The 57,671-nt window shown below is 66.7% G+C and carries 46 protein-coding genes (2 of these 46 running past the window's edge); 20 read left to right on the forward strand and 26 right to left on the reverse strand.

The window, feature by feature from the left end; genetic code table 11:
- Window positions 1-3,049, forward strand: the 3' portion of a protein-coding gene (locus J2W22_RS08215; protein ID WP_307117733.1) for an error-prone DNA polymerase. Its footprint begins 263 nt before the window's first position; 3,049 of the gene's 3,312 nt are visible here — the last part of the coding sequence; its start codon lies off the left edge, out of view; its stop codon occupies window positions 3,047-3,049.
- An 8-nt stretch (window positions 3,050-3,057) separates the two neighbouring features.
- Here J2W22_RS08215 and J2W22_RS08220 read toward each other — a convergent pair whose 3' ends face one another.
- Window positions 3,058-3,417, reverse strand: a complete 360-nt coding sequence (locus J2W22_RS08220; RefSeq protein WP_307117734.1) for a hypothetical protein — start codon at window positions 3,415-3,417, stop codon at window positions 3,058-3,060.
- Window positions 3,418-3,470: 53 nt separating this feature from the next.
- The gene (locus tag J2W22_RS08225; protein ID WP_307117735.1) at window positions 3,471-3,683 is read right to left on the reverse strand and encodes a hypothetical protein; all 213 of its coding nucleotides are present in this window, start codon (window positions 3,681-3,683) and stop codon (window positions 3,471-3,473) included.
- Between the two features lie 397 nt (window positions 3,684-4,080).
- Between J2W22_RS08225 and J2W22_RS08230 the strand changes: the two genes are divergently transcribed.
- Window positions 4,081-4,344 (forward strand): DksA/TraR family C4-type zinc finger protein, encoded by a 264-nt coding sequence (locus J2W22_RS08230; protein ID WP_307117736.1) that lies wholly within the window; start codon window positions 4,081-4,083, stop codon window positions 4,342-4,344.
- Entirely contained in the window at window positions 4,344-4,730 is a 387-nt protein-coding gene (locus J2W22_RS08235; protein ID WP_307117737.1) for a hypothetical protein, read from the forward strand. Before J2W22_RS08230 ends, J2W22_RS08235 begins: the two co-directional genes overlap by 1 nt.
- On the opposite strand, the gene xth is transcribed toward J2W22_RS08235, so the two are convergent.
- Together xth and ligD are read right to left on the reverse strand one after the other, a co-directional pair.
- Window positions 4,697-5,470, reverse strand: coding sequence for an exodeoxyribonuclease III (gene xth / locus J2W22_RS08240; RefSeq protein WP_307117738.1), 774 nt, complete (start codon window positions 5,468-5,470; stop codon window positions 4,697-4,699). The genes J2W22_RS08235 and xth overlap by 34 nt on opposite strands.
- A complete protein-coding gene (gene ligD / locus J2W22_RS08245; RefSeq protein WP_307117739.1) occupies window positions 5,467-7,341 on the reverse strand; it encodes a DNA ligase D in 1,875 nt (624 codons plus the stop codon). The genes xth and ligD overlap by 4 nt, the downstream gene beginning before the upstream one ends.
- Window positions 7,342-7,455: 114 nt before the next feature.
- Here ligD and J2W22_RS08250 point away from each other — a divergent pair, with 114 nt between their 5' ends.
- On the forward strand, window positions 7,456-7,632 hold the full coding sequence (locus J2W22_RS08250) for a DUF3606 domain-containing protein (RefSeq protein WP_307117740.1): 177 nt from the start codon (window positions 7,456-7,458) through the stop codon (window positions 7,630-7,632).
- Between the two features lie 27 nt (window positions 7,633-7,659).
- Here the strand turns inward: J2W22_RS08250 and J2W22_RS08255 are convergent, their stop codons facing one another.
- Window positions 7,660-8,070 (reverse strand): hypothetical protein, encoded by a 411-nt coding sequence (locus tag J2W22_RS08255; RefSeq protein WP_307117741.1) that lies wholly within the window; start codon window positions 8,068-8,070, stop codon window positions 7,660-7,662.
- 12 nt (window positions 8,071-8,082) lie between these two features.
- Window positions 8,083-8,415 carry an SOS response-associated peptidase family protein gene (locus J2W22_RS08260; RefSeq protein WP_307117742.1) on the reverse strand — a complete coding sequence of 111 codons (333 nt, stop codon included), beginning with the start codon at window positions 8,413-8,415 and terminating at the stop codon, window positions 8,083-8,085.
- 258 nt (window positions 8,416-8,673) lie between these two features.
- Here J2W22_RS08260 and J2W22_RS08265 point away from each other — a divergent pair, with 258 nt between their 5' ends.
- Complete coding sequence (locus J2W22_RS08265; RefSeq protein WP_307117743.1) at window positions 8,674-9,300, forward strand: SOS response-associated peptidase; 627 nt, start codon at window positions 8,674-8,676, stop codon at window positions 9,298-9,300.
- A 370-nt stretch (window positions 9,301-9,670) separates the two neighbouring features.
- Here J2W22_RS08265 and J2W22_RS08270 read toward each other — a convergent pair whose 3' ends face one another.
- Entirely contained in the window at window positions 9,671-10,147 is a 477-nt protein-coding gene (locus J2W22_RS08270; protein ID WP_307117744.1) for a tyrosine-type recombinase/integrase, read from the reverse strand.
- 450 nt (window positions 10,148-10,597) lie between these two features.
- Here J2W22_RS08270 and J2W22_RS08275 point away from each other — a divergent pair, with 450 nt between their 5' ends.
- The 3 genes from J2W22_RS08275 (at window position 10,598) to J2W22_RS08285 (ending at window position 18,094) form a co-directional block, all read left to right on the forward strand.
- Window positions 10,598-12,934 carry a transketolase gene (locus tag J2W22_RS08275; protein ID WP_307117745.1) on the forward strand — a complete coding sequence of 779 codons (2,337 nt, stop codon included), beginning with the start codon at window positions 10,598-10,600 and terminating at the stop codon, window positions 12,932-12,934.
- Window positions 12,935-13,199: 265 nt separating this feature from the next.
- Complete coding sequence (locus J2W22_RS08280) at window positions 13,200-16,385, forward strand: TonB-dependent receptor (protein ID WP_307117746.1); 3,186 nt, start codon at window positions 13,200-13,202, stop codon at window positions 16,383-16,385.
- A gap of 116 nt (window positions 16,386-16,501) precedes the next feature.
- Entirely contained in the window at window positions 16,502-18,094 is a 1,593-nt protein-coding gene (locus J2W22_RS08285) for an alkaline phosphatase D family protein (RefSeq protein WP_307117747.1), read from the forward strand.
- Window positions 18,095-18,162: 68 nt separating this feature from the next.
- Here the strand turns inward: J2W22_RS08285 and J2W22_RS08290 are convergent, their stop codons facing one another.
- On the reverse strand, window positions 18,163-18,558 hold the full coding sequence (locus tag J2W22_RS08290) for a winged helix-turn-helix transcriptional regulator (RefSeq protein ID WP_307117748.1): 396 nt from the start codon (window positions 18,556-18,558) through the stop codon (window positions 18,163-18,165).
- A gap of 87 nt (window positions 18,559-18,645) precedes the next feature.
- On the opposite strand from J2W22_RS08290, the gene J2W22_RS08295 reads away from it, so the two are divergent.
- Entirely contained in the window at window positions 18,646-19,647 is a 1,002-nt protein-coding gene (locus J2W22_RS08295; RefSeq protein WP_307117749.1) for a zinc-dependent alcohol dehydrogenase family protein, read from the forward strand.
- Between the two features lie 84 nt (window positions 19,648-19,731).
- On the opposite strand, the gene J2W22_RS08300 is transcribed toward J2W22_RS08295, so the two are convergent.
- Complete coding sequence (locus J2W22_RS08300; RefSeq protein ID WP_307117750.1) at window positions 19,732-20,328, reverse strand: TetR/AcrR family transcriptional regulator; 597 nt, start codon at window positions 20,326-20,328, stop codon at window positions 19,732-19,734.
- Between the two features lie 137 nt (window positions 20,329-20,465).
- Between J2W22_RS08300 and J2W22_RS08305 the strand changes: the two genes are divergently transcribed.
- Together J2W22_RS08305 and J2W22_RS08310 are read left to right on the forward strand one after the other, a co-directional pair.
- Window positions 20,466-20,858, forward strand: a complete 393-nt coding sequence (locus tag J2W22_RS08305; protein ID WP_307117751.1) for a RidA family protein — start codon at window positions 20,466-20,468, stop codon at window positions 20,856-20,858.
- Between the two features lie 272 nt (window positions 20,859-21,130).
- Window positions 21,131-21,490 (forward strand): AraC family ligand binding domain-containing protein, encoded by a 360-nt coding sequence (locus J2W22_RS08310; RefSeq protein WP_307117752.1) that lies wholly within the window; start codon window positions 21,131-21,133, stop codon window positions 21,488-21,490.
- Window positions 21,491-21,598: 108 nt separating this feature from the next.
- On the opposite strand, the gene J2W22_RS08315 is transcribed toward J2W22_RS08310, so the two are convergent.
- The 14 genes from J2W22_RS08315 to J2W22_RS08380 all read right to left on the reverse strand — a co-directional run bounded on the left by J2W22_RS08315 (window position 21,599) and on the right by J2W22_RS08380 (window position 42,051).
- Window positions 21,599-23,452: a methyl-accepting chemotaxis protein gene (locus tag J2W22_RS08315; RefSeq protein ID WP_307117753.1), complete on the reverse strand. Its 1,854-nt coding sequence runs from the start codon at window positions 23,450-23,452 to the stop codon at window positions 21,599-21,601.
- Window positions 23,453-23,838: 386 nt separating this feature from the next.
- Window positions 23,839-25,515, reverse strand: a complete 1,677-nt coding sequence (locus tag J2W22_RS08320) for a tannase/feruloyl esterase family alpha/beta hydrolase (protein ID WP_307117754.1) — start codon at window positions 25,513-25,515, stop codon at window positions 23,839-23,841.
- Window positions 25,516-25,517: 2 nt separating this feature from the next.
- Window positions 25,518-27,203: a carboxylesterase/lipase family protein gene (locus tag J2W22_RS08325; protein ID WP_307117755.1), complete on the reverse strand. Its 1,686-nt coding sequence runs from the start codon at window positions 27,201-27,203 to the stop codon at window positions 25,518-25,520.
- A complete protein-coding gene (locus tag J2W22_RS08330; RefSeq protein ID WP_307117756.1) occupies window positions 27,203-28,519 on the reverse strand; it encodes a spinster family MFS transporter in 1,317 nt (438 codons plus the stop codon). The genes J2W22_RS08325 and J2W22_RS08330 overlap by 1 nt, the downstream gene beginning before the upstream one ends.
- A gap of 2 nt (window positions 28,520-28,521) precedes the next feature.
- Window positions 28,522-29,406, reverse strand: a complete 885-nt coding sequence (locus tag J2W22_RS08335) for a 3-hydroxyacyl-CoA dehydrogenase family protein (RefSeq protein WP_307117757.1) — start codon at window positions 29,404-29,406, stop codon at window positions 28,522-28,524.
- Entirely contained in the window at window positions 29,387-30,994 is a 1,608-nt protein-coding gene (locus tag J2W22_RS08340; RefSeq protein ID WP_307117758.1) for an AMP-binding protein, read from the reverse strand. Before J2W22_RS08340 ends, J2W22_RS08335 begins: the two co-directional genes overlap by 20 nt.
- 68 nt (window positions 30,995-31,062) lie before the next feature.
- The gene (locus tag J2W22_RS08345; RefSeq protein WP_307117759.1) at window positions 31,063-33,741 is read right to left on the reverse strand and encodes a TonB-dependent receptor plug domain-containing protein; all 2,679 of its coding nucleotides are present in this window, start codon (window positions 33,739-33,741) and stop codon (window positions 31,063-31,065) included.
- A gap of 109 nt (window positions 33,742-33,850) precedes the next feature.
- On the reverse strand, window positions 33,851-34,978 hold the full coding sequence (locus tag J2W22_RS08350) for an AraC family transcriptional regulator (RefSeq protein ID WP_307117760.1): 1,128 nt from the start codon (window positions 34,976-34,978) through the stop codon (window positions 33,851-33,853).
- A gap of 62 nt (window positions 34,979-35,040) precedes the next feature.
- Window positions 35,041-36,021 (reverse strand): dicarboxylate transporter/tellurite-resistance protein TehA, encoded by a 981-nt coding sequence (tehA, locus tag J2W22_RS08355; protein ID WP_307117761.1) that lies wholly within the window; start codon window positions 36,019-36,021, stop codon window positions 35,041-35,043.
- Complete coding sequence (locus tag J2W22_RS08360; protein ID WP_307117762.1) at window positions 36,018-37,544, reverse strand: GMC family oxidoreductase; 1,527 nt, start codon at window positions 37,542-37,544, stop codon at window positions 36,018-36,020. The genes tehA and J2W22_RS08360 overlap by 4 nt, the downstream gene beginning before the upstream one ends.
- Window positions 37,545-37,568: 24 nt before the next feature.
- Window positions 37,569-38,510: an alpha/beta hydrolase gene (locus J2W22_RS08365; RefSeq protein WP_307117763.1), complete on the reverse strand. Its 942-nt coding sequence runs from the start codon at window positions 38,508-38,510 to the stop codon at window positions 37,569-37,571.
- 82 nt (window positions 38,511-38,592) lie between these two features.
- Window positions 38,593-39,471, reverse strand: a complete 879-nt coding sequence (locus J2W22_RS08370; RefSeq protein WP_307117764.1) for a pirin family protein — start codon at window positions 39,469-39,471, stop codon at window positions 38,593-38,595.
- 160 nt (window positions 39,472-39,631) lie between these two features.
- Window positions 39,632-41,053: a mechanosensitive ion channel family protein gene (locus J2W22_RS08375; protein WP_307117765.1), complete on the reverse strand. Its 1,422-nt coding sequence runs from the start codon at window positions 41,051-41,053 to the stop codon at window positions 39,632-39,634.
- Between the two features lie 86 nt (window positions 41,054-41,139).
- Window positions 41,140-42,051 (reverse strand): LysR substrate-binding domain-containing protein, encoded by a 912-nt coding sequence (locus J2W22_RS08380; protein ID WP_307117766.1) that lies wholly within the window; start codon window positions 42,049-42,051, stop codon window positions 41,140-41,142.
- A 141-nt stretch (window positions 42,052-42,192) separates the two neighbouring features.
- Between J2W22_RS08380 and J2W22_RS08385 the strand changes: the two genes are divergently transcribed.
- The 8 genes from J2W22_RS08385 (at window position 42,193) to J2W22_RS08420 (ending at window position 50,984) form a co-directional block, all read left to right on the forward strand.
- Window positions 42,193-42,810 (forward strand): isochorismatase family protein, encoded by a 618-nt coding sequence (locus J2W22_RS08385; protein WP_307117767.1) that lies wholly within the window; start codon window positions 42,193-42,195, stop codon window positions 42,808-42,810.
- Between the two features lie 98 nt (window positions 42,811-42,908).
- Window positions 42,909-43,736, forward strand: coding sequence for a TIGR02587 family membrane protein (locus J2W22_RS08390; RefSeq protein WP_307117768.1), 828 nt, complete (start codon window positions 42,909-42,911; stop codon window positions 43,734-43,736).
- 9 nt (window positions 43,737-43,745) lie between these two features.
- Window positions 43,746-44,141, forward strand: a complete 396-nt coding sequence (locus tag J2W22_RS08395) for a TIGR02588 family protein (protein WP_307117769.1) — start codon at window positions 43,746-43,748, stop codon at window positions 44,139-44,141.
- 241 nt (window positions 44,142-44,382) lie between these two features.
- Window positions 44,383-47,772: a response regulator gene (locus J2W22_RS08400; protein ID WP_307117770.1), complete on the forward strand. Its 3,390-nt coding sequence runs from the start codon at window positions 44,383-44,385 to the stop codon at window positions 47,770-47,772.
- Window positions 47,757-48,608: a CheR family methyltransferase gene (locus J2W22_RS08405; RefSeq protein ID WP_307117771.1), complete on the forward strand. Its 852-nt coding sequence runs from the start codon at window positions 47,757-47,759 to the stop codon at window positions 48,606-48,608. The genes J2W22_RS08400 and J2W22_RS08405 overlap by 16 nt, the downstream gene beginning before the upstream one ends.
- Window positions 48,605-49,180 carry a chemotaxis protein CheB gene (locus J2W22_RS08410; protein WP_307117772.1) on the forward strand — a complete coding sequence of 192 codons (576 nt, stop codon included), beginning with the start codon at window positions 48,605-48,607 and terminating at the stop codon, window positions 49,178-49,180. The genes J2W22_RS08405 and J2W22_RS08410 overlap by 4 nt, the downstream gene beginning before the upstream one ends.
- Window positions 49,177-50,361, forward strand: coding sequence for a hybrid sensor histidine kinase/response regulator (locus J2W22_RS08415; protein ID WP_307117773.1), 1,185 nt, complete (start codon window positions 49,177-49,179; stop codon window positions 50,359-50,361). The genes J2W22_RS08410 and J2W22_RS08415 overlap by 4 nt, the downstream gene beginning before the upstream one ends.
- A gap of 62 nt (window positions 50,362-50,423) precedes the next feature.
- The gene (locus J2W22_RS08420; protein ID WP_307117774.1) at window positions 50,424-50,984 is read left to right on the forward strand and encodes a 3'-5' exonuclease; all 561 of its coding nucleotides are present in this window, start codon (window positions 50,424-50,426) and stop codon (window positions 50,982-50,984) included.
- Window positions 50,985-51,014: 30 nt separating this feature from the next.
- Here J2W22_RS08420 and J2W22_RS08425 read toward each other — a convergent pair whose 3' ends face one another.
- Both J2W22_RS08425 and J2W22_RS08430 read right to left on the reverse strand, forming a co-directional pair.
- Window positions 51,015-53,450: a TonB-dependent receptor gene (locus tag J2W22_RS08425; protein WP_307117775.1), complete on the reverse strand. Its 2,436-nt coding sequence runs from the start codon at window positions 53,448-53,450 to the stop codon at window positions 51,015-51,017.
- Between the two features lie 185 nt (window positions 53,451-53,635).
- Window positions 53,636-55,216, reverse strand: coding sequence for a tetratricopeptide repeat-containing sulfotransferase family protein (locus tag J2W22_RS08430; protein WP_307117776.1), 1,581 nt, complete (start codon window positions 55,214-55,216; stop codon window positions 53,636-53,638).
- A gap of 306 nt (window positions 55,217-55,522) precedes the next feature.
- Here J2W22_RS08430 and J2W22_RS08435 point away from each other — a divergent pair, with 306 nt between their 5' ends.
- On the forward strand, window positions 55,523-56,824 hold the full coding sequence (locus J2W22_RS08435; RefSeq protein WP_307117777.1) for an amino acid permease: 1,302 nt from the start codon (window positions 55,523-55,525) through the stop codon (window positions 56,822-56,824).
- Here J2W22_RS08435 and J2W22_RS08440 read toward each other — a convergent pair.
- Window positions 56,810-57,671, reverse strand: the 3' portion of a protein-coding gene (locus J2W22_RS08440) for a phytoene desaturase family protein (protein ID WP_307117778.1). The gene runs 746 nt beyond the window's last position; only the last 862 of its 1,608 coding nucleotides appear in the window; its start codon lies off the right edge, out of view; it ends in the stop codon at window positions 56,810-56,812. The genes J2W22_RS08435 and J2W22_RS08440 overlap by 15 nt on opposite strands.

Below are 57,671 nucleotides of genomic sequence, written 5' to 3' on the forward strand. Positions count from 1 at the left end.
GAGCCGGCTCACGCGTCTGCTTTCGATCGGCAAGAGCCGCGCCGGCAAGGGCGCCTGTCATCTCGACTGGGGCGATATCGAGACCTGGAACCAGGGACTTATCGGCGTGTTGGTTCCGGACCGGGCCAATGCCGATACTCAGGCGGCATTGGACCGGACCAGCCGTATCTTCGCCGACCGATCCTATCTGGCGCTTGTGCTGCGCCGCGGCCCGCGCGACGCGGTGCGGCTGCGCGACCTGTCCGAAATGGCGGCGAAGGCGCGGGTCGCCACCGTGGCGACCGGTGACGTGCTCTATCACGCGGCGGAGCGGCGTTTGCTGCAGGACGTGGTCACCTGCATCCGGGAGAAATGTACGGTCGACGCGCTGGGCGACCGCCGCGAAAGGATCGCCGACCGGCACCTGAAGACCGGCGCGGAGATGGAGCGGCTGTACCGCCGCTATCTGGGCGACACGCGTCCGGTCGCACGAAGCCTTGAGATTGCGGAGCGCTGCAGCTTCGACCTCGAGCACCTCCGCTATCAATATCCCGACGAGATCAAGGGGGCGGGGCGCACTCCCCAGGAGGAGCTTGAGCGGCTGACCTGGGAGAAGGCCCCCGGGCGCTATCCGGACGGCGTGACGCCGAAGATCCGCGCGCAGCTCGAGCATGAGCTCCGCCTCATAGGCCAGCTCGAATACGCGCCCTATTTCCTGACCGTCCATTCGATCGTCGCCTTCGCGCGCTCGCGGGACATCCTCTGCCAGGGCCGGGGTTCGGCCGCCAACTCGGCAGTGTGCTATTGCCTCGGCATCACGTCGATCGATCCGGTCCGCTCCGAGCTTCTCTTCGAGCGCTTCGTCAGCGCCGAGCGCAGGGAGCCGCCGGATATCGACGTCGACTTCGAACATGAGCGGCGCGAGGAAGTGATCCAGTGGATCTACGAGACCTATGGCCGTGACCACAGCGCGCTCACCGCCGTCGTCAGCCGCTACCGCGCGCGCGGGGCGGTACGCGAGGTCGGCAAGGCGCTGGGGCTCAGCGAGGACATGACTGCCGGGCTGGCAAGCCAGGTCTGGGGCTGGAGCCGCGAGGGCGTCACTTCCGCCCAGGCCGAGGAACTCAACCTCGACATGGCCGATCCCCGGCTCGCGCTCACGCTCGAGCTGGCGCGGCAGCTGATCAACACGCCGCGCCATCTCTCCCAGCACCCCGGCGGCTTCGTGCTGACGCGGGACCGGCTAGACGACCTGGTGCCGATCGAGCCCGCCGCGATGGAGGACCGCCAGGTCATCGAATGGGACAAGGACGACATCGACGCCTTGGGCTTCATGAAGGTCGACGTGCTGGCGCTCGGTATGCTGAGCTGCATGCGGCGCGCCTTCGAATTCCTCGAGGCCGACAAGGGCGTCGCGCTCGACCTCGCGACCATCCCGGCGGAGGATCCGGCCACCTATGCGATGATCCGGAAGGCCGACACGCTCGGCGTCTTCCAGATCGAGAGCCGCGCGCAAATGGCGATGCTGCCGCGCATCAAGCCGCGCACCTTCTACGACCTGGTGATCGAGGTCGCGATCGTGCGCCCGGGCCCGATCCAGGGCGACATGGTCCATCCCTATCTCCGGCGTCGCGAAGGCAAGGAGGCGGTCACCTATCCGAAAGAGGAGCTGCGCCGCGTGCTCGAGAAGACGCTCGGCGTACCGCTCTTCCAGGAGCAGGCGATGCGCGTTGCGATCGAATGCGCTGGCTTTTCGGCGAGCGAGGCGGATCTGCTCCGCCGCGCCATGGCGACGTTCAAGCTGACCGGCGGCGTCAGCCATTTTCGCGACAAGCTGATCGACGGCATGGTCGCGCGCGGATACGCCCATGGCTTCGCCGAGAAGACCTTCAAGCAGATCGAGGGATTCGGCAGCTATGGCTTCCCCGAGAGCCATGCGGCGAGCTTCGCGCTCATCGCCTATGCCTCGAGCTGGATGAAATGCCATCATCCCGACGCCTTCTGCGCAGCGTTGCTCAATGCCCAGCCGATGGGCTTCTACGCGCCCGCACAGATCGTCCGGGACGCCCGCGAACACGGCGTCGAGGTGCGCCCGATAGACGTCAACGCCAGCCGCTGGGACTGTACGCTGGAGCCGACCGACGGGCGCTACATGGCGGTGCGCCTGGGCCTGCGCATGGTTCGCGACCTCGCCAATGCCGATGCGGCTGCGATCGTCGCCGCGCGGGGCGAAGGGCGATATGCCAGCGTAGAGGAAATCCAGCGGCGCGCCGGAATCGGCGCCGGCGCGCTCAACCGTATCGGCGAGGCCGATGGGTTCGGCTCGCTGGACCAGACGCGACGGAGCGGTCTTTGGCAGGTCAGGGGCCTGGGCGACGCGCCGCTGCCGTTGTTCGCGGCCGCCGACCGGCGCGACCAGGCCTGGCGCGACGAGGCCGTCGAGCCCGAGGTGATACTGGCGCCGATGGGCGAGGGCCAGGAAGTAGTCGAGGATTATCGCAGCACGAGCCTGTCGCTGCGCGCGCATCCGCTCGCCTTCCTCCGCAAGGAACTCGCCGACAGGCATATCCTGCCCTGCTCGGCGACCCGGACGACGAGGGACGGCCGCTGGATCAATCTCGCGGGACTGGTCCTGGTCCGGCAGAAGCCGGGCTCGGCCAGGGGCGTGATGTTCATCACGATCGAGGACGAAACCGATATCGCCAACCTCGTCGTCTGGACCAGCGTCTTCGAGAAATATCGCAGCGTCGTGCTCGGCGCGTCCATGATCGGTCTTCGCGGAAAGGTGCAGCGCGAAGGCGACGTCATCCACGTCATCGCCGAGCGGCTCGACGACCTGTCCTCCCTGCTGGCGAGCGTCGGGAGCCGCCGCGAGGTCGCCGACATCTACCGCGTCGCGAGGGCCGATGTGGTCAGGCACGGCCAGGGCACCGATCCGCGCGATCCGGCGGAGCGGCCGCTCGGCCGTAACCCTCGCGATATCTATATCCCGGACCTCCGCCTGGGATCCGGCATCATTCCCGGACAGCCGACCGAGGGCATCAAGATCAAGCCACGCGACTTCCGCTAGATCGGCGGTCAGCCACTCGGGCCGGGCCCGGTCACGCCAGCTACCTCAATGTCTTCCGCCGAGCCCGGGATACGACCGGGCTCGACGCTGTCGCTACCGTCCACCGACTCCTGCGGCGCCTCGGCGCGCTCCGTGCGCACGAACTCGGCGGCACCCGCGCTCGAATCGCCGTCGCTCACCTGCGCGAGCGGATCCTCCTCGCCGGTCTGGGGGATGCCATCGGCATCCTGCCGTCCCGGATCGTCGCCGGCCGGTACAGCCGCAGCCGCGTAGCTGGCGCTCTCATCGGCGATACCGGCATCGAGGCTGCGTTCGGCAGTCTCGCGGAAATCCTGGGGACTGGCCCCTTGGCGAACATGATCGGTCATAGTGTCTTTCCTAGTCCTTTCCCAACCGTCCCGCCGGGTGCCTGTTCCGGGCCTCAGGCGGCCGCGCGCATCCCGTCTGTACGCACGCACCACAGGCCGCTCTCGAGCGGCGGCAAATCCGCGTCGGCCTCGTTCAGCCGCCAGGCTTCGTCGAGCAGGCGTTCCGAGCACATCACATGACGGTCGCGCTCATCGACGGACTGCGCGCTCCTAGCCCGGCGAAGCTCCGTTTCGGATTGGGCGATGAGGCGGTCTATCTCGGTCATGGCACGCTCCAATGCCCCCATCGACAGAACGAGGAGCCATCGGCGCGGGTTCCTGGGAAGGCGTCAGCTCCGGAGTGGCAGGGCCCGGCCGGGCTTCGAGAGGCGTCGTCGCCCGAAAAAATGCGTGCGATGTCAGCTCCTTGCGATTGAAACAGAGGCACCGGCATCCCACATCCAGGCCATCGTCAACAACGGAAAGGAGGTGGTCGGATGTCTCATTGTCACATGCCGCTCGCGGCAAATTCTCTGAGCATGGCCTCCACCGCGGGGGTCCGGCTCGGCTGAGCTGTCCGCGTTCGGATGACAATGGAAGGGCCGTCCGAAAGGGCGGCCCTTCGCGTTTCACCCGCCGGCACCCAGGAGCGCGCCGCGCGTTCCCGCGCAGAGAGGATCGGAAATGGCCAATGGCTGGGCGCAGGATGGCGCCGTCCAGGAGCAGATCGAGGATACCGTCACCGACGCAGTGAGCCTTGCGCGGGCGAGACTCGCGACCGGCGAAGGCACGCGGTATTGCGAGGATTGCGGAGAAGAGATTCCCGAGGCCCGGCGCAAGGCGCAGCCGGCAAGCCGCACCTGCATTCCTTGCCAGTCCGATCGCGATGCGGCGGTCCGCTCCACCGGAATCAACCGGCGCGGGAGCAAGGACAGCCAGTTACGCTGATGGTAGAAAAGGTAGGTCCCGCCGGCAAATATCCGGTGACGCCGGACCGTCGGTACTTCGTCGTGCGCGGCCGGCTCTGGCGGATGGCCAACCCCGCTTTGCCTGACGGCGAGCGAGAGACGCTCGTGCATACCCTGATGGCTGCCAGGCGGGCGGTCGGCGTTGCGAAGCGGCGGGACGACCCATCCGGAGAGGCCGAGGCGCGCGCCGCGGTCGATCGCGCGAAGCATGCCTTGGGCGAGCGCGGGCCGGTCTGGTGGGACGACGGCGCACCGGACCTGAACAGGCGCATGGCGAGGACCACCGACTACGCCGAATGGTTCGCCGGTCTTGAGGACGCGGTCCGTCCTGGTCAATCCGATAGTTCGACCCACACGGGGGCGTGATCGCTCGTTTTCTCCCAGCCACGCGGGCGCCTGTCGACTTCCGCGGCGACCAGTCTTCGGGCAGCGACCGGGTTGAGCAGAAGGTGATCGATCCGCAGTCCCGCGTTCCTCTCGAACGCAAAGCGCAGATACTTCCAGAAGGTGTAGATCGTCTCATCCGGATGCATGTGGCGCAGCGCGTCCGTCCATCCCTGGTCGAGGACCCTGAAATAGGCTTGCTTCACCTCCGGGGCGAAAAGCGCGTCGTCGCGCCAGCGGTCGGGCACATAGACGTCCAGATCGGTCGGCATGACGTTATAGTCGCCCGCGACGATCACCGGTGCGTCCAGCGCGACCAGCCCGGCCATGTGCTGGTGCAGGCGCTCGAACCAGCGCAGCTTGAAGTCGAATTTCGGTCCCGGCCGCGGATTGCCGTTGGGAAGGTAGAGACCAGCGATGAGCACTCCGCCGATCGCGGCCTCGAGATAGCGGCTTTGGGCGTCCTCGGGGTCGCCGGGCAGCCCTCGCCGCGTCTCGTGGATTTCGCCGATCCTGCTGAGGAGCGCGACGCCGTTCCAGCGGCTCTGCCCGTGCCAGACCACATCATAGCCGAGATCCCGGATGGGCTTTTCCGGAAACCTGTCCTGCGGGGCCTTCAACTCCTGAAGGCATACGATGTCGGGTTCGGCCAGCTTCAGCCAGCGCAGCAGCACCGGTAGCCGGCCGTTCACGCCGTTCACATTATAGGTGGCGATCCTCACAGGTCCGGGAGTTCCTGATCGGCGCGACCCCAGTTGGACAGCGCCTTGGACTCGGCGCGCCGTATCAGCTCGCCCGCGTTTCGGATGCAGAAGTGTGAAGGCTTGTCGATCGTCTCCATTTCCTTCCAGGTGATCGGCGCCGCCACGGGCGCCCCCTCCCGGGCACGCACGGCATAGGGCATCACTGCGGTCGCCCCGCGCTGGTTGCGCAGATAATCGACGAAGATCCGGCCCTTGCGCTGTACCTTCGGCAGCGCCGCCGTGGAATTCTCCGGGTCGCTTTGCGCGACCGCAAGCGCCAGCCGGTGCGCGAAGTCCTTCACCTCCGGCCACTCCGCGCGCGGAGTCAGGGGCGCGATGACGTGCACGCCCTTGCCGCCGGTCAGCATGGGGAAGGTCTCCAGCCCGATCGAGCGCAGGATATCGCGGAAATGGAAGGCGGCTGTCCTCACATTCTCGAAGTCTAGGCCAACGTCCGGGTCGAGGTCGAACACCAGCCGGTCGGCCTTTTCGACATCCTCGATCCTTGCACCCCAGCCGTGAAACTCGATCGTGCCCATCTGGACGCACGTCATCAGGCCGGCGGGCGTGTCGATATAGAGATAGGGCTCCTCATGGCCGTCCTTCTCCTGGATGCCGACATGCCGGACGGCATCCCCGAAGCTCCCCGCATCATGCTTCTGGAAGAAGCATTTCCGGGCCCGGCCCTGCGGGCATCGCACCAGACTGATCGGTCGCGATCCGACCCAGGGCAGCATGATCGGCGCGACCGCCTCGTAATAGTCCGCAAGTTCGCCTTTCGTGATCGCGCTCTCCGGATAGATCACACGTTCGCGATTGCTGATCTTCACGCCTGAACCGGGCGCGCCCGCCGTGGCGGCAGGCGCTTCCGTCTCCAGCACCACCGCCTCGGGCTTCTTGTCGGCCCGAAGACCCAGATAGCTGGGATGACGCAGCGTCCCCTCGTTGGTCATCTCGGTATAGGCGATCTCCGCGACGAGCTTCGGCACGATCCAGTGTGCGCCCCGAACCTCGGCGCGCGGGGCCTCGACGGTTGGACCCTCGATCTCGAGGGGGCGCATCAACTCAATGAGCCGGAATAGTTCGTCGGTGCCGAAGCCGGTCCCGACCTTGCCCGCGTAGCGAAGATGGCCTTGATCGTGGAGACCAAGGATGAGCGAACGGAAAGTTCGCGACTTGTCCGAAGGCGTCCAGCCGACGATCACGAATTCCTGCCGCTTGATGCACTTGGTCTTGACCCAGCTTCCCGAGCGCGACCCGACATATTTGCTCGACGCAAGCTTGGAGATCACGCCCTCGAGACCGGCCCCGCAGAACTGGCCGAGCAGCCGCTCGCCATTGCCGACGATATGTTCGGAGTAGCGCAGGCGGCTTGAGCCCTCGGGAAGGATCGCCTGGAGCCTCTGCTTCCGCTCGAGGAGTGGAAGGCCGGTCAGGTCCTCGCCGTTCAGCTCGAGCAGATCGAAGGCATAGAAGTCGATCCGCCCCGGCGCGCCCTTGAGCGCATTCTGGAGCGCCTGGAAGCTGGACCGGCCGTCCCTGTCGAGCACGACCGCCTCGCCGTCGACCAACGCCGAAGAGACAGCGAGCGACCGTGCCTCCTCCAGGATCGCCGGGTAGCGATCGGACCAGTCGAGGCCGGAGCGAGTATATCCGCGCGCATCGCCGCCGCCGATCGCGATGAGCGTGCGGTACCCATCATACTTCATTTCATGAAGCCAGCGATCGCCCGCGGGAACGGTGTCGACGAGCTGGGCGAGTTGCACGGGGCGAAACGCCGGCGGCTTCTGGACATCCTTGAGGGAGTAGCCTTTGCGGCGCCGGGGAGGATCGACGGATTTGACGGCCATGCGTGCCATCTCTCCTAGACTCGATTCAGCAACGGTTCGTTCCGATCCGACGCAACTCTCCGGAAACTCACGGGAATCGGAAGCGTTGGGCCCTCAGCAAAAGAGGAGGCCGACATGGCGGACAACAAGACCCTGCGCGCGCCGCAGGACAGCTCCCGCATCGCAATGGGTGAGGATTACGAGGTGCAATATTGGACGGACAAGTTCGGCGTGAGCCGAGAACGTCTGCAGGAGGCCGTCGATGCCGTCGGCAACGGAGCCGATGCGGTCGAAGCCTATTTCAAACGATAGGCGGTAGTCGCTCGATCCGCCCGGACGCTACCAGGGCAATTCCTCGATGAAGAGGATCATTTCCTGAAAGGCCGCACCTTCGAAGCCAATTCCGCCATCCGCTTCGACAAGCGGGTGGCGGGCCGTCGCTTCGATCGCCGCTTCCGGATCTGATTGCCGTAGCGGGTCGTGCAGAGCCGTCCATTTCGCGAGAGCCGTAACGCGTGCGTGCAGCGCCGCACCGGCGATCGCTACGTCGGAAAAGCCCGCATCGACCGCGTAGGTCTGAAGCGCAACCGACTGTGCAAGCGGATCGTCGCGTTGCCGCTCCGGTAACCCCGCAACGATCTGGAGCGCTGCGGCGATCTGGGGGCCTGTCAGCGCAACCGAATTGAGTTGCCCGGTCGCCGCGGAGGCTAGCTGGACGGGCGCGGTCATGGGAGATGTCTGGTTGAACATGTGCGATCTCGATCAAAGAGCCAGCATGCGCTGGCGGTCGGCGAGGCCCCGCTTGCCCACTTCCTCGATCTGATAGCTGTGCTTGGGCAGCGCCCTCAGCAGCTCGGATTGGGGTTGAGTGAGGTCGAGCCAGGCCATGTTCTCACGCCGGAGCAACACGGCGCCCTGACGCTCCTGGTAGAAGAAGATGTCCGGATTGGCCGGAAGCGTGATGATCGCGTAGCTGACGTCACGCTCGCCCGAGCTGGGGCGCCAGATCCCGGCGAGATAGAAGAAATTCCCGTCGTCGAGCGTGACGCGGAACTTGCGCTCGCCATTGGTCACCTGGAATTCGCTCGCTGGCACCAGGCAGCGCTGATGGGGGAATGTCCGGCCTTCGGAGCGAATGAACCTGAATGGCTTGCCGTCCGGCTCCCACGGCTCGAGCCCCCAGCTGGCCTCGCGAGCCCCCAGCTGGCCTCGATCGCCTGGGGCTTGCCCGACCGCGGGTTGCGCCGGATGATGATCTTGCGGCTGCCAAAGGGTGCATCCGACTCGAAGGGACTCGCTTGCATGATGAGAACATAATGCGAACGAATCCTGCTTGCAAATCGAGGATCTCTCATGTGCAATGACTATCGCCTCGAGGTGGACATCGCCTCGATCATGGAGGATTTCGACGAGCTAGAGATCGACATCGATACGCCGGAGGGCACACCCAATGTGGCCGCGCGCGAGGACATCAAGATCACCGATGTCGCTCCGATCGTCACCAATCCGCAGGGCGAGAGCGGGCGAGGCGCACTGGTCAACAGGCGATGGAGCTGGCCGGGACCGACGGGCAAGCCGGTCTATAACTATCGCGCGGAGGGCCGCGAGTTCGCGGCCAATCGGTGCCTCATCCTCGCCGACGGGTTCTACGAATTCACCAAGTCCGATGATCCGAAGCAGAAACGTCAGAACAAGTGGCTGTTCACGCTCAATGATCACGACTGGTTTGCCATTGCCGGGATCTGGCGCAGGGATCCGGTGATCGGCGAGGCCTTTACGATGCTGACGTTGGATGCTGGTCCCGATGTAGCGCCATATCACCATCGACAGGTCATTCCCCTCGCGCGCGATCAATGGGCAGCGTGGCTCGACCCTGCTACTCCCGCCGCAGACGCGCTGCGCATCCTTCCGGCCGGCAGTCTCACGGTCTGCCAGGTTCACGGTACTCCGCCCGCCGAGCCTTTGCCGACGCTTCTCTAGACGTTACTCGCCGCCATCCTCCGGCACCGTGCTGGACCTGACTCAATATGTGCCAACGCGAGCCGTCGGTGTGTTCGGCGGCGGCAGCCTCCTATAAGCTCACCATAGAAAGTTCTTGGGCTTCCGCTGATGTCAGTATGGACATTTTTGGTGACAGAGAGTATATGTTCGGTGTCGGAGAGATAAGGAGAAGGTTGGTAACTCAGGACTCGAACCGTTGACGCGAAATTGTATCGTGGTGCTATTTGCGGGTACAATTTCTGCGTCGGAAATAGTTTGAGAAATCATATCAAATCGATGTCAATATTTAGTCGGTTCTCTTCTGGCACCATTCACCCATTCGCTGAGATTCCGGCGAATTGGCTAAGCTTCAGAAAAGTAACGAAAATATCGCTAGATGCGACCCGGCCGGTCCGCAGTCGTTCGCGTGCGAGTAGGGGCCTTTCGGGGCTGCGCTGGGGGCCTCGCTTTTTGGCCCCTCCGATAGCCCCGCAGCCTGCTTTTTCAGGGCGTCCAACTGGTCGCTCCACGCCCGCATCATCTCGACCCGAGCGTTCCAGTAGGAGGTGCGATTGTAGATTGCGCGGATGGCGTTCTTGTCCTGGTGCGCCAGTGCGTGCTTGATGACATCCGGCGGCCAATTGCCGCTTTCGTTCAGCAGCGAGCTGGCGGTCGAGCGGAAGCCGTGCGCGGTCATTGGGCAAGCGGCCGGGTGCCGATCCCCATGGAGCGGGCTGCTGAACTCTCGGAAGCTTTGGGCATGGACGACAGAGGCTTCTTGCTGGTCGTCCTGCAACAGAGGCGGCTTCAGTCTTTGCCGCATGGCACCTTGCGCATCGCGGAACACCGGTGCCCGATTTCGAGGGGAAGCGGCGCAATCCCCGATGGCCTGGGATCAATACCGACCAACCGCTTGCAGCACGGGAGCGCAGCCTGGCCGGTGTTGGCCGATACGACTCCAGGATCATGTTCGACGCCAGGGCTGGGCTGGGACTCGCTCTCGTTACTGCAATCGCCGGCGCTCATGATGGGCACGCCGAATTCAGCGATGGCGAAGGGGCTAGAGGCCGGCATCTCCTACAGCCCCAATGCAATAAGGAAGCTGCGGCTGGGAAAGACAGGCAAGAGACACAAGCAGCGGCAGGTCTCGTCCGCTTACCCGACTGCAGGACGCTTGAAGGTCCGGAAACCGCACTGTGGTTCGAGGCGCCTAGCTCGTCTTCCTCAAGCCGGGAGGTTCAATCCGCTCGCATAGTAACAATTGCAACGTCCTCGCCGGGATGGAAAAAGGACGAGCATGAACGATCAGGTGATTCAAATCCGACGCGATGCCGAGACGGTCGCGCATATCGAGCGCATCGAGCAGCGGCTTCGCTGGCTCGCTTCTTGGACGATCCACAACGCCAATCATCTACGCGACAGCCGCGACGGCCTCAAAGTCGGCGGACACCAGGCCAGCTGCGCCTCTATAAGCGCGATCATGGCCGCACTCTACTTCGGCGCGCTCGGGCCCAATGACAAAGTGGCGGTCAAGCCGCATGCCGGCCCGATCCTCCATGCGATCCATTATCTGCTCGGCAACCAGTCGCGCGAGCAGCTCGAGCGCTTCCGCGGCTTTGGCGGCGCGCAGAGCTATCCGTCGCGGACCAAGGACCAGATCCCGGTCGATTTCTCGACCGGCTCGGTCGGCCTGGGCGTGGCGATCACGGCCTTTGCCAGCCTGGTCCAGGACTATCTGATCGCCCATGGCTGGAAGGACCCGGACACGGCGGGCCGCATGATCGCGCTGATGGGGGATGCCGAGCTCGACGAAGGCAATATCTACGAGTGCCTGATCGAAGCCTATAAGCACGACATCCGCAACTGCTGGTGGATCGTCGACTACAATCGCCAGTCGCTCGATGCGACCACCGCCGATCGGATGTTCAACCGCTTCGACGACATGTTCGCGACCTGCGGATGGCGCGTCGTGACGCTGAAGCATGGGCGGCGGCAGAGGGAGGCGTTCGAACGCCCCGGCGGTGCGGCGCTCGCGCGGTGGATAGATGCCTGTCCGAACGCGGATTACGCCGCGCTCACCTATCAGGGCGGCGCGGCGTGGCGCGCCAGGCTGTCCATGGACCTGGCGGGCGAGCAGCAGGCCCTCGACCTGCTTGCGAGCTTTGACGATGCGGCGCTGGGCGAGCTGATGACCAATCTCGGTGGCCATTGCATCGAGACCCTGCTCGACGCGTTCGACCGCGCCCAGGACGACAAGCCGACCCTGTTCATCGCCTATACGATCAAGGGCTACGGCCTGCCCTTCGCCGGCCACAAGGACAATCACGCCGGCCTGATGAACCCGAGCCAGATCGCGGCACTTCGCGACACGATGGGCATCGCCGAAGGGGAGGAATGGCAGCCCTGGGCCGGCCTGGGCGACAACGCCGCGCGGGCACTGGAGGACTTCGTCTCCTCGGCCCCCTTCGCGGCTGAAAGCGAGCGTTCGGCCGCGGCCAGGATCACCGTTCCCGCGATCCCGACGCCCGAGGGCACCATGTCGACCCAATGGGCGTTCGGGCGCATCCTCCACGACCTCGCCAAGTCGGGCGATCCGCTCGCCGACCGATTGGTCACGACGTCGCCGGACGTGACAGTGTCGACCAACCTGGGCGGCTTCGTGAACCTGCGCGGCCTGTTCCGGCGGCAGGAGCTGAAGGACGTCTTCCACGCCTCCCGGATCGTCTCGGCACAGAAATGGGCGGGCCATGCCGCAGGCCAGCACATCGAGCTCGGCATTGCAGAGAACAATCTCTTCCTGATGCTCGCGGCGCTCGGGCTGTCCGGGAGCGTGTTCGGCGAGCGGCTCCTGCCGGTCGGGACCGTCTACGATCCGTTCATCGCGCGCGGCCTCGATGCGCTCAACTATGGCTGCTACCAGGACTCGCGCTTCCTGCTCGTCGCCACGCCTTCGGGGCTGACGCTCGGGCCCGAGGGCGGCGCCCACCAATCGATCAACACGCCGCTGATTGGGATGGGCCAGCCTGGCCTGACCTGCTTCGAACCGGCTTTCTCCGACGAGCTCGCGGCCTGCATGGAATGGGCATTCGGCCATCTCCAGGCGGACAAGGGCGGCTCCGTCTATCTGCGCCTTTCGACCCGCGAGCAGGCCCAGCCGCACCGCGAGGACGATAGCTGGCGGCAGGATGCTCTCAAGGGCGGCTATTGGCTCCGGCGTCCGGCGGACGGCGTCGAGGCGGCCATCGTCTATTGCGGCGCGGTCGCCCCCGAAGCGCTCCAGGCCTGGGCGGAGCTCGTCGACGATATCCCCGGTCTCGGCCTGTTGGCGGTGACGTCGCCCGATCTGCTGCACCGAGACTGGAGCGTGGCACGGGCGGCGCGCTGGGAAGGCCGGGGCGCGGCACGAAGCCATGTCGAGCAGCTGCTGGCCCCGCTCGCGCGCGGCGCCGGCCTGGTCACCGTCATCGACGCAGCGCCCGCCTCCCTGTCCTGGATCGGCGGGGTGATGGGACACCGCGTCAGCCCGCTCGGGATCGACCGCTTTGGCCAGACCGGAGATCTTCCCGACCTGTATCGGGCCTATCGCCTCGACAAGGACGCCATCCACGACGCCGCGGCCGAGCTGTTCCTCTAGGTCGGATCCGGGGATGACCTCCCCGCCGCCGTCCGGACGTGGCGGCGGGGAGGGGGCTGGCTCATGAAGTCTGCAGCACGCTCGATGCCGAGCGGAGGCTGAGGACCGGATTCCGGCTTTCGGGTTACGATCGCTGCCGCCCAAGAGCCATGGCCGCAGAACCGAGGGCTTCCAGGAAAATTTTGCACCGCAATGGCGGAAAACCGACCCCGACGGCTCCCAAGGGGCAGCGCACGCACGCTGCGACTGGAGCTTTGGGGGGTATATGAAATCGGATCGTTCGGTTCTGTTCAGTGGTTCGGCGATCGCCGCGATCACGATCGCAATGGCGTCGCCGGCGCTTGCGCAGGCGCAAGGAAGCGCAGTGCCCGCCCAGGCCGGCGAGCGCGCCGTGGGGGAAGGCACGCTCACCGGCGTGATCGCGAAGGAAATCGGCGGCGACACGCTGCGCGACGCCGTGATCACGGTCGATGCCGGGGGCAAGCAGTATAGGGGCGTGAGCGACGAGGACGGGTCCTACACGGTACGCGACCTGCCGGCCGGCCCGGCTGCGGTGACGGTCGAATTCGTCGGCTATGTCACGCAGACGCAGGACGTGGTGATCGCCGCCGGCGGTACGGCGCGGCTCGATTTCAACCTGGCGCAGAGCGGCCGGGGCGGCCAGGCGGCGCGCGAGAACGAGATCATCGTCAACGGCGAGCGCGAGGGCCAGGCCAGCTCGATCCAGGCACAGCGCCGCGAAATGCAGATCGCCGACATCATCTCGACCGAGGCCTATGGCGACGTCGCCGGCGGCAATCCGGCGGAGATGATCAAGTACATGCCCGGCGTCGACGTGGACGGCACCAACGGCACCGCGATCTACGCCTCGCTGCGCGGCCTGCCGGGCGAGTTCACCCGCACCCAGCTGAACGGCATGGACGTGATCTCGGCCAACGCCAACTCGCCCACCGGCTATGCCAATTCGGCCGCGGCGGCGCGCGTTTTCAGCTATGAGGCGATCGGCGTGTCGGCGATCGATTCGATCGTGCTCTACAAGACGGTTGGCGCCAACCAGAATGCCGACGCGCCGGCGGGCATCGTCGATCTGCGCACCAAGCACGCCTATAACCGCAAGAAGCCGGTGCTGACCTTCTCGCTCAGCGCGTTCACGTCGGACGACATGCTGGACAAGTATCGGCATACCGGGCCGAAATCCGACGGCTGGGGCGGCAAGCGCTTCCTGCCCAATGCGAACCTGTTCTTCGCCGACAGTTTCTTCAACCACCGGCTGGGCGTGATGTTCTCGCTGGGCTTCAACGACCAGTATCTGGGTTACGAACAGAACACGATGAGCCGCAGCTACGCGCCAACGGCGAAAAGCCCGGGGCCGCTTGCCTTCACTGCCTATGAGACCGCTGCCAACCCGCGCCAGACCACGCGGCGCACCGGCTCGCTCCAGCTCGACTTCAAGGCGAACGACAAGCTGAATTTCGGCTTCCTCGCGATCGCCTATCGCGGCGACGTGTACCAGAACACGACCGGCGATGTGACCTACACCACCGGCGCGCGCAGCGGCGTGATTGGCGATCCGCTGAGCAACTTCACCACCACCACCGGTGCCAAGATGACGGTGAGCGGCGGCGGCCAGTACAAGGTCAACAACGGCAACATCCTGGCGCCGAGCTTCGAATGGAAGAGCGGCAATTTCCACCTGGACGGCAGCTTCGCCTATTCGGACAGCCACAGCTATTACGATACGCCGCACCGCGAACAGGTGGGCACCGCGCCGACGCTGACGCTGTCCGGCACCCCGCAGTTCAGCATGGTCAAGAACAGCCGGGGGCTGATGGGCACCGACTGGACGGTGACCCAGACCGCCGGCCTCGACTGGTCGAACCCGGCCAACTACACGATCAGCGCGCCGCAGATCCGCACCAGCGGCGGGCAGGACGCCTTCATCTACGAGAAATCGGGCCAGATGAATGCGCGCTATGAGGGGCATCTCGGCAATGTGCCGCTGACGCTGCAGTCGGGCTTCAAGATCAGCAACGTCAATTACCGCTTCGGCGACGACACCTTCCTCGACAGCATCTACAACTATGTCGGGCCGATGACGAACGCGCAGTTCATCCAGGCGTTCGTCAATCCCTATCAGCGGACGGTGTACGATCAGTCGGGATCGTACCATTATTCACTCTCGGGCTCGAACTACATCCCGACCTTCGACACCCACAAGCTCTATCTCGACTTCGCCAACAACCCGAGCAACTGGACCAAGGCGGTGCCGACCGCAGCCAATTACGCGGCGGCGGCGTACAACAACAAGACGCGGTTCCAGGAGAACATCAAGGCGATCTACGGCATGGCGACCGCGGAGATCGCGCCGCGGCTGAAGTTCCGCGCCGGCCTGCGCGCCGAATGGACCAGCAACACCTCCTTCGGCTTCACGCAGATGCCGGCGGCGGAGCTCAAGACGCACACCGATCCGGCGACCGGCAAGGCCTGCGCGGTCGCCACCACCGGCATCGCCACCACCATCCCCTGCGTCGACATCCAATATGGCAGCAACGGGGTCCAGAAGACGACGGGCAGCTATTTCAACCTGTTCCCCTCGGCCTCGATCAAGTGGACCTTCGGCGACAGCAACGACATCGACGCGGGCTATAGCCACACGATCCTGCGCCCCGGCCTGAACGCGACCGCGGGCAATGCCAGCTATGATCCGTTGGGCGGCGACCTGGGCACCGGGCTGATCACCATCCCCAACCCGGCACTGCAGCCGGCGACGTCGGACAATTTCTCGGCCCGCTACTCGCGCTATTTCAAGAGCGTTGGCCTGTTCAACGTCGGGGTCTATTACAACCGGATCAAGGGCCTGGCGGTCGCCCAGGCGAACCTGACCGCCGACGAGGCGGGCCCGGCCGCGACCCAGGCGCTGGCGCAGCTGGGCATCGACGATCCGACGGGCATCCTGTTCACCACCTACAAGCAGGTGAGCCTGGTCACTATCAAGGGCATCGAGGCGAGCTTCCAGCACAGCTTCAGCTGGCTGCCCTCGCCGCTCAACGGCCTGTCGGTGCGCGGCGCCTTCATGCACAACGAGCCCGACACGCATGGCGACGACCCGCTGCTGCGCCTGGGCAACAATATCGGCTCGGCCGCAGTCATGTACGAAAAGGGGCCGGTGCGCTTCTACGTCAACTTGCTGTGGAACGACGACAAGCTGCGCTCGACCACGCCGAGCTGGTTCCAGGCCCGCACCGATCTGAGCGCGAACCTGCGCGTCAAGGTGAACAAGCATTTCGAGCTGTTCGGCACCATGTCGAACCTGCTCAACAAGCCGTACAATGTCGTGGTCCCCGGCAATGCCCCGGGCACGCAGACCGCGGATCCCACGCTGCCCAACCACACGGCGATCGAGAACTGGTTCGGCCGCTCCGGCACCATCGGCATCCGCGGCCGCTTCTAGAACCCTCATGCCTGGCCGGCGCCCAATCCGTCGCGCTCGAACTCGAGTTTCGGCGATTGGGCGCCGGCCCGCGCGGCCTGCGTGCGCTTCCCACCTTCGATACCGGAGATAACCGAATGACCCTCGTGCTCGATCGCCGCAAGCTGCTTGCCGGTGCCGGCGGCCTTGCCCTGTTCGCCGGGCTGGCGCCTGCCTCCTGGGCGGCGGCGGGGTTCAACCGTTATCCCTTCTCGCTGGGCATCGCCGCAGGCGATCCCTGGCCGGACGGGTTCGTGATCTGGACCCGATTGGCCCCCGAACCGCTTGCCGAGCATGGCGGCATGCCGATGGTCGCCGTGCCGGTGCGCTGGGAAGTGGCGGAGGACGCGCGCTTCGCGCGGATCGTGCAGAAAGGCGAGGCGGTCGCCCGGCCGGAGCTCGGCCATTCGGTGCATGTCGAGCTCGCCAGCCTCAATCCGGGGCGCCCCTATTGGTACCGCTTCCTCGTCGAGGGCGCCGAGGCGAGCCCGGTCGGCATGGCGCGCATGGCCCCCGTCACCGGCGCGGCGGTCGATCGCCTGCGTCTCGCGGTCGCCGGCTGCCAGGCCTATCCGCAGGGCTGGTACGAAGCCTGGCGCCACATCAGCCGGGAAAGCGATCTGGACGCTGTCTTCCACTATGGCGACTACATCTATGAAAGCGCGATGCATCCGCCGACGAAGAACATGCTGATCCGCGATGCGGCCGGCAGCCTGGTTTCGCGCGATCATTTCGGAGACGAAATCTACAGCCTCGACGATTATCGGCGGCGCTATGCCCAGTACAAGAGCGACCCGGATCTGCAGGCGGCGCATGCCGCGGCAGCGTTCGTGATGTCGTTCGACGATCACGAGGTCGACAACAACTGGGCCAGCAGGTTCGATCAGGACGGCACGCCGCCCGAAGCGTTCCTGCTCCGCCGCTATGCTGCGATGCAGGCATGGTACGAGCATATGCCGGTGCGCCGGGCGCAGATGCCGGGGCCGGGCGGGATCACCATGTATCGCCGGCTCGACTTCGGTTCGCTGCTGCGCATGCATGTGCTCGATACCCGCAGCTACCGGGACGACCAGCTCTGCGAGAAGCCGGGCGAGACCGCCTGCCGCGCCACCGACGGGCCCGAGGCGACGATCACGGGCAAGGCGCAGGAGGCCTGGCTCGACCAGGGCCTCGCCGGCAAGGCGCGCTGGAACCTGATCGCGCAACAGGTCTTCGTCATGCCGCTCTATGGCGCCGGCGCCGATGGCGGGCGGCAGCTGCGGCCCGGTCCGGACACCTGGAGCGGCTATCCCGCTTCGCGAGCGCGGCTCGTCCAGTCGATTGCGCGCCACAAGCTCAGCAATGTCGTCATCGCCACCGGCGACGCGCATATCCATGCGATCGGCACCGTGCCGATGCGCGACGATGCACCGGATGGCCCGGCCGCGGCCGTCGAGTTCCTCGCCACGTCGGTCACCTCGGGCGGGGACGGCACGCCGGGCGAGATCCCGCGGCACAAGGCGCTGCGCGAGGCCAGCCCCAATGTCGCGCTGCTCAACAACCAGCGCGGCTATCAGATGTTCGATATTACCACGAAGGATTGGCGGACGGACGTTAAGGTGCTGGACAGGGTCCAGTCGCCTGATGGGACGCTCAGCACGCTTGCCCGTTTCGCGGTCGAGCCGGACAAGGTTGCGCTGCATCGCCTTTGACCAGGTCCCGGGATGGCCGAAGCGAATTGGGCGTCTTGTTGGCTCACTGCCACAGACGCCCTGAACCGCTATCCTTGCGCGGGCTCGCCCGGTGCCATGCCGGACCCAAGCGAGACTTCGGGCTCGCGCGCCTGAAATGCCTCTCCCCAATCGCGGAGACTGATCAGTACCGGCTCCAGCGTCCGTCCGAAATCGGTCAGCTCATACTCCACGCGCGGCGGTACCTCCGGATAGACGATGCGGCGAATGACGCCGTCCTCTTCGAGCTCCCGAAGCTGCAAGGTGATCATGCGCGGCGTGGCATTGGGGGTCAGCCGGCAGAGTGCGTTGAAGCGCACCCGCCCATCGAGGAGATGGAACACCAGGACGGGTTTCCAGAGCCCGCCCACCACGCTCATCGTCGCCTCCACCGCGCATCCGGTCTTGGTCGCGCGGCGGCGCGGACCTCTCACACTATCATTCATGTACGTACATGTCCTTTTTGTACGTACTTACGGTAATGACGATGCAAGCCTAGGTCCATCCTCGATCAACAAGCCGAGGAGAATCCCATGCGTGCCTATCGATTGAACGGAGCCGCCGCTCCCCTGAGGCCTGTGGAAGAAGCCGATCCCACGCCCGGCCCGGGCCAGGTGCTGGTCGACTTGAAGGCGGCGACTCTGAACTACCGCGACATGATTGTCCGGGAGGGACGATATGGCGGGGAGCAGCGGGCGGATCTGGTTCCCCTGTCGGACGGCGCGGGCATCATCAGCGCTGTCGGCGAAGGCGTGTCGCCCGATCGCCTCGGCGAGCGCGTGGCGATCGGGTTCATGCCGGGCTGGAGCGAAGGGCCGTTCAGCGCAGGGAAGCAAGCCGGCGCTCTGGGGGGCGGGTTCGTCGATGGCGTGCTGCAGGAGAAGATCGTCGTGCCCGCGAGCGGGACGGCGCGCCTTCCGGAAGACTGGTCCTTCGTCGAAGGCGCGGCCTATCCGTGCGCCGGGGTCACGGCATGGAACTGCCTGTTCGGGGGACGAGGCGTCTGGCTTGGCGAAACCGTGCTGATTCAGGGGACCGGAGGCGTCTCGACCTTCGCCCTGCAATTCGCCCACGCCGTCGGCGCGCGGGTGATCGTGACATCCAGTTCCGATGCCAAGCTCGCCCAGGCCAAGGCGCTCGGCGCGGCGGAAGGCATCAACTATCGCGACACGCCGGAATGGGGCTTGCGGGCGGCGGAGATCGCGGGCGGGGAAGGGGTCGACCACGTCGTCGAAGTCGGCGGATCCGGGACGTTGAACCAGGCCCTGCAAGCGGTTCGCCCCGGCGGCGAAGTCGCGCTGGTCGGCGTGCTGACCGGCTTTGGCGGCGAAGTGAATACCGGCGCGATTCTGATGAAGGCTATCAATGTGCGCGGCGTTTACGTGGGATCGGTGGCCGAGCTGGCGGCCGCGCTGCGATCGGGCATTCGCCCTGTCATCGACCGGGTTTTCCCGTTCGACCGGGCCGATGCCGCATTCGAGCATCTGCGCAGTGGAGCCCATCGCGGCAAAGTCGCCATCCAGATCGCGGAGTGACGATATCGGGCGCCGGGCGGTCTTGCATGTCCGCCCGGCGCCCATCGTCACACCAGCCATTTCGCTCGGCCAGTCGGCGTGGTCTCAGTGCGGCGTCGGCCGAAAGCCCCCGGCCATCAGGCGAAATGCCTCCGCCGCCCGCGGCAATATGGCCTGGGGATCGTCGCTGGCGGCCACCCACAGCGCCGCGTTCAAGGCCGCGCCGCACAGCAGCCGAGCGGCTGCCTCGATATCGACGTTCCGCATGACGCCATCGGCGACGAGGTTTTCGACCGCCTCTATCGTCGCCTGCAGGCAAGCATTCTGGCTCGGCCAATGCGAGGGATCGCCAAGAAAGGCAGGCCCGTCGAGAAGCACGATCCGGCGGACCTCGGGATCCAGTGCCATCGCGATATAGGCCTCTCCCTCCGCCAGGAGCTGCTCCCAGGCATCGCCGGCACCGGCGCTTGCCGCCCGGGCGCGCTCGGCCATCTCGCCGTCGACCTGCGCGACGACAGCGGCGAGCAGGCCCTTCTTGTCACCGAAATTGTGATACAGCGCGCCGCGGGTCAGGCCGACGGATGCGGTCAGCTCGTCCATCGAGGCGCTGGCGAACCCCTCCGCAGCGAACGCCTTGCGACCGGCCGCGAGCAGCTTGGTCCGGTTCTCCTCCATTGTATCGATGCGACGTCGCGCGGCCACGGCATTCCTCTTTTCACATACGGGTCGTATATGAATTGACATACGGTACGTATGTCACCATTTCCGGATACGCCGCGTATGTGACGCGCGGCCGCTCAAATCAAGGCCGCCTTCGCGCGGCGTACCAGGAGATTCCCATGGCCAAGCGTGATGCCGTCTTCCCTGCCGGTCGGCACGACCTCTATGAGCAGCATCGTTATTCAGCGGCGGTTCGATCGGGTGACCTGCTCTTCGTCTCGGGCCAGGTCGGCAGTCGCACCGATGGCTCGCCCGAGCCGGATTTCGAGGCCCAGGTCCGCCTCGCCTTCGCCAATCTCGAAGCGACGCTGAAGGCGGGCGGTTGCGGGCTGGACGATATCCTGGACGTCACGACCTTCCACACCGACCCTGAGAAGCAGTTCGACACCGTCCTGAAGGTGAAGGACGAAGCGTTCCCGCTGGCGCCCTATCCGGCCTGGACCGCGATCGGCGTCAACTGGTTGGCGGGCTTCGATTTCGAGATCAAGGTGACCGCCCGCATTCCGCGCTAACCGTCCGCCCCTTTGGCATGAGTGGGCTTCGTCGCATCGTCGCGAAGCCCGTGCCGGCCCTGGCGTGTCTCGACGACGAAGGCGAAGCAAGCGCCGTGCGCCCGGCACCATGGTCAAGCCTGCAGCTCCGCGCTCGGGCTAATCGCATTCCTGGTACGCCCGCCGCGAGTCTCGTGACCGGATCAGCGACAACCGCGGATGGCGGATCGAACGCGCCAGACATGCGTCTATTGCGGGCGGTTCCGCCGGGCCGCTGCGTAGTGAGGATGGCCATGAAGGTTCAGAAATTCGGTGCGTCGGATGTGGCCTTTGAACGGTCGCCCGGACAGACAGCGGGCGTCTTCGCGGGCAATCTTGTCGACCAGCGCCACGGCGGACCCGTCACCATTGGCTATGGGCGCTACGACCCGGATCAGTCGATCGACGAGGAGATCGCGGTCGACGACATCATGATCGTGCTGACAGGCCGCATATCCGTGACGAGCGACGGCGCTACCCTGACCGCCGGCCCGGGCGAGATCCTCTACATGCCCAAGGGCAACGCAGTGACCATCCGCTCCGATGCGGAAGGCGCGCTTACCGCCTATGTCACCTATCCGCACTGGCAGGAACCAGACGGCGGCGGCGCCTGACCCCGGGTAAACCCGCAATCGGATTCATACCCTCCATTTCCCGGACGATCGTCGAAGCGCGGCGGCGCAGCCTGGTCTTTGCCATCGCCGCCGCCGCCGCGCAGGCGATCAGAAGTTCTGCCAGTCGTTCTGGGCAGCATGCGCTGAGATGGACCGCGGCAGCTGCTTGACGGGAGCGAGGTAGGCGGCGTTGCTCGCGGCAGGCTTCCGGGTGACCACGGGGCGAGCGCCGGGCGATGCCTTCCCGATGTCGAACCGCGCCGCCTGTTCGGCGAGCTGGGCGACTTCGCCCGACAGGTTGCGGGCAGCCGCGGAGGTTTCCTCCACCATCGCGGCATTCTGCTGGGTGGACTGGTCCATCGTTCCCACCGCGACGCTGATCTGGGTGATCGCGGTCGATTGCGCCTGATTGTCGGCCGCCATCTGTCCGAGCAGCATATGGACCTCGCCGACCTGGCCCGAGATGTCCGCCAGGGCGCCATCGACCCTCTCGACCATCGCTACGGCTTCGATGATGTCGGACTGGGTCGCGGTGAGCTGCTCGCGGGCGCGGCCCGCTTCTTCTTCGGCGCGCATGGCCAGCGCCGAGACCAGATCGGCGACCACGGCGAAACCACGGCCCGCCTCCCCGGCACGCCCGGCCTCGACTGCGGCGTTCATGGCGAGAACGCGGGTCTGGAAGGCGATCTTGTCGAGGCCCTCGATGACGCTGTCGATGCCCTTGGCGCTCTCGCTGACCCGCGTCATAGCCTGCATCGCCTCGTCCGCGACGCCGCGCCCGCCCTGGACCGTGGCGATGGCTTCGTCCGCCCGGGCGACCGTGCGCCCGGCTGCGTCCGCCCCCGCTTTCAGGCGGCCATCCATCTGCGTGATGGCAGCCGAGGTCTCTTCGAGGCTCGCCGCATTGGCTTCGGTCCGGCGCGCCAGGTCTTCCGAGGCCTGGGCGATCTCGACCGAGCCCGTCCGGATCGCCGCCGTGCTGTCGGTCACCGAGCCGATCAAACCGCGCAGGCTCGCCAGTGCCTCGTTGAAGTTCGTCTTCAATTCTGCATAGCCCTCGGGATAGGCGGTATGGATTTCCGCGGTCAGGTCGCCCTTGCTGAGCGCGGACAGGCCATCGCGCAGGGTGGAGGTTACGACCTGCTGCGCAGCCGCGGCACGGGCGTCCGCCTCCGCGCGTTCGACCGCCGCGACGCGGAACTGCTCGACTGCCTGCGCGACATCGCCCAGTTCGTCCGCGCGCCGGCGGTGCGGGACTTCCGCCTCGCCGCCTTCGGCGAGGCGCTTGGTGACCTGGCTAAGCTCCGCCATCGGCACGGAAACAGTCCGGGTGATCAGGCGCCATATGCCGAACAATGCGCCCAGCCCGAGCGCGGACAGGACGATCACGCACCAGAAGGCCGTGCTCGCGAAGCGGCGCCCGATATGGTCGTTGGTCTGGGCGCGCAGGTGATGCGCGTTGATCAGCACCTCGGCGTTCTCGATCGCGGCATTGGAAGCGTCACGGGCTTCGCCCTTTACGATCGGCAGGGCTGCTGCCGCGCCCTGGTCACGGCGCACCGAGAAGATCCGCGCGTTGAGCTTCTCGAGGCCCGCGACCTTCGCCTGCAATGCGTCGAGCTGGGGCGCGAGCTCGCCGGCAAGCGGCCGATAGCCGCGCATCGCGTCGTCGATCAGTTTCTGGTTGGCGACATAACGCTGGTCATATTTGGCTTCTTCCTGCGCGGACGACGCATTCATCTGAGACCAGATGATGATGCGGTGTTCCCGCAAGCGCGAGACGAGCTTGCCCAGCGTCTCGGTACCCCCGATGCCGCGCTCGACATGGCGGCTCGCGATCGCGCTGAGCTGGGACATGACGAAGATGCCGGCACCGGCGATACCGCTCATCGTCATGCCGATGACGGCAAATGCGACGAGCATCTTCTTTGAAAGACGCCAACTGTTGAAAGTATCGATCATGCTCCAGGATCCTCTAATTCTATGAGGATATTATAGAAGCCGGGCAGGGTGCCTCCTTTGGTTTGGTGCTGTGGATTTGTAACAAATTATTGCTGGGAGAGTATTGGTCACGTTAGAAAAGCATAGATTACGACATTTTCCACATATCGGAAATATTCTGGACATGTTGGATGCTTCGTTGCTGCCCATCATGGCCGCATTGCTTGCCAGTCCGAGCACCCGCTGTGTCGAGCCTTTCTCCGATGCACGAAGAGATTGGCGAGATACTGCCGACCAGAACAATAGGTCGAGGCTGCATTTCCGAAGCTTCGAAGGCCATTTCCGTGGCCAGGCTGCTTTGCAAGATGATGCAGTTCAACTGTCCGATGCCGGGTGGAAGAGACGGGCTAGCGCTTGCGCTTCACGCTGGAGCCGGCGACCTGCCTTCCTGCTTCGCAGGCAAAATCGCCGGGCGCTCGTGGCGAGCCATTCCCAGCATAGGTCGTCCGGCGGGGATAGGCACATAGCGGCCGCTGGAAGGCGATCCGCTTCGGATCGGCGCTTTCGAACTTGGTCGCGACGACACGCTCGGGCGCCTTCCCCTGTTCGCGCCACACCATCAAGGCCCGGAACAGGTCGTCGTTCGGACTATCCTCGGGTGGCGCAGGCACACCAGCGGCTGCGGAATTGAACGAATCGGGCCCCGCTCCGCCGCCGCAGTGCATCACCCCCGGCGCGAGAAAGAGCCTGGCGGTTTCGCGCAATCGTGAAACACCGCCCAATGCCCGCGCCTGACGATCGTAGAACGCCACGGTCTGCCCCGGCGGGACCAGCGTGTCGGCCAATCCGTGATAGAGGATGAGCTTGCCCCCACGGGCGCGAAAAGCTTCGAGGTTCCCGCGCGTCGCGTCGTTCACGTCGGCGGCCAGCGCGCCATCCACGATCGGCATGTCGCGGTCCAGGTCGAATCCACGCCAGTCCCAGCTGCTGCCGAACACCCATTTGAACAGGCTGGCGAATTGCGGCTGTCCGTTGCTCGGGCTCTGGAGGAACGACCAGCCGAACCGACCGGGCCCTTCGCTACCCGGCAGCCAGCCGAAAAAGGCCGGCTTTCCGTCGCGCGTGGTGGGGCCGGCATAGAATGCGCGCGCCGTGGCCACTTCGGCGGCGGAGAGGCACTGGTCGCTACTCGCGCCGCGGCACAGGAGCGTCGCGGGATCGAAATCGCAGGCGAGCGGATCGGTGACGAAGGGATCGCCGGCAAGGGCGGCACCCTGGCGGCGGCACTCGGAGACCGCGGCGCGGTTGAGCAAGCCGAGCTTGATATCGGACAACCGGCTCCCCGGCGTGCGGTTCGCGGCGGCGAAGTCCCACGCGACGGCGGCGTGTCCCCAGGTCCGGTTGATGACCGGCGCGCCGACCAGGATGCCGTCATAATCGGCGGGATAATGCAGCGCCTCGATCAGGCCCTGCTGCCCGCCGGTCGAGCAGCCCGTATAATAGGAACGCCGGGCGCCGCGGCCATAAAAGGCCTTGGCCACGGCCTTGCCGGTGACCGTCATCACATGGGTGGAGAGCCGGCCCCAGTCCTTCCATTTTCGGGGATGGCCGATCAGCGCGTCGCCGTCGAGCATGGTCGCCGGCGCGGTACCGGTGTCGGTCGTCGCCGTGGCGAAGCCGCGCCGCAAGCCGTTCAGCATGCCGCCATAGCCGGCCTGGAGCGTGCCGGCGAAGCCGCCATTGCCGTTGCCGTGGAAGACGCCCGTCCATCCCTCGACGGGCAGCCAGATCTCGACGCCGACATCGGAATCGGGCGCGGACCGCACCTGCGCGACCACCCGGCAAAAGGCCGGCAGATCGGCTCCGGCGGGGAGGTTGAGTGCTGCCGCGGCCATGCCCTTCGGGACCATCGTGGCGCTGGTGATGGTCGTGTCCGGCAAGCGGAGGCCTGAGAGCACCTCGCATCCGATGGGGTTGGCGGGTGCGCCTGGGCGAGCCTGCGCCGCGGCAAGCGACGGCAGCGCGAGCGACAGGATCATCGTGGCACCGCCTGCCAGGCGTCGGGAAAGGACCGAATGCGGCATGATCACGAACCCTGTTTGGCGGGAGAGGCCGGCGCGCAACCCGGGGCCGGCGCGGGCAGCACCGGGGCAGTGCTCCCGGTCCGCCAGTTCCAGGACTGGGTGCCGCCGGCCCGGCGCCGGCACACCGCCTGCTCGTGCAGGGCGTACATGCCGGGCATGAACCCGCTGGACGCCCGCGGGGCCTCTGCGAACTCCATGAAGGCGCTGTCGGTGCCGAAGCTGCGCCAGGCGGGGCCGTTGGTGGAGGAGGGATTTCCACTGCGGGCGAAGCTGGTCCAATAGTCGAGCATTGTCGCTGAGAGACGGTGTTCTGCCGGCGTGTTTGGGATGGCGGGCCAGGAAGGCGGCGTCGCGGCGATCGTTCCGAACACGAAGGGCACTTCGCTGGCGTGGAAGCCGGTCAGGCCGGCGGCATCGGCGCTCGGATAGCTGTGGCTGAAATAATAGAGGAACGAAGGCTGGCCGATCGCGACCTGGTTGCGCACCAGCCGCTCGGAGGTCCAGCCGAACACCGCGTCGCGCGTGCTGTCGAACCCGTTGCGCGCAAGGTCGCGGGCCGCCGGATAGAGGCGAAGATAGGCGTCCGCGAGATCGCCATATTGCGCCCGGATGCCCTTCACATAGTCGTCGCGGCTCGGCGGGACCGGCGGCGCGAGGAAGCTGAGCGAGCGGATCTCGCCGCTGTTGAACCCGGCGATCAGCGGCACCTTCGCCTGCTCGCCGCGCTCGAAGGTATCGACCAGCTGGCGCGGGAGGATCTTGCCGTCGATCGTGCCGTAGGGGACATATCCGGTCCTGGCGGACGCCTCGACCAGCTTGCCGGCGTCCATTGCCCGCAGCGCCGCCAGGTTCGGCGCCTCGAGCTTGCCCCCGAGCCAAGCGCCGATATCCTCCGCCGGGAATTCCTCCCCGCGCTTGCTGCGCAGCTCGGGCATCGTGAAGAGATAGCCGCTCTCCACGATCGCCCGGTCGAACAGACCCCGTGCCCGCGGCGAGGCGAGCAGATATTCGACGCTCAGCGCTCCGGCGGATTCGCCGAAGACCGTCACGTTGCGCGGATCGCCGCCGAACGCCGCGATATTGTCCCGCACCCAGTGCAGCGCCTGGATCTGGTCGAGCAGCCCGTAATTGCCGGAGACCCCGTCGGGGGACTCCCTGCTCAGCTCGGGATGCGCGAGATAGCCGAGCACGCCGAGGCGATAGTTTATCGAGACCAGGATGACGCCGCGTTTGGCGAACTCCCGGCCGTCATACATCTGCGAATGCCCCGATCCCCAGATCAGCGTGCCGCCATGGATCCAGACCATCACCGGCGCATTGCGCGCATCGGCGGGCGCCGTGACGTCGAGCGTCAGGCAATCCTCCGCCATCGGCACCTTGCCGCGATCATAGGGGCCGGCGGCCATCGGCGGCTGCATGCAGGCGACCCCCATCGTCTGCGCCGCACGCACGCCGTTCCAGCGCGGCATCGGCGCGGGCGGGCGCCAGCGGCGCTCCCCGACCGGCGGCAGCGCATAGGGGATCGCCCGGAAGACGTCCGCATCCCCTTCGCGCAGACCCTTCACCGACCCCGCGGGCGCGTTCGCCACCGGCGCTTGGTCGGGCGCGGCCTGATAGGCATTGCCCGATCCGGCCGGCATTCCGCAGGCAAGGGCAGTGGCGACCAGCAGGCGCGACAGAGTCTTCATCACAGGCTTCCTTCGTGGCGGGTTTCGCTGCGGCGGATCAGCCGCGCGAGGAGCAGGAACAGCGCGGCCCCGATCAGGTACATCGGCGCCAGCGCGTAATAGGCGGCCTGCAGGGCATGCGGGCCGTGGGTGGGGCGGAAGAAATCGCTCGCCATGCCGACATAGGTCGGCCCGAGCCCGAGCCCGATGAAGTTCATCACCAGCAGCAGCAGCGCGCCCGAGATCACCCGCCGCTCGGGCGGCACTTCCCCCTGCACGAAGGTCACGGTGGCCGAGAGGAAGAACGAGTTCAGGAACATCGGCACGCTGAGGAAGGCGAGCGCCAGCTGCCAGCCCGGCGCCCAGGCGAAGCCCAGGAAGAAGGGCAGGGCGAGCAGCAGCGAAATCGCGGGGATCGTCGCATAGGCCGCCTTGTCGCGGCGGCTGAACCGGTCGACCACGCGCCCCGAGACATAGATGCCGGCGCTCATCCCGATCCCGACGACCAGCGCATACCAGATCGCGACCTCGTCCAGCGTCATGCCCTTTTCGCGCATCAGGAACAGCGTCGTGAAGTTGAGCAACCCATAGGTGATGAAATTGCCGGCGCCGCTCGCCAGCGAGGCCATCAGCAGGACCGGATTGCGGAAGAACTGGGCGATGGTGGCGCCGAACCCGATGGTCCTTTCATCGACGCGCACCGCCGTCGCCGGCGTGTCCGTCTGCCCGCGGTCCGGCTCGTGCACGATCAGATAGACCGCCAGCGCCGTCACCACGCCGATCGCGCCGATGACGTAGAAGGGAATGCGCCAGCTGAACGCCGCCGCCAGCGACGCACCGAAGGCGACCCCCAGCGCGGACCCGATCGGCGGGCCGAGATTGAAGATCGCCATCGCCGTGGTCCGCCGCTCGCGCGGGAAGGAATCCGAGATGATCGCATAGGAAGGGGGCACGCCGCCCGCCTCGCCGACGCCGACCATCATCCGCGCAACGACCAGCTGCCCATAGCTGCCGACCATCCCGCAGGCCGCGGTCGCGGCGCTCCACAGCGCGCAGGCGACCGACAGGACCTTCACCCGGTTCATGTGGTCTGCCAGCCAGCCGATCGGGATGGCGATGAAGCAATAGAAGAGCGCGAAATAGAAGCCGGTGAGCCGGCCCAGCTGGCCATCGGTGATGTGCAGGCTGTCCTGGATCGGCTTGGCGAGGATCGAGATGAGCTGGCGATCGAGGAAATTGAGCACATAGACGAAGCACAGCATAGCAAGCGTGATCCGCGCGCTGCGGCCGGACGCCGGGGGGGCGCCATCCCCGCTGATTGTCGATATCTTTTCCACGCTCATCTCTCCGATATCCTTTCAGGCGCGCGCAGCCAGCCCGGCTTGCTACGCCCGCCCGCATAGCCCGCGGCGACGCGCTGTTTCAGCAGGGCAGGCGGACGGAAGCGCTCGCCATAGCTATCCTGCAGCAGCGCCTGCACCTGCAGGCAAAGGCTCGACGTCACATTGTCCATCAGCGCGAACGGTCCGATCGGGTGGCCAAGCCCCAGCCGGCACGCAGTATCGAGATCCTCCGGCGTCGCGACGCCTTCCTCGACCAGCTTCACGGCCTCGATCAGCATCGCGTGCAGCATCCGGTTGACCGCGAAGCCGGCGACGTCCTTCACCACGATCGGTTGCTTGCCTGCGCTTTCGAGCATCGCGGCGGTCCAGCCGACGATCTCGGGGTCGGTGTCGAAGCCGGGGACGATCTCGACCAGGCGCATGCGCGAGACGGGCGAGAAATAATGCGTCCCGAGGAAGTTCCGCCGGCGGTCTGCCGGGAGTGCCGCGCCCAGCGTCGAGATCGGGATGGTCGAGGTGTTCGATGCGATCACGCAGGTCTCGGGGCACACTTCGCCGAGCGCCGCCAGCACCTCGCGCTTGACGTCGAGCGCTTCGAAGACCGCCTCGGTCGCCAGGTCGCGGTCAGCGAATGCGGCAAGGTCCGCTGCCGGCCGGATGCGCTCGATCGCGGTTGCGTGCCGCTCCTCGGTGTAGAGGCCGCGCGCCAGCCCGCGCTCGAGGAGCAGGCGCAGCCGCGCCCGTGCAGCCTCCAGCGCGGCGGGATCGCGATCGTGGAGCAGCACGTCCATGCCGGCCAGCGCGAACACGAAGGCGATCTCCGCCCCCATCAGGCCGGCCCCTACCACGCCGACGCGCATCTCACGAACGGGTGGCGACATAGCGGTCCAGCTCCCCATCCTCATAATCCGCACGCAGCTTCATCTTGTCGATCTTGCCGGTCGCAGCCAGCGGCATCCGCGGGAGCTGGACGACCTCGTCCGGCAGCCACCAGTCGGCGACCTTTCCCCGCAGCGCATCGATCCATGTCGGGGGATCGCCGCTCTCGCCCGGGCGCAGCTCCACCACCAGCACCGGACGCTCGCCCCATTTGGGGTGCGGCTTGCCGATCACCGCCACCTGCCCGACGCGCGGGTCGCGGCCGACGATCGCTTCCATCTCCGCCGGGTTGATCCATTCCCCGCCGGACTTGATCAGGTCCTTGGACCGTCCGCAGATGGTGAGGTTGCCGGCTTCGTCGATCATCGCCAGGTCGCCCGTGTCGAAATAGCCCCGGGCATCGAGCGCGCTCGCCTCGGCGTTGAAATAGCGCTCGATCACCGAGTGCCCCTTGACCTTCAGATGGCCGACGGTGCCGCGCTGCTCCGCCATCGGCGTGCCATCGGCCTGGGTGAGCTCGAGATCGACGCCGATCTGGGGACGTCCCGAAGACCGTTCGGCCGCCGGCGGTAACTGGATCGAATCCGCCGTGCCGAGCGGCGACATCTCGGTCATGCCCCAGGTCGTCTGGACGCGCACGCCCAGGCGCTCCTCCATGCGCCGGATCAGCGCATCGGGGCATTTCGAGCCGCCGATGATGACGCGTTCCAGGCTGGGCACGTCCTCGCCCGTGGCGTCGAGATGATCGAGCAGGCCGATCCACACCGTCTGCACGCCGCCGGCGATCGTCACCTTCTCGCCGCGGATCAGCGCGGCCAGGCTCGCCCCGTCGAGATCGCGCCCCGGAAGCACCAGGCTGGCGCCAACCGCCGGCGCGGAGAAGGGCAGCCCCCAGGCATTGGCGTGGAACATCGGGATGGCGACGAGGATACGATCTCGGGCGGACAAGCAATAGGCGTCCGGCTGGATCGACATCATCGTGTGGAGATAGTTGGAGCGATGCGTGAACACGACGCCCTTGGGCCGGCCGGTGGTGCCCGAGGTGAAGCACAGGCCGGCGGTGCTGGCTTCGTCGAATTGCCCCCATTGCACCGGCTCGCCGTGTGCCTCGACCAGCGCGTCGATCCCTTCGACCGGAACGGTGCAGAGGCCGGCGATCCCCGGATCCACCGCTTCGTCGAGCACGATCACCCGCTCGACCGTGGGGCACAAGGGCAGCAGCTCCGGCAGCACCGGCGCGAGGCTGGCGGCGATCGCCAGCACGCGGTCCTCGGCGTCGTTGATCATCGCCGAGAGATGCGCCGGGGTAAGCCGCGGGTTGAGCGTGTGGCAGACCAGCCCGGCATTCATCGTCGCATAATAGAGCTCGAGATGATGCTGGGTGTTCCATGCCAGCGTGCCCACGCGGTCCCCGGTCCGCAGGCCCAGGGCGAGCAACGCGCCTGACAGGCGGTTGCTGCGTTCGCGGAGCTCGGCATAGCCGGTGCGCCGCAAGATCGCGCCGCGCGATGCCGTGGTGACCGTGGCGGCGCCGTGCCACTTCGCCGCATGATCGATGAACTTGTCGAGGGTCAGTGCGAATTGTTGCATAGGTTCCAGGTGCTTGCTTGGGGGCAGGGCGGACGGAGCGCCGGCGCGGGCCGGCGCTCCTCCCCCGGTCAGAAGCTCTTCCGCAGCCCGACCGACACGTTGCGGCCGAGATTGTAGCTGCCGCCGATCCCGTCGGTGGCCGGGAAGAAGGGCGGCCGCTGGTCGAGCAGGTCGTTCACCTGCAGCGACAGCTCCGTGCCCTTGGCGAAGCCGATATCCGGCAGCTTCACCGAGAAGTGCAGGTCCACCGTGGTGTAGGACCCGGCGCTGTACTGGGCCGTGCCGGTCGGCGTCGCATAGAGGCTGGTGATGCCGTGGCGGTAGTTGACGAAGCCGACGGCGCTCAACGGACCGACCTGCGCGCCCAGCGTGCCCCGCATCGTCGCCTTGGGAATGCCGAGGTCGAGCTGGTTGGAGCTGGCCGAGGTGGGCGAGAGCTGGGTGTCGAACTTGAGGATGTAGTTGCCGGCAAGGCCTGCGAACACCGCACCGAATTTGGTAGCCTTGCGATAGCCGATGTCGAAGTCCAGCCCGTTGGTGTCGCGCACCCCGAAATTGCCCTGGCGGAAGTCCAGCAGGTTGCCGATCGCCGGCAGGGCGCCCGGCGCGAAGTTCACCGGCACCGCGATCGACAGGAGGCTCGAGAGCTGTGCGGCGCTGGGATTGCGGTAGACGACCGCGGCGAAGGTCGGATCGGTGAAGGCGATGCTGCCGCCCGGCGTTCCGATCACGTCGGTATAATGGATGTCGTAGAAGGTCAGGCTTGCCCGCAGGTCGGGCAGGAAGGTCGGCCGGAAGTCCGCTCCCACCGACCAGGTCCGGGCCTTTTCCGGCTGCAGGCCGCGATTGCCGCCGTACAGGGCGACCGTATCGACCTGCGCAGCGCCGCGTGACGGATCGCGCAGCGTGCTGCCGGCGATCGCCGCCGCGTTGAAATAATAGGCGCCGACGGTGGCCGCGACGTCGCGCAGGCCCGGTGCGCGGAAGGAGGTGCCATAGGTGCCCCGCAGCGTCAGCCCGCGTACCGGCTCCCAGTTGACGCCGACCTTGGGATTGGTCGTCGATCCAAAGTCGCTGTAATCGTCGTAGCGGGCGGACAGCGACAGGGCGAGGCTGCGCATCAGCGGCGCCTCGTTGCCGGCGCCGAAGATCGGCACGAAGATCTCGCCATAGACCGACTTGATGTTGCGATCGAGCGTCTCGGGCACCTGGGCGCCGCCATAGATGCCGCGCTGCCGGAACGCCTCGTGCCGATATTCGGTGCCCGCGGCGATCTTCAGCTGCCCGCCGGGCAGGGTGGCCAGCGTCCCGTCGATCTTGGCCGCGCCGAGATAGGTCCGCTGGCGGATCGTCAGGTCACCGGCATAATCGAGGATCTTGGCGACGACCGCCGGCGCCGTGCCGTTGCCGAACGGATCGAGCGCGGTGGCGAGGGTGGAGGCGGATGCCGCCGCGTCGAGCGCGGCGGGGTTGATCGCCGGAAGGTAGCTGTCGTTCCGCGCCCAGTCATAGGTGCCGTAGACGCTCAGCTTGAAGTCGCCCGCCAGCTTCGCGTCGATCCCGGCGGAGGAGTTGCCCGCCCGCACGCGGAATTTGTTGTCGATATGGTCGGCGCCGTAGAGATTGTCGGTGCGGAACTGGACGAACTCGATGGTGGCGCCGCTGCCCGGCGGTGCCTTGAAGAACGGGTTCTGCGAGAAGCCGGGGATATTGTAGAGGATCACGCCGCCCGAGGCGCCCGCGCCGGGCGGCGGCGGTGCCTGGACCGTGTCCTTGCGGTCGGAATACAGGACCTCGCCCCACAGCGTGATGCGGTCGCTCAGATCCTGATGGGCAGTGATATAGCCGCTGTGCAGCCGCGTTTCGGGCACGATGTCGGTAACCGCGCCGTTGTCGCACAGGTTGCGCGTGTTGGGCGCCAGGCCGGGCGCGGCATAGTAGATCGCATAGGCCGTGGTGTTCACCGCAACGTTCGCCGCCGGGCAGACAGTGCTGCGCGAGTCGACGCCGCCATAGGGGCGGAAGTCGACCACGCGGAAATCGCGGTCGGCGCCGGTGATGTTGCTGTTCTCGGCATATTGATAGGCCGCGACGAACGAGCCGCTGCCCCAGTCGTGGCCGAACAGGCCGCTGGCGGTGAAGTTGTGGAAATCGTCGGCCATGCCGTAGCGCACCGAGGTCTCCAGCCCGGAGGCGCGCTTGCGGGTGATGAAGTTGATCACGCCGGCCACGGCATCCGAGCCGTAGATCGCCGAGGCGCCGTCGGCGACGATCTCGACCCGCTCGATCGCGAGATCGGGGATGAACGGGAAGTCCGGGTTGGTCTCCTTGGTGCTGGAGGCCACCAGGCGATGCCCGTTCATCAGCGGCAGCGTCGCGGTCGCCGGCAGGCTGCGCAGGCCGGGCGCGAACGAGCCGGCTCCGCCGCCCGTCGCCCGGGGAGTGGTGTTGAAGCTGTTGAGCTGCGGGACGGTCGCCAGCAGGTCCGCGGTCGTGTTCGCGCCGATCGTCTTGATGTCGTCGCGCGTCACGCTGATCAGGTTGGAGCCGGTCGGCGGCACGCCGCGGATGCTCGATCCGGTGACGACGATCTCGTTCTTGTCTGGCGCCGTCGCTTCCTGCGCGTCCGGCGCAGGCGCCGGGGTGCTTTCCTGTGCCCGGGCGGGCGATGCGGCGCAGAGCGCCATCGCCAGCGCCGAGGCGCCGGACAAGGCGGCCCGGCCATTGAGAATCCGATTCCCGATCATGCAATCCTCCCCACTTCTTTTTGTTGGGGGCATCGTCATCGCTGATGCATGGATTGGCGATGGCAGGTTTGACGGCCAGATTTAACCCAAGTGACCAGGCCTGGTCGGGTCAGGCGCCGGTCCGCTCGCTCAGCAGCATCGATGCGGCGGCCTGGCGCGCGCCGTCGGGCTTGTATCGGTCGCGATATTGGGTCGGGGTCAGCCCGGCCCATTCGGCGAAGTTGCGCGAGAAGCTGCCGGGTTCGCTGAAGCCGACGCGGTAGCCGACCTCGGTGATCGGCAGGTCGGTGACGAGCAGATAGGCCGCGGCGAGCTCGCCGCGCAGGCGGGTGCGGATCTGCTGGAAGCTCTCGCCTTCGCGCGCGAGGTCGCGCCGTAGCCGGCGCGGGCGGCTGCACAGCCGCTCGGCGACGGCCTCGATCGGCGCCGACCAGTTCTGCGATCGCTGGAAATCGACCAGCGCATGCTCAGTCTTCGACCGCCAGGTGGTGCGGCCGGTGGGGGTGGCGAACCAGTCCGGGTTGCTGGCGTTATATTCCTCGACATCGGCTAGCGTCCCGTGCCGCAGCCGCGTGCTCAGGTCGCTACGATCGTAGAACAGCGCGTCGAACGGCGCGTCATAGCGCACCGGGCACCCGAACACGGCAAAGCGATCGAACCCGTTCGGCTGCACGGGCCGCGGCCCCTGTATCTGGACACCGCGCAGGCGGAGCGGGCGTCCGATCAGCCAGCTGAAGAACTGGAAGATCCAGATGAAGCGGAACCAGACGAAGATGTCGCGGTCCACCTCCTCGATGGTATGGTAGACACAGACATGCTTCGCCCCCGCGCGATCCTCGATAAGCTGTGGGCCGATGTCCTCCGACAGCGCCTGGGTGAAGCGGATGCTGACGCGGATCGACTCGCCGAAGGTCTCGCAGTGCAGATAGGCGAGCATGCGCTCCAGATCGAGCGCGAGCCGGCAACGCTCGGCCATGAAACCGATAAAGGCGTCATCCAGCGCCAGCTGGATTTGCTGGATCAGCCGCGACAGTGCCCGGCCGTCGATCGACGTATCGACATTGCCGTAGGTGGACGGATCGATGCCAGCCTTGCGCAGCAATGCTTCGGGATCATGCCCCTTCAGCACCGCGCCCTGCAACAGGCGCTTGACCGCTATGCCGTCCAATCCGGCAAGCTTCTCCGGCGCGGGTTCAGAGTGCGCAGCGGGAGGCAGGATGTCGGAACGCTTGGTCACGCAGCCAGATTTCCACGATCGTTCGCCGTGCGCCAGCGCAATAACGAAGCAGCCGCATCGCGCTATCTCGTTGCCGATTGCGCGGCCGGGCCTGGTTTCGGAAGCAATCTGCCGGCGCAGAACAGCCATAGTGTGCCGGCTGCGATGCCGATGACGAGCAGGTTGGCGGCGCCGAACAGGAACGGCGCCAGCGCCGCCATCGCGGTCTCTCCTGGCACCATCGACAGACGGATCGCGGCACCGGCGAGGGCCGTCGCGCCGAAGGTGAAGGCCCAGTAGGACGCGCCGAATGGCTGCTGGGCGATCCAGCGCGCCATCCGCAACAGGATCAGCGCCTGGACCAGCGCATAGCCGACCAGCATGTGCGCCAGCATGTCCGATTGCCCGCCGGTCACCGCGAGATAGGCGGTCGCCCCCACCGCCGGCGGCGCGAGCTGGATGCCCAAGGTCGGCCGCAGCGCGGGAGTCATCGGCGCTGCGGTGTAGAGACGATGCAGCAACACCGACTCGATCGCGAGCCAGGCGAAGAAGGCGCAACCGAAGGCCAGCTGCCCCCATTGCGGATAGCCGAGCGTTGCCGCGACGGTGGCGGTGACGAACCCGCCCGCGACCAGCGGAAGATAGAGCACCGGCGTCGTCGTTGCCGGATCGCGGTCGCCGCGCCAGAGATGCCCGGTCCGCCAGATGCCGAACCCGAAGGTGAACGCGACTCCCAGGACGAACAGCACCACCGCCGCAGGCCGCGAGAAGGCCTGCGCGCCCTGCGCAATCAGCAGCGTCGCGACACCGGCAAGACCGACGAAGCAACACTGGACAGCATGGCCGAACTCGTCCCGGGCGACCTGCGGCGCGACGAGCCATTTCAGCGCATAGAGCGCGACGATCACGAGCCAGGCCAGCGCCGCGAGCGCGAAGATCGCCTCGCCCACCGCAGCGGGAAGGCCCCAGGCGAGGTGCGCGGCGCGCCAGTCGTTGGCGAGGCCCGCCAGGCCGAGCACGATACCGAAGAACGAGGCGGGGACGAGCGGGATCCTGGTGGTCACGACACGAGCTTTCGGCTGATCGCCTCGGCCATCATGATCGTCGTCACGTTGGTCGGTGCGGAGATGATGTCCGGCATGATCGAGGCATCGACGACGTGCAAGCCCTCGACCCCGCGCACCGCGCCGGCGAAGTCGACCACTGCGCCGGGGTCGCGCGCACTGCCCATCGGCACGGTCGAGGTGGGATGCGAATAGCCGTCGACCTGGGCGATGATTGCGCGTTCCAGCGCCGCATCATCCATCACATCCGCGCCCGGCGCCATCTCCAGGGCGATCATGTCGCTGAAGGGCGCGGTCCGCCCGATCCGGCGCGACAGGCGCACCGCTTCCTTCATGCGGCGCAGGTCGCTCGGATCCTCGAAGAAGTTGAAGCGGATCTGCGGCATGGCGCGCGGGTCGCGGCTGGCGAGCCGGAGCGATCCGTTCGACTTGGGCAGGGTCACCGCGCAGGCCAGCACGATCGCGCCGCCGGTCGGGCTCAGCGCCGGATCGAAGATGTGCGTGCCCGAGATGTGGAGATCCAACTCGTCCGGCCCGGCCTCGCTAGATCCGGTCCAAATGATCGCGCCGGCCACCGGCGTCATCGCCCTCGCCTCAGGGGTGAGCGCGTAGACATTGTAGTAGAAGGGATGCTCCTTCAGCCGCTCGCCGACGGGTGCGTTCTGCAGCACCGGGATATCGAGCGCGCGCAGATACACCGCCGGGCCGATGCCCGAGCGCATCAGGATCGCCGGGCTGCCATAGGCGCCGGCGGAAAGGATCACCTGGCCGGCCAGAATCGCCTCGCCGCTCACCAGCCGCACGCCGCTGGCGCGCCGCCCGTCGAACAGCACCATGTCGATCTCGGCATCGCCGCGGATCGTCAGGTTCGGCCGCGCCCGCACTTCATTGGTGAGATAGGCGATGCCGGTGTTGATCCGCTTCTCCGCGACGACGTTGAGCGGATAGGGCGAGACGCCGTCCTGCTCGGCGCCGTTGAAATCGGCGACCCGCTTGAGGCCCACTGCTTCCGATGCGCGGACAAAGGCGCGCATCGACGGCGTGATCTCCTCCATCGTGCGCTGGCGGATCGGGAAGGGGCCGGCGCGGCCGTGCCAGGCATCGTCGCCGGTCGGCGTGTTCTCCATCGCCTTGAAGATCGGGAACACCTCGTCCCAGCTCCAGCCCTCGACGCCCATCGCGCTCCAGCGGGCGAAGTCTGACGGACGCGCGCGCATCGCCACCGCGGCATTCACGCCGGAGCTGCCGCCCAGCACCTTGCCGCGGATCGCATTCACGTCATGGCCGAGCCCGGCACGGTCCTGGGTGTGATAGCCCCAGTCATGCGCGGCATCGCCGCCGACCCGGTTGGCATTGGCGATCACGTCGGGATAGGCGGACGGCGCATAGGCCGCGCCTGCTTCGAGCAGCAGCACGCGCCGGCTGGCATCCTCGCTGAGCCGACGGGCGAGCACGGCACCGGCCGAGCCGCCGCCGACGATGACGACGTCATAGGCAGTTTCGGAACTGGACTGGGCGATCATGGCGTATCTCCTTTCCGAGGGGGATCAGGCGTTGAAGGCGCGGGCGAGGAAGCTGGCGGCGCGATCGAGCGCGACGCGGCTGCTCTCGAGATGCGCGACGTCGAGCTGGAAGACATGGTGCATGCCCTCCCACACCTCGAGCTCGACCGGGGTGCCGGCTTTGGCGCCGCGTCCGGCGAACTGGCAGGAATCGTCGAGCAGGCGCTCGTCGGTGCCGACCTGGATCAGCAGCGGCGGCAGGCCGGCGAGATCGCCGTGCAGCGGCGAGGCGAGCGGATCCGCGGGGGAGAAATCGCCGACATATTTGCTGGCGCAATCCTGCAGATAGTCATGGCCGATCAGCGGATCGATGATGCCCGGATCGGTCATCGACTGGCCGGTGAAGGCTAGATCGGTCCAGGGCGAGAAGACCACGCCGGCGACCGGGTGCGGGAAGGTCGCCTGCTTCGCCAGCTGCGCCATGGTGACCAGCGACAGCCCGCCGCCCGCCGAGTCCCCGACGATCGCGATCCGCGAGAAGCGGTTCTCGGCCAGATAGCTCCAGGCCGCGAGCGCGGCGTTCGGCGCCGCCGGCAGGGTGGCTTCCGGCGCGAGTGGATAATCGATCACCAGCGCCGGGACGCCGGTGCGGCTGACGATCTGGCTGACAAAGCCGCGATAGGCCCTGGCGGAGCCCTGCACATAGCCGCCGCCATGGATAAACAGGATCGCCTGGCCGGGAACAGCCGTGCGCGGCCGCACCCACCAGCCATGCACGGTATCGGTGGCGACTTCTTCCAGCGTCACGCTCTCGACGAGCGGGCTGGCGGCGATGAACCGGTCATAGATTTCACGGGGGGCGCCGGTGGCGCTCGCCCAGAAATCGGCGAAATGCGCACGCAGCGCCGCCTCGCGCTGCCGTTCCTCGTCCGAAAGCCAGCGGATCGTGGTTTTCACCAGTCCGTCGATGCTGGTCGTGTCGTTCATTGCTCGTCTCCCAGGATTGTGGTTCACCGCCGCGCTGCGTCGGGCACCGCGCGTGATCTGCAGTCGGAATGGATGGGGCGGGTCAGGCCGGGATGCGGCCGAACTTCCCTTCGGCGTAATTGGCGAGCGTCCGGCGCACGTCGTCCGCGGTGGTCATGACCAGCGGGCCGTGCTTGACGAAGCTCTCGTGGATCGGCTTGCCGGCCATCAGCACGAAATGCGCGCGGTCGTCGGCGGCGAGCGCGATGTCGGTGGCCGCGCCGGCCTCGACAGTGGTGGCGGTGCCCGCGTCGAGCAGGCTGTCCTCACCCTGGCAATGGATGCTGACGCTGCCGGATACGGCATAGAGCCAGGCCTGGCGGCCCTCGGGCAGGGCATGGACGAAGCTGCCGCCGGCGCTGAGGAACCCGTCGAGCATAGTCATTTCCTCGGGCGTGCCGGTGGCGCCGGTGGCGCCGCTGCTCTGGCCGAGCACGACCCGGACGCGATGCCCGTCGCCCTCGATCACCGGCACCTCGCCAGCTTCGACCTGCAGGGCGCGCGCCGGGCATTTCTTCAGCCGCTCGGGCAGGTTGACGAAGATCTGCAGCGCGTGGACCCGTGCGCCCTCGGCCGGCTTCTCCTCATGCGCCGCGCCGCTCGCCGCGGCCAGCCAGTAGAGATCGCCTGCCTTGAGCGCGATCGTATGGCCCAGCGTGTCGCGGTTGAGGAACTCGCCCTGCGAATCCTCGAACATCGCGGTCACCGCCGAGATGCCGGCATGAAGATGCGGTGCGAAGGTGGGCGCGGTCATCACGAAGTGATCGACCATCAGCAACGGATCCATCGCGCCGCCGAACATCTCCTCGGAGAAATGCTTCGCCGAGAAGCCGTTGCCGATATCGTGCGGAACCCCGGCGACCACCGCGCCGAGCCTCGGGACGGTTCGTCCGGCCTTTTCGATCTTTTCCATATTGCCCATCGCGATCACTCCAAATCTCTTGATCACGGCCATTATGGAGCGGCGGTATTGGCCGAGAAGTCGATCATTTTGCAACCTAGCGTCCAGTAGGTTGAACGATGAGCGTTGGACGCGCAGAAGCGCCGGCATGCCCGGACGGGAGCAGCCGAGGGCAAGCCGCTCAGTGGGTGTGGGCGGAGAAGAAGGCCTTGATGCGGGCGAGCAGGGCAGGGCCGTGCGCGTCCGGCTGGGCGGCGCGGGCGGCCGCATCGCGGTCGAGCAGGTCGAGGCCGCGCTGGACGGATTGCGCCATCGTGGCGTTCAGGCCCGGGTTCGACCGGAGCAGCCCGGCCAGGCTCTCGCCCGGCAGCTCGAACAGGCGGGCTCGGGTAAGCGCGGTCATCGTCACGCCGCGCGGGGCGCCGAGGATCAGGCCGAGCTCGCCGATATATTCGCCGGGCCCGACATGGCCGAGCAGCTGGCGGTCGGCGGTGCCGGCGCTGCGCGCGAGTTCGAGCACACCGGCCTCGACGATGTAGATCGAGTCGCTGGTGCTGCCTTCCTCGAACAGCACGGTACCGGGATCGACGCAGTGCGGGACGAGCTGGGCGGCGAGCGTGTCCGTCTCGGCGGGCGACAGTGCTTCGAAAAGCACCACTGCGCCGAGCAGCGCGGCGGGGGAAAGCGCCTGCGCGGGCAGGATGCCGGCATGGTAGAGCAGCCGGCGGATCTGGCGCAGCACGTTGCTCCGCGCCCGCAGCAGCGCCGGGCTGTCGGCGATGAAGAAGGTCGTGACATAGGTGGCGGAGGTCAGCCCGGAGCGGCGCAGGGTGAACAGGGGCGCCGGCTCGGCCAGGACATCGGGGCAGAGCAAGGTGGCCTGGCGCATCAGCTCCAGCACCCGTTCCGACGGGATGTCGGCGGGCAGGGTGATTTCCACGGTGGTCGCGCGCCGTCGGGTTGGGACGCTGCGATTGATGATCTGGCCCCTGGCGACGATGCTGTTGGGGATCGTGACCTGATCCTCGCTGTCCGTCTGGATGCGGATCGAGCGCCAGTTGATCCCGACGATCACGCCTTCGTTCTCGCCCAGCGACACGCGGTCTCCGGCATGGAACGGCTTTTCCAGCCCCACCGCGATGCCCGAGAAGACGTCGGCCAGCGTGTTCTGCAGCGCCAGGCCGAGGACGATCGCGATCACTCCGGAGGTGGCGAGCAGCCCGGCGACGGGCAGGTTCAGCACCGAGTTGAGCACGACCAGCCCGGCCGCGAGATAGATGATCGCGGCGATCAGTTCGGAGAACAGCCTTGCGTCGCGGGCCCGCGGATCGCGGCCACGGGCGAGGATGGTGAGGTTCACCACCAGCCGCGCGGCGATCAGCCACCAGATCACCGCGAGCGCACGCAGCCAGATTCCCGCCAGTCCTGCGGGGAGGCCGACGCCCGGCAGCGGCCCGGTGCCGTGCCAGGCGAGGCATGCGGTCAATACGGCAAGAAGCAGGATCTCGGCGGCAAGCTGGATGAGCAGCCCGCGCCGCCGGATTGCGAGAAGCGTGACGATCGTCAGCGCCAGGAGTGCGACCAGGGGAAATGCGCCGTACATGACGCGCAAAGCTGGTGCGGGGCGCAGGGGCTGGGAAGTCCCTGAAAACTGGAGTTTGCGTCCAACCTGCTGGACGATGGACCCGGCTACATCAGCACGGTCTTGGGGAATTCGGCGGTCAGGTGATCGAGGAAGGCGCGGACCGAGGGGAGCAGGCCTTGCCGATAGGGGATCAGCGCGGTGAGCGTCGAATCGCCGGCGATCCAGTCGGGCAGCACGCGCTCCAGCGCGCCGGAGCGGACTGCGTCACGGCAGATATAGCCGGGCAGCGCGACCACGCCGAGGCCCTTGATCGCGGCGCGCTGCAGGCCGACCATGTCGTCGCCGAGCAGGCGCGGGGTGAGTGGCATGACGATCTCGTCGCGCTGCTGGCGGGCATGGCGCAGGCGCCAGAGCGGCTGGACGCCGGTCCGCATCATGAACAGCGACGGATGCTCCTGCAGGTCCTGCGGCGTCCTGGGCGCGCCGCGCGCCTTCAGATAGTCGGCGCCGGCGAACAGATACCAGGGCGCGGGCGCGAGCGTGCGCTGGACAAGGTTGGAATCGGGCAGCGGATCGGAATGGGCGCGCACGGCGAGGTCGAAATTCTCGCCGACGATGTCGACGGTGCGATCCGCGGCATGGGCGACCACGTTCACCTTGGGATATTGGACCAGGAAGTCGGCGATGATGTCCGACAGGGCGAACTGCATCGTCGCCGATCCCGCCGTGCAGCGGACCGTGCCGGTCGGTTCGGTCAGGCGGCCGCGGATGGTCATCTCCGCCTGTTCCGCCTCGCGCAGCATCGCGACGGCGTGGTGGTAGAAGTCGCCGCCCGCATCGGTCATCCCGAAGCGGCGCGAGGTGCGGTTGAGCAGGCGGACGCCGAGGTCGCGCTCGAGCTGCTGGATGCGGTGGCTGAGCGTCGACTTGGGCACGCGCAGCGTCCGGCCGGCGGCGGTGAACCCGCCGCGATCGACGACCTGCACGAAATAATAGAAGTCGTTCAGATCGAGCATCGCGCAGTCTCCATCGTCCATATGATTGGACGCTGGGTTGCAGTTTTGGCGTCTTCTGGTCCTCTCGTCCAGCCTCTAGCTCTTGGGCCGTCACGAAATGCTCGTGGCCGGAGCGACCGATATTTCGATTTGGAGGATGTTATGACCCTGCGCACCTACGAGCCGCTGACCCGCGACAATGCCGCCCTGATCCTGGTCGATCACCAGGTGAACCTGATGACCGGCGTGCGCGATTACGAGACCGGCGAACTCAAGCACAATGTCGTGGCGCTGGCCCGCGCGGCCAAGGCGCTGGGCCTGCCGATCGTCGCCACCAGCACGGCGCGCGACACGCTGTGGGGGCCGACCTTCCCCGAACTGGTCGAGGCGCTGGACGGGCTGGAGATCATCGACCGCTCGACGGTCAACGCCTATGACGATCCCCGCGTTGCGGCAGCGATCGAGGCGACCGGCCGCAGGAAGCTGATCTTCGCCGGCATCTCGCTCGAAGTGTGCGCCGGCTTCCCGGCGATGACCGCGGTGGCCAAGGGCTATGACGCCTATGTCGCGGTCGATGCCTCGGGCACCTTCAGCCGCACCAAGCATGACGTGAACTTGCTCCGCCTGCAGCAGGCCGGGGTGGTGCTCTCCGACTATGCGACCTTCATGGTCGAGATACTGGGCGACAATGCAGCCCCGGAATCGGGTGCGGTCTATGACGCGCTCGACATGCCCTGGGCCAAGCTCGTCGGGCAGATCGTGGGCCACTACGCTCGATAATCGCATAAACCGGAAGTCCGGGGCATGCGCAGGGAGCGCATGCCCCGGACTTCCGGGAACGAAGGCGGGGCATCGGCATTGTGGTGGCGATGACCTCGATGGCCGCGAAACTGAACCGGGACTATGCGGTCGGGCTGGCCCGTGCCTTTGCCGGGGCGATCCTTTTCGGGCTGCCGCTCCTGATGACGATGGAGATGTGGGCGATCGGGCTGCACATCGCGCCGGCGCGGCTGCTGCTCTTCCTATTCTTCAACTTCGCGGTGCTGGTCGTGCTGTCGCGCTTCGGCGGGTTCGAGCGGACCGCGACGCTGACCGAGGACGTGCTCGACGCCCTGGCGGCCCAGGCAGTGGGGATGTTGGCATCCTTCGCGATCCTTGCGCTGTTCGGGCTGTTCCGGCCCGGGCTGTCCTTTGCTGCGCTGGTCGGGCAGGTCGCGATCCAGTGCGTGCCTGCCAGCTTCGGGGCGATGATCGCGCGCAAGCAGCTGGGGTCGGGCGAGGTCGATAGCGACGAAAGCCTCGCCCAGCGATCGGCTGGCTATGCCGGGCAGCTGTTCCTGATGCTTGCCGGCGCGCTGTTCTTCGCCTTCAACGTCGCGCCGACCGAGGAGATGATCCTGATCGGCCACAAGATGAACGCCGGACATGCTCTGGCGCTGGTCCTGGTCTCGCTCGGCCTACTCCATGCGCTGGTGTTCACCGTAGGACTGGCAGGGCAGGAAGCCGCGCCGGAGGGTTATGGCAGCTGGCGCCTGTTCCTGATCTTCACGATCCCCGGCTATGCCATCGCGCTGCTCGTCAGCCTCTATGTGCTGTGGACCTTCGGCAGCCTCGACGGCCAGGGCAGCTTCACGCTCGCGCGCATCGCCATCGTGCTTGGTTTCCCCGCCGCGATCGGCGCCGCGATCGCGCGGCTGGTGATCTGAGGCAGGGCCATGGCCAGACGCGAACCACATGCGCAGACCTCGGCGCTCGAATGGGCATCGGCGGCATTGGGCCTGGCCTTGCTCCTGCTTGTCTTCGCAGTGATCGGGGCCGACCTGTTGCGCGGAGGCGGCACACCGCCTGCAATCAAGGTAGAGCAGCGCGGGGCTACCGCCTCCGGACAGGGGTTCGTCGTCGCGTTCGAGGCGGTCAATCTCGGCAGCACCACTGCCGCCGCGGTCGAGATCGAAGGGACGCTGTCGGTGCGCGGCAAACCGCCCGAGACGGCGAAGGCGACGCTCGACTATGTTGCAGGCGAAGCCCGGACAGGGGGCGGACTCTTCTTCACGCAGGACCCGCGCTCGGGTACGCTCACGCTGCGTGCGCTTGGGTATCAGGAGCCGTGAGGGAGGGGCGATTTGAAGGGGCTAATCGAAGAATGCCGCCAAATCTGCCGGAAACACCGGTGGACTACACCGACCCTCGGTGCCGCGTATCAGGACCATGTCCCAATCCTGCCTTGCAAAAACATATGACAGGCTTTGATTCAGCTGGTTAATTGCTGATAACCTGTCGCGAAATTTCAGAAAGACGGCATCGATGACGCAAGCTTCCGACCGCGAGTTCTTGTCCGCGCCGCGATCGGGCATGAATATCGGGGCCGTGATCGGCCTCGGCTTGGCGATTCTATTCTTTCTCGTCAGCGGCACCATCGCATATCAAAACGTCACGATCCTTCGGGACGACGACGCGAGAATTCGACATTCGCATGACGTGATTGCGGGGCTGGATGACGTCCTTTCGACCATACAGGATGCCGAGACAGGCCAGCGCGGCTATCTGCTGACCGGCCGCGATCAGTATCTCGCCCCCTATAATGAAGCCGCGGCACGAATCGGTGGCAAGCTCGATGCCATCGCGGGGCTGACGCGCGACAATGCCAGCCAGCAGGCCCGAATCGAAACGCTGCGTCGCCATGTCAGCGCCAAGCTGGCCGAGCTGAAGCAGACGATCGACCTGCGTCGCAGCGCCGGGGCAGCCGCCGCACTCAACATCGTCAACGACGATCGCGGCAAGGCCGAGATGGATGCGATCCGCGCCCAGCTCGACCTCATGCAGCAGGAGGAGGCCCGGCTCCGTCAGCAGCGGCTGGACGAGATGGCGGATGCATATCAGGCCGCCCGCCTCACCGGATTGCTGGCCACCCTGGTCGGGATCGCGCTGACCCTGGTCATCGGCGAAGTGCTTCGGCGGGCGACCAAGGCGCGCGAGCGCCAGCAATGGCTGGAATCCGGCCAGGCACGGCTTGCCGCAGTCATGCTCGGCGATCCGGGCGCCGATGCGCTCGGCGAGCATATCCTCGGTTTCCTCTCCCGGTTCCTGGGGGCGCAGGGCGGGGCGATCTTCGCCAGCGACGGTGCGCTGTACCGCCGGATCGCGACGCTGGGGGTTCCGGATGACGCAAACATCACCGATCGGTTCGCGCCCAGGGAAGGCCTGCTCGGGCAGGTCGCAGCCGATCGCGCGGCGGTGCTGCTGTCGGACATCCCCGAAGGCTATCTGACCATCGGCTCGGCGCTGGGCCGGGACAAGCCGCGCCACCTGATCATCTCTCCGGCCATCGCCGATGACGTGGTGCAGGGCGTGCTGGAACTGGGCTTCCTGCAACCGGTGAGCCCGGATGCGCGGACCTTCCTCGAGCAGGCCGCCGGCGCGATCGGTGTGGCGCTTCGCTCCGCCCAGATGCGCACCGCGCTCCAGAACCTTCTCGAAGAGACCCAGCGCCAGTCCGACGAGCTGCAGGTGCAGACCGAGGAGCTGCGCGTCTCGAACGAGGAGCTGGAGGAGCAGGGCAATGCCCTCAAGGAACAGCAGGTCCGGCTCGAGCAGCAGCAGGTCGAGATGGAGCAGACCAATGCCCAGCTCGAGGAACAGGCCCAGCAGCTCGAGACGCAGCGCGACGACCTTGCCCGCTCCAATGCCGCGGTCGAGCTCAAGGCCCGCGAGTTGGAGCAGACGAGCCGCTACAAGTCCGATTTCCTCGCCAACATGTCGCACGAGCTGCGCACGCCGCTCAATTCGCTGCTGATCCTCTCCAAGCTGCTCGGCGACAATCCGAAGGGCAATTTGACCGAGGAGCAGGTCAAGTACGCGACCACGATCCAGTCCTCGGGCAACGACCTGCTCCAGCTGATCAACGACATTCTCGACCTCTCCAAGATCGAGGCAGGGCATGTGCAGATCCGGCCGGAAAGCGTTTCGCTGGACCGGCTCACGCGCGACATGCTCCAGGTCTTTCAGCCGATCGCCGACGAACGCGGCCTGGCGTTCGACATCAAGGTCCCTGATGACAGCCCTGCGACGATCGACACCGATCGCCAGCGGCTGGAGCAGATCCTCAAGAACCTGCTGTCCAATGCCTTCAAGTTCACCGAGAAGGGCAGCGTGACGCTGGAGATCGCGCCGGCAGCCAGGGGGCGGATCACGCTCGGCGTCACCGATACCGGCATCGGCATCGCCGAGGAGCAGCAGCGCGAGATATTCGAGGCCTTCCGCCAGGCGGACGGCACGATCAGCCGCAAATATGGCGGCACCGGCCTGGGCCTGTCGATCTCGCGCGAGCTGGCGCGCCTGCTCGGCGGCACGATCGCGCTGAGCAGTACTCCGGGCGAGGGCAGCCACTTCGCCCTGACCATACCGCTTGCCTATGATCCCGAACTGGTCGCGGAGCGCGAGGAGCCCGTGATGCCGCCGGCCCAGGCCAAGCCTGCGTCCGCAGCAGCAGAGGCGCGCCCCAAGCCCCGGGTGGTTCGCCGGGTCCTGGATGACCGCGACAGCCTGAGAACCGCCGAGCGCATCCTGCTTGTCGTCGAGGACGACAGCATCTTCGCCTCGATCGTGCGCGACCTTGCGCATGAGATGGGCTTCCAGTGCCTGGTTGCCGGCACCGCGGAGGAAGCGCTGACGCTCGCCCGCGAACACAAGCCCAGCGCCATCGTACTCGATGTCGGCCTGCCGGACCAGTCTGGCCTGGCCGTGCTCGACCGGCTGAAGAGCGACGTCGAGACCCGGCACATCCCGGTGCATATCGTCTCCGCCGCCGATCACAGTCAGACGGCGCTGTCGCTCGGCGCGATCGGCTATCTGGTGAAGCCGGTGCAGCGCGAGGACCTGGCGGCCGTGCTCCAGACGCTGGCCACCAAGCTTTCCACCAGCAGCCGGCGGGTGCTGATCGTCGAGGACGATCCGGTCCAGCGCGACGCCGTCGCCAAGCTGCTCGCCTCTGGCGAAGTCGAGACCGTCGGCGTCGGCACCGTCGCCGAGAGCCTGGACCGGCTGAAGAGCGAAACCTTCGACTGCATGGTGCTCGACCTCAGCCTGCCCGATGCTTCGGGCTTCGCGCTGCTGGAAACGCTGCAGGAGGATCAGGGGCACAGCTTTCCGCCGGTGATCGTCTATACCGGCCATGATCTCTCGCCCGACGACGAGCAGCGGCTGCGGCGTTATTCGGATTCGATCATCATCAAGGGCGCGCGTTCGCCGGAGCGGTTGCTCGACGAAGTGTCGCTGTTCCTCCACCAGGTGGTGACCGACATGCCGCCCGAGCATCAGCAGATGATCCAGACCGCGCGCAACCGCGACGCGATCCTGGAAGGCCGGCGCATCCTCATCGTCGAGGACGATGTCCGTAACGTCTATTCGCTCACCAATATCCTCGAGCCGCACGGCGTGACGATAGAAATCGCGCGTAACGGCAAGGAAGCGATCGAGGCCCTGGAGAAAACGGGCGCCGATGGGGGTTCTGCCATCGATCTGGTTCTGATGGATGTGATGATGCCGGTAATGGATGGACTGACCGCTACGCGCGCGATCCGCAAGAAGGCGCGCTGGAAGAAGCTGCCAATTATTGCGCTCACCGCCAAGGCGATGCCCGACGACCAGCAGCGCTGCATCGAGGCCGGCGCGAGCGACTATATGGCCAAGCCGCTGGACGTGGACAAATTGCTGTCGCTCGTCCGCGTATGGATGCCGCGCTGAGGGACGCCGGCTTGTCAGACGTCATCGAGGACATCGAGATCCGGTTGCTGCTGGAGGCGCTGAACCTGCGCTATCACTACGACTTCCGGAATTATGCCCAGGCTTCGATCCGGCGGCGCCTGAAGCAGGCCCGGCAGCGGCTCGGCATGCCGACCTTCTCGGCGCTGCAGGAAGCGTTGCTGCACGACAAGGCGATGCTGCCGCAGTTGCTCGGCTATCTGACCGTCCAGGTCAGCGAAATGTTTCGCGACCCCTCCTATTTCAGGGCGATCCGCGAGAAGGTCGTGCCGGTCCTGCGGACCTATCCCTCGCTCAGGATCTGGATCGCGGGGTGCAGCGGGGGCGAGGAGCTTTACTCCCTCGTCATCCTGTTCCGCGAGGAAGGGCTGGAAGAGCGCACGATCTTCTACGCGACCGACATCAGCCAGGAAGCGCTGGAGACCGCATCGCGCGGCATCTATGCGCTCGACCGGATCAAGGGCTTCACCGAGAATCACCGCCTGTCCGGCGGCAAGTCGTCCCTCTCCGACTATTACACCACCGGCTATGGCGGCGCAGTGTTCGATAAGAGCCTGCGCGACCGGGTGGTGTTCTCCGACCACAGTCTGGTGACCGACGCCGTGTTCGCCGAGATGCAGCTGATTTCGTGCCGCAACGTGCTGATCTATTTCAATCGCGAGCTGCAGAATCGCGCGATCGGCCTGTTCCGCGATTCCCTGGTGCGCGGCGGCTTCCTTGGCCTCGGCTCGAAGGAGAATCTCCGCTTCTCGGCCCATGCGGACGGGTTCGCCAATTTCGTGCGGGACGAGAAGATCTACCAGAGGCGCGAAGGATGAGCGGCGCACCGCCCCGCATCGTGGTGATCGGCGCGTCCGCGGGCGCGATCCAGGCGCTTTCGGTGATCCTTCCCGAACTGCCGGCGGACTTCCCCGTGCCGATCATCATCGTGGTGCATGTCCCGACCGACCGCAGCAACATCCTCGCGCCATTGTTCGAGACCAGGTGCCGGATGACGGTCCGGGAAGCAGAGGACAAGGAACAGGCTTTGCCGGGTGTCATCTATTTCGCCCCGCCCGACTATCACCTGCTGGTGGAGAGTGACGCCACCCTCTCGCTTTCGACAGACGAACCGGTGCTCTACTCGCGTCCTTCGATCGACGTGCTGTTCGAAAGCGCGGCGGACAGCTTTGGAGACGCCGTCTCCGCCGTCATCCTGACCGGTGCCAGCGCCGATGGCGCCAGGGGGCTGAAGGCGATTTGCGAGGCCGGCGGCGTGGCAATGATCGAGGAACCCGAGACCGCCCAGGCCGATACCATGCCGCTGGCCGCCGCCGCGGCCTGTCCCGAAGCCCGCATCCTCACGCTCGAGGCGATCGCAGACTATCTCATGAAAGACATCGCAGCATGACGCCGCCCCCCGTGAAGTGCCTTCTCGTCGACGACCTGCGGGAGAACCTCCTCTCGCTCGAAGGGTTGCTCCGCCGGGATGGCCTGGAGATCCTCAAGGCGCGCTCGGGCGAGGAGGCGCTCGAACTGCTGCTGCAGCACGAAGTCGCGCTTGCGCTGCTCGACGTGCAGATGCCGGGGATGGACGGATTCGAACTCGCCGAGTTCATGCGCGGCAACGAGCGGACCCGGCATATCCCGATCATCTTCGTCACGGCAGGCAGCGCCGACGCGCAGCGCCGCTTCCGCGGCTATGAGGCAGGGGCGGTCGATTTCATCCAGAAGCCGATCGAGGCGGACATCCTGCGCAGCAAGGCGGAAGTATTTTTCGACCTGCATCGCCAGCGCCAGATCGTCGCGGCGCAGCGGGATGCGCTGGAAGCGGCGACGCTGGCCCTCAAGGAGGCCGATCGCCGCAAGGACGTGTTCATCGCGATCCTGGCGCATGAGCTGCGCAACCCGGTCGCGGCACTGCATGCCGGCATGCATTTGCTCCAGAAGCGCGCGGATACCGACCAGGCCGTCTATATCCGCGAGCGGATGGAGCGGCAGCTCGCGCATCTGCGGCGGCTGGTCGACGACCTGCTCGACACCTCGCGCATCGTGGAAGGCAAGATCTCCCTCAGGAAGGAGCGGATCGAGCTCGCGACGATCCTGAACTCGGCGGTCGAGGCCAGCCAGGCCAATATCGATGCGTCGGGGCACAGCTTCACCGCCTTCATGCCCGAGGATCCGGTCTGGCTCGTGGCGGACCATACGCGCGTCGCCCAGATCGTGGCCAATCTCCTCAACAACGCGGCGCGCTACACGCCGCCGGGCGGCAGGATCGAGCTATATGCCCGCAAGGCCGGGGACGCAGTCGAGATCGAGGTGCGCGACAATGGCGTCGGCATTCCGCAGGAAATGCAGGCGCGCATCTTCCAGATCTTCGCCCAGGTCGAGGGGCAGCAGGACCGCGCCTCCGGCGGCCTGGGCATCGGCCTCGCCCTCGTCCGCCAGCTGGTGGAACTGCATCAGGGCTCGATCGCAGTCGCGAGTGCCGGCGCCGGCCTCGGCAGCAGCTTCACGGTGCGCATTCCGCTCGCGGGCGGGGAAATGCCCGGATCGCCCGGTTTGCGCGAGGAAACCGAGGAGGTCGCCTAGACGGGCCGGTATGCGCCCGGCAGTCTGATCGGCCGCTATCCTCTGCCCCCGGTGGTGCCGCCATGCTCGCTTTTCTCGATTTCGAAGCCTCTTCGCTCGGCAAGCGCAGCTATCCGATCGAGGTGGCCTGGGTGTTCGAGGACGGCCGCTCCGAAGCCCATCTGATCCGGCCGGCGCCCGAATGGACGGATTGGGATCCGGCAGCGGAGGCGATCCATCGCATCCCGCGCGCCGAACTCGAGCGCGACGGCATCGCGCACGATATCGTCGCCCGGCGCATGATCGAGGTGCTCAGCGGCCACGACCTGTTCGCCAGCGCGCCGTCCTGGGACGGGAAGTGGCTGTCGGTCCTGCTGCGCGGCGCAGGGCTTCCCCGGCACAGCCTGAGGCTGCGCGACAGCGACGAAGCCCATCGGGCGATCGCGGCCCGGATCCTCTCCATTGCGCAGCCGCAGGGGCTGGAGACCGCGGTCGAGGACCTTCTCGCCGCAACCGACAGGCGCAGTATCGGCCAAGTGCCGGCGCACCGTGCCCTGGCCGATGCCGTTGCCGAGCGGGAGCGTTGGCTGGCAATCCGTGCCGCCGCGGAGGCAGCCGTCGCGGGGGGCTCCGGCCATGGCTGATCCCGCGAGGGAAGGCGCCGCGCTCGCCGCCTAGAACTTCGCCCCCGCCCTTATGCCGATCGTCCGCGGCGTGATCGGGACGATATAGGGGCGCTGGTCGCACGCGCCGCATTGCTGGAAGCGGGAGATCTGGCCGCGCTCGTCCCAGATATTCTGGGCGAACAGCTCAAGGCTGTAGCGGGCCAGCTCGAAGCCGAAGGCGAGATTGCCGGTCGTATAGGCCTCGATCCGGCCAAGCGCGGCGGCCTTGGCGACGCGGATGTCCGACGACGCCGAGCTCTGGTGCGCGATCAGCCCCTGCACATAGCCGCGGCCCGATCCCAGCGGGACCGAATAGCGTGCGGTGCTGCTGATCTTGAAGCGCGGGGTGATCGGCAGGCGCGTGCCGCTGGGCGCGAGCACGTCGCTGCCGTCGCCGATGCAGACCTGCGTCGCGCACAGATCCTCGCGTGTCTTGGCATCGGTATAGGATCCGGCGACGGTGAGGTTGAGCCCGCCAAGCGAGAGATTGGCATCCATCTCGGCGCCGCGGATGCGCGCATCGGGCCCGTTCTGGATGATCGTGAAGCTGTTGGGCCCGAGGAACGAGAACTGGAAGGCTTTCCAGTTCTGCTGATAGATCGCGCCGTTGAAGCGCAGCTTGCCATCGGCCAGCGTCGTCTTCCAGCCGAGCTCGTAATTGTACAGCGTGTCGGTGGAATAGGGCGCGACGTCCCCGCGCCGGTTGATGCCGCCCGGGCGGAAGCCACTGGAAGCGACGGCGTAGAACAGCAGGTCGTCGGTCGGCTTCCAGGTCAGGTTGAAGCGATAGGTTATGCCCTGGTCGATCGTCTTCTTGGGGATCAGCTTGCCGCTCGCATAGGTGGCGAGATTGGTGCACGGCCCGCCCGCCACCATCGCGGGCAGCAGCGTGTTGGTGGGGCTTCCGTCGAGATAGGCGTCGCGCAGCGTCCGGCCATCGGCCATGAAGCAGCTCGCAACGCCGGTGCGCGAGCTTCCGGCGGCGTTGAACGGCGAGGCGGTATAGGGGCGCCCGTCGCCGGCATCGACGCCCGGGTTCCGCCCGAAGCCGAAGAAGCCGATCAGCGAGTTGTCATAGATATAGACGCGCGCGCCCGCGGTGAAGGTCAGCTTGGGCGAGATGTCGAAGCTCGCCTCGCCGAACATCGCGTAATCCTTGTCGACGCGGTGCTGCTGGGTGAGCCAGAGCGTGCCCGGCGAGCCGTTGACCGACACGGCGGTGCCGAGGCCGGGGATCTTGTAGTCCTGGTGGATCAGGTTCGACTGGCGCTGGTAGAACATGCCCGCGACGATCCGGAAGCGATCGGTCGAGGGCGAGGCCACGCGCAGTTCCTGGCTGGTCTTCTTGAAATGATCGGTACCGATCACCCATTGGCGCGGGTCTATCGTGTTGCCGGCATTGTCCTGATAGTAGAAATAGCCGGCAAGCCCGCCGACCGAGGCATAGAGATTGTCATAGGCCTCCGAATAGTCGGTATAGTCGGTCGCCGAATAAGCCTTCCGGTCGAGATAGGCACCGGCATAGGTCAGGTCCCAGTTGCCGATCTTGCCTTCGATCGTCAGCGCGCCCTGAATGAAGCGGTCGCGGCGGCTCTCGGGATAGAAATGCTGGACCTGAAGGTCGCCGACCCGCGGGTCGAACGCATAGCTGCCATGCCCGCGCATCTCCTGGTAGAGCACGGTCGGCGTGACCGTCCAGACATCGTCGAGATCGACCTTGAGCGCGGCGCGGCCGCCCCAGGTATCGGTGTCGTTATAGTTGTCCTTGACGAACGCGTTGTTGTTGACGGTGATGCCGCCCGGGATCGGCAGGAAGCTGCGCGTGCCGGCGACATTGTCGATATATCCGGCGTCGCGCTGATAGAAGCCGACGACACGAAGCGCCGCGAAGCTCGACAGCGGCGCGTTGATCATGCCCTCGATCTTGCCGCCCTGGCCGCCATGCGCGACCGTATTGCCCTCGATATCCACCCGCCCCTCGAACGCCGAGGTGTCGGGCTTGTTGGTGATGATGCGGATCGTGCCCGCCTGGCTCGACGCGCCGTAGAGCGTGCCCTGCGGCCCGGCGAGGCTCTCGATGCGGGCGATGTCGTAGATATGGACGTCGAGCGTGCCGCCGATCGTCGTCACCGGCTGCTCGTCGAGATAGCTGCCGACCGAGGGCAGCGAGCCCGAATGGTTGCCGTCGCCGCCCGAGGCCACGCCGCGCATATAGACGGTGGTGACACCGGGCTGCGAGGTCTGGAAGGCCACCGAGGGCAGCAGCTGGGTGAACTCGTTGAAGTTCGAGATGTTGAGCTGATCGAGCTTGCGCGTGCCGATCGCCTGGATGCTGATCGGGACCGACTGGATATTCTCGTCGCGCTTCTGCGCGGTGACGACGATCTCGTCCTGATCTGGGGGAAGCTCGGAAGGGGTTGTCTGAGTACTCTGGGCTTGCGCCATGGCGGGGAGGGACAGGGCCGTCGAAGCGAGCAACCCGGAAATCACGGCACGGCGCACGGATAATATCATCGCAGCCCCCAGTGTAATCTCAATGTCATGGGAGACTGTGCTGCGATGCAGCAGCCGTCAATCGGCCTGCCGGAAACGCGTGTGCAATCTTCGCGGACCGTGATGTTTCTGCAACGTTACAAGTTGCCGGGCACCTGCGGATAGGGATCGACGACGTTGCCGAGCGCGGCGATCAACGGCTCCAGATGCGGGGCGAAGGGGCGCCAGGCGCTGTTCCCGCCGGTGAAGATCGGCTGGCGCACCTGCTCCGAGCTTGCGGTACGCACCGCGCGCTCGGTCTCGTGAAAGGCGAGGCAGGCGGGCTCGAACTCGACGCCACAAGCCTGGAGCAACCGGCGCACCTCGGCCTCGGTATCGGCGACCAGCGCTTCGTGGATTACGCGGTAGGCGCTGCCAGGCTGGACGCGATCGAGATGCGCCATCATCCGCACATAGTCGCGATAATAGCGGCCCATGTCGTCGAGCGCATAGCTGAACGCCTGGCCGCGCGCGAAATGCTGCTTGAAGTTGGAGAAGCTACAGGCACGCGGCTCGCGGCGCGCGTCGATGATCGTGGCATTGGGCAGGATCAGCCGGATCAGCAGGACATGCGCCCAGTTGTTGGGTAGCTTGTCGATGAAGAAGGGCCGGTCGGTCCGGCGCTGGACCGCGGTCCTGCGGAGATACTCCTCGCCGAGGTCGCGTGCCTGGTCTCGCGTCAGTTCGGCCAGGCCGTGCGGATAATTGGGGATGCGGCGGGCGAGGGCGGGCAAGTCGGGAAGCTCGGTCGTCCCCTCGATCGCGCTGTGGCTGGCGAGGATCTGCTCGACCAGCGTGGAGCCCGCACGGGGCATGCCGAGGATGAAGATCGGGTCGCCCGCATCGCAGCCCCAGCCGGCGCGGTCGGCGAGGAAATCACCGGTGGCGAGCGTGATGCAATCGTCGACGAAGCGCTCGGTCTCGTCGGCATCATAGACGAGCTGGGTGCGGCGCAGCCGGTTGCCCGCGGCATAATGCGCGAAGGCGCGATCGGCCTCGCGCCGGTCCTCGAAAGCCTTGCCCAGCGCGAAATCGAGATGGAAGCGGTCCTCGTCGCCAATGGCGCTGTCGGCCAGCGCGGCTTCCATCGCCGCGATGTCGGCATCGTCGAAGCGCACGGTCTTGAGATTGGCGAGGCTCCACCACGCTTCGCCCAGCTCCGGGCGCAGCGCGATCGCCCGGCGATAGGCAGCGATGCCGTCGGCCTGGCGGCCCACCGTCTTGAGCATATGGCCATAGCTCATCCACAGCTTGGGCTGGTCGGGCGCGGTGGCGAGGACATGCTCGTAGAGCTGGATCGCCTCCTCGAATGCGCCGAGCCGGCCGAGCGTGGCGGCCTTGAGATTGGCGTGGCCGGGGTGATCGGGCTCGGCCTCGATCAGCCGGTCGAGCTCGTCGAGCGCTTCGCTCGCGCGGTTCTGGCGGTAGAGCACCAGTGCGAGGTTGGCGCGGGCCGCAGTGAAGGCGGGCGCGATCTCGACTGCGCGGCGCAGCAGGTTCTCGGCATCCTTCAGCCGGCCGATACGGCCCGCGAGTTCGGCGAGCATGCGGATCGCGCGGGCATCGAAGGGATCGCGCTTGAGATAGGCCTTGAGGCCGCGCTCGGCTTCCGGAAGGCGATTGTCGTGCAGCGCGAGCGCGGCGTCCAGCAGGTCGGGAGGAAAGCGCGTCGCCAGCATCGCGCGATGTGACCACGCACGCGCCGCGCGATCAAGCGGGAAGACGCGTTCGCCGGGGCATTGTGGGTGACCCTTTCCAACGGCGGTGAATGCAATGGCATTGCGTCGAACAGCGTGTATGCTGCCCGTATCGCTCACGGTGCAGAGGATCGATCATGGAAGACCTGGCGTTGCTGTTCGCACTCTTCTTCGGTTTCACCACGCAGGATGCGGATATGTGCCCGAACGGCGGCGGCAACTGCTGAGCCAGGCGGCTGGAGCTGCCATGCCGGTCGCCGGGCGCGCGATCATCGACATCATGGCCGCGTGAGCGATACGCTCCCTCCACCCCGGCGTGCGCTCGGCTTCTGGCCGACGCTGGCGCTGGTGGTGGGCAACATGATCGGCTCGGGCATCTATCTGCTGCCCGCGACGCTTGCGCCGCTCGGCGCCAATGCGCTGATCGGCTGGGGCGTGACGATCCTCGGCGCCATGGCGCTGGCCTTCGTGTTCGCGCGGCTCGCGGCGCGGATTCCCTGCGCCGGCGGGCCCTATGCCTTTGCCGATGCCGCGTTCGGCCCGGCGGTGGGGTTCGCGGTGGCATGGAGCTACTGGATCCTGGTCTGGGCGGGCAATGGCGCGCTCGCCATCGCGGTGGTGAGCGCGCTCAGCGTGCCGTTCCCCCGGCTCGGCAGCGGCACGCCGGCGTTCGCCACGGCGCTGCTGCTGATCTGGGCCGCGGTCGCCGTGAACATCCGCGGGGTTGCGCTGGCCGGGCGAATCCAGCTGGTCACCGCGGTGCTGAAGCTGGCGCCGCTCGTCGCGGTGATGCTGCTCGCCTTCTGGCTGCTGGCCCGCGAAGGCGGTGCCGCGATCGCCGCCAATCCGGCGGTGCCGATCAGCGCCAATGCCATTGCCGGCGCGGTGGCGCTCACCTTCTGGGGATTCCTCGGCGTCGAATCCGCGACCGTTCCGGCCGACAAGGTGAGGAACGCGGCACGGATCGTGCCGCTCGCCACGCTGCTCGGCACGGCGCTGACCGGGCTGGTCTATGTCCTGGTCGCCGGCTCGATCGGGCTGATGATGCCTGCGGACGTGACCGCCGTCTCACCGGCGCCGCTCGCCGAGTTCCTCGGGCGTGCATGGGGAAGCGGGGCGCTGCAGGTCGTGGCCCTCTTCGCGGCGATCAGCGCGCTCGGGACGCTCAACGGCTTCGTCCTGCTGCAGGGCGAGATGCCCTGGGCGATGGCGCGGGGCGGCGTCTTCCCGGCCTGGTTCGCCCGGGAGAGCCGCCACGGTACCCCGGCGCGCGCGCACCTCGTATCGGGCGTGCTGGTGACGATCGTGATGGCGCTCAACTATACCGGGTCGACCGGCGCGCTGTTCGCCGAGATCGCGACGATCAGCCTCGCCGCGGGCATGCTCGCCTATTTCGTCAGCGCGCTGGCCGGGCTCAGGCTGCTTGCGGGCGACCGCCTGGCGCAGCTGGCCGCGCTCGCCTCCACCGGCTTCGTGCTGTGGATGATCTACGGGCTGGGCCTGCACGCCAATGCATGGGGACTGGGCCTGCTCGTGCTGGGCATCCCGGTATTCCTCTGGGTGCGGCGAACCCGGTCAGATCGGCAATAGCCGCCGCACCAGCGATCGGTCGCGCAGGATCTCGTGCGCGGCATTGTGTCCGGGCGCGCCCGTCACGCCGCCGCCCGGATGCGTGCCCGATCCGCACATGTAGAGCCCCGAAACCGGTGCGCGATAGTCGCCATGCCCCAGCACCGGCCGCGCCGCCCAGAGCTGGTCGAGCCCCATCGTGCCGTGGAAGATGTCGCCGCCGATCAGCCCGAACTTGCGTTCCAGGTCGAGCGGCGAGTGGATCTGCCGGGCGATCACGCTCGCCTTGAAATTGGGGGCATGGTCGTTGACCGTCTCGATGATCAGGTCGGCGACTTCCTCGCGCGCATCGTCCCAGCTGCGCCCGTCCGGTAGCTGCGGCGCGAATTGCTGGCAGAACAGGCTGGCGATGTGCATCCCCTCGGGCGCCAGGCTGTCGTCGACCGTGGTCGGCAGCTTCATCTCGACGATCGGCTTCTTCGACCAGCCCTGCGCCTTCGCGTCGTCATAGGCCTGGTCCATATAGTCCATGCCCGGCGCGATGATGATCCCGGCGGTGTGGTGCTCGGCCTTCTCCTTGCCGCGCAACACGCTGAAGTCCGGCAGCTCGCTGAGCGCGACGTTCATCCGGAAGGTGCCCGAGCCGGTCTTGAAGCTCCGCATCCGCTTGTTGAAGTCGGCGGGCAGGTCGCTGGTGTCGAGCATCTGGCGATAGAGCATCGCCGGCCCGACATTGGCGGCGACGATCCCCGCGGCGATCTCTTCCCCGCTCTCCAGCCGCACGCCGGCCGCCTTGCCGCCGTCGACAAGCACCTTCGCGACCGGCGCCTCCAGGCTGATCTCGACGCCGGCATCCTCGCAGGCGCGC

This window comes from Sphingomonas kyeonggiensis, assembly GCF_030812785.1.
Taxonomy (GTDB): Bacteria; Pseudomonadota; Alphaproteobacteria; order Sphingomonadales; family Sphingomonadaceae; genus Sphingomonas; species Sphingomonas kyeonggiensis_B.

What these genes read in the sequence shown, in the direction of transcription:
- J2W22_RS08220 (WP_307117734.1), bottom strand. Translation starts at nt 3,417, where the DNA reads ATGACCGATCATGTTCGCCAAGGGGCCAGTCCCCAGGATTTCCGCGAG.
- J2W22_RS08225 (WP_307117735.1), bottom strand. Translation starts at nt 3,683, where the DNA reads ATGACCGAGATAGACCGCCTCATCGCCCAATCCGAAACGGAGCTTCGC.
- J2W22_RS08230 (WP_307117736.1), top strand. Translation starts at nt 4,081, where the DNA reads ATGGCCAATGGCTGGGCGCAGGATGGCGCCGTCCAGGAGCAGATCGAG.
- J2W22_RS08235 (WP_307117737.1), top strand. Translation starts at nt 4,344, where the DNA reads ATGGTAGAAAAGGTAGGTCCCGCCGGCAAATATCCGGTGACGCCGGAC.
- ligD (WP_307117739.1), bottom strand. Translation starts at nt 7,341, where the DNA reads ATGGCCGTCAAATCCGTCGATCCTCCCCGGCGCCGCAAAGGCTACTCC.
- J2W22_RS08250 (WP_307117740.1), top strand. Translation starts at nt 7,456, where the DNA reads ATGGCGGACAACAAGACCCTGCGCGCGCCGCAGGACAGCTCCCGCATC.
- J2W22_RS08255 (WP_307117741.1), bottom strand. Translation starts at nt 8,070, where the DNA reads ATGTTCAACCAGACATCTCCCATGACCGCGCCCGTCCAGCTAGCCTCC.
- J2W22_RS08265 (WP_307117743.1), top strand. Translation starts at nt 8,674, where the DNA reads ATGTGCAATGACTATCGCCTCGAGGTGGACATCGCCTCGATCATGGAG.
- J2W22_RS08275 (WP_307117745.1), top strand. Translation starts at nt 10,598, where the DNA reads ATGAACGATCAGGTGATTCAAATCCGACGCGATGCCGAGACGGTCGCG.
- J2W22_RS08280 (WP_307117746.1), top strand. Translation starts at nt 13,200, where the DNA reads ATGAAATCGGATCGTTCGGTTCTGTTCAGTGGTTCGGCGATCGCCGCG.
- J2W22_RS08285 (WP_307117747.1), top strand. Translation starts at nt 16,502, where the DNA reads ATGACCCTCGTGCTCGATCGCCGCAAGCTGCTTGCCGGTGCCGGCGGC.
- J2W22_RS08290 (WP_307117748.1), bottom strand. Translation starts at nt 18,558, where the DNA reads ATGAATGATAGTGTGAGAGGTCCGCGCCGCCGCGCGACCAAGACCGGA.
- J2W22_RS08295 (WP_307117749.1), top strand. Translation starts at nt 18,646, where the DNA reads ATGCGTGCCTATCGATTGAACGGAGCCGCCGCTCCCCTGAGGCCTGTG.
- J2W22_RS08305 (WP_307117751.1), top strand. Translation starts at nt 20,466, where the DNA reads ATGGCCAAGCGTGATGCCGTCTTCCCTGCCGGTCGGCACGACCTCTAT.
- J2W22_RS08310 (WP_307117752.1), top strand. Translation starts at nt 21,131, where the DNA reads ATGAAGGTTCAGAAATTCGGTGCGTCGGATGTGGCCTTTGAACGGTCG.
- J2W22_RS08315 (WP_307117753.1), bottom strand. Translation starts at nt 23,452, where the DNA reads ATGATCGATACTTTCAACAGTTGGCGTCTTTCAAAGAAGATGCTCGTC.
- J2W22_RS08320 (WP_307117754.1), bottom strand. Translation starts at nt 25,515, where the DNA reads ATGCCGCATTCGGTCCTTTCCCGACGCCTGGCAGGCGGTGCCACGATG.
- J2W22_RS08325 (WP_307117755.1), bottom strand. Translation starts at nt 27,203, where the DNA reads ATGAAGACTCTGTCGCGCCTGCTGGTCGCCACTGCCCTTGCCTGCGGA.
- J2W22_RS08335 (WP_307117757.1), bottom strand. Translation starts at nt 29,406, where the DNA reads ATGTCGCCACCCGTTCGTGAGATGCGCGTCGGCGTGGTAGGGGCCGGC.
- J2W22_RS08340 (WP_307117758.1), bottom strand. Translation starts at nt 30,994, where the DNA reads ATGCAACAATTCGCACTGACCCTCGACAAGTTCATCGATCATGCGGCG.
- J2W22_RS08345 (WP_307117759.1), bottom strand. Translation starts at nt 33,741, where the DNA reads ATGATCGGGAATCGGATTCTCAATGGCCGGGCCGCCTTGTCCGGCGCC.
- J2W22_RS08360 (WP_307117762.1), bottom strand. Translation starts at nt 37,544, where the DNA reads ATGATCGCCCAGTCCAGTTCCGAAACTGCCTATGACGTCGTCATCGTC.
- J2W22_RS08365 (WP_307117763.1), bottom strand. Translation starts at nt 38,510, where the DNA reads ATGAACGACACGACCAGCATCGACGGACTGGTGAAAACCACGATCCGC.
- J2W22_RS08370 (WP_307117764.1), bottom strand. Translation starts at nt 39,471, where the DNA reads ATGGGCAATATGGAAAAGATCGAAAAGGCCGGACGAACCGTCCCGAGG.
- J2W22_RS08375 (WP_307117765.1), bottom strand. Translation starts at nt 41,053, where the DNA reads ATGTACGGCGCATTTCCCCTGGTCGCACTCCTGGCGCTGACGATCGTC.
- J2W22_RS08380 (WP_307117766.1), bottom strand. Translation starts at nt 42,051, where the DNA reads ATGCTCGATCTGAACGACTTCTATTATTTCGTGCAGGTCGTCGATCGC.
- J2W22_RS08385 (WP_307117767.1), top strand. Translation starts at nt 42,193, where the DNA reads ATGACCCTGCGCACCTACGAGCCGCTGACCCGCGACAATGCCGCCCTG.
- J2W22_RS08390 (WP_307117768.1), top strand. Translation starts at nt 42,909, where the DNA reads ATGGCCGCGAAACTGAACCGGGACTATGCGGTCGGGCTGGCCCGTGCC.
- J2W22_RS08395 (WP_307117769.1), top strand. Translation starts at nt 43,746, where the DNA reads ATGGCCAGACGCGAACCACATGCGCAGACCTCGGCGCTCGAATGGGCA.
- J2W22_RS08400 (WP_307117770.1), top strand. Translation starts at nt 44,383, where the DNA reads ATGAATATCGGGGCCGTGATCGGCCTCGGCTTGGCGATTCTATTCTTT.
- J2W22_RS08405 (WP_307117771.1), top strand. Translation starts at nt 47,757, where the DNA reads ATGGATGCCGCGCTGAGGGACGCCGGCTTGTCAGACGTCATCGAGGAC.
- J2W22_RS08410 (WP_307117772.1), top strand. Translation starts at nt 48,605, where the DNA reads ATGAGCGGCGCACCGCCCCGCATCGTGGTGATCGGCGCGTCCGCGGGC.
- J2W22_RS08415 (WP_307117773.1), top strand. Translation starts at nt 49,177, where the DNA reads ATGACGCCGCCCCCCGTGAAGTGCCTTCTCGTCGACGACCTGCGGGAG.
- J2W22_RS08420 (WP_307117774.1), top strand. Translation starts at nt 50,424, where the DNA reads ATGCTCGCTTTTCTCGATTTCGAAGCCTCTTCGCTCGGCAAGCGCAGC.
- J2W22_RS08425 (WP_307117775.1), bottom strand. Translation starts at nt 53,450, where the DNA reads ATGGCGCAAGCCCAGAGTACTCAGACAACCCCTTCCGAGCTTCCCCCA.
- J2W22_RS08430 (WP_307117776.1), bottom strand. Translation starts at nt 55,216, where the DNA reads ATGCTGGCGACGCGCTTTCCTCCCGACCTGCTGGACGCCGCGCTCGCG.